The sequence below is a fragment of the Paraburkholderia sp. CNPSo 3076 genome (assembly GCF_026343935.1).
In the GTDB taxonomy this organism is placed as follows: domain Bacteria; phylum Pseudomonadota; class Gammaproteobacteria; order Burkholderiales; family Burkholderiaceae; genus Paraburkholderia; species Paraburkholderia nodosa.
Map to the genome: position 1 here is coordinate 114,485 of NZ_JAPMAL010000017.1, position 56,357 is coordinate 170,841.

Here is a 56,357-nt window from a genome sequence, read left to right on the forward strand (position 1 = left end):
GCACCTCGCGCGCGTGGGCGGCTTGCAGGCCGACGACACCGCATGGTCGATCCAGTGCGCGATGCTCGAACACCTGGAAACGATCTGGACCAAGCCCGATGAGGGCATCTGGGAAACGCGCGGCGGCCGCCAGCATTTCACGTTCTCGAAAGTGATGGCGTGGGTCGCCTTCGACCGCGCGATCAAGTCGGCGGAGAAATTCGAGCTGCCCGGGCCGCTCGATCACTGGCGCGAACTGCGCTCGACGATCCACGCGACCATTTGCGAGCGCAGCTTCAACAAGGATCTGAATTCCTTCACGCAGATCTACGGCGGCACCGATCTCGACGCGAGCCTGCTGCTGATGCCGCTGGTCGGCTTCCTGCCCGCGGCAGATCCGCGTATCGCCGGTACCGTCGCGGCGATCGAGCGCGATCTCATGTGTGAAGGTTTTGTGATGCGCTACCGCACCACCGAATTCAACGATGGACTGCCGCCGGGCGAAGGCACCTTCCTTGCGTGCAGCTTCTGGATGGTCGACAACCTGGCCCTGCAAGGCCGCATGGACGACGCACGCCGCATGTACGAGCGCCTGCTTTCGCTCGCTAACGACGTGGGATTGCTCGCCGAGGAATATGACCCCATTGCGGGGCGCCTGGTCGGCAATTTTCCGCAGGCGTTCTCGCATGTGGCACTCGTGCATACGGGCCTGAACCTCATGCGGCACGAACAGGAAATGGCGAAGGAAACGGGACATCCCGCGGTCGACGGCGCGTCGGCCGAGCCGGCTGTTGTATCCGCATCGTGAATGTTCGAAAGCGCCTGGACGTTTTCGCGGGCTGGGGTACACTAGGGATGCTGCGTTGCACAACAGCCGGACGCAATAGTGCCGTCCGCGCCGCCTGGCAACGGGGCGAAACGCGTGTGCCGCCTTGCAGCGCGCTTGCAGTCACGAGCTGCGAACGCATGCGGGTGTGCCCGCGCTAAAGCCCTCCGGGCGGCGGCCGATAAACAACCTGACTGACCGACCAACCTTGCCGGCCCGCATCTGCTCCGCGCCTCATCCGCGCGCGACCCGGGTGCGAACCGCTCCTTGAAGATGCCGGAGCGCCCATGCTCTATCAAATCCGTGAATTCCAGCGCGCGTTGCTCAGCCCGCTGACCGCCTGGGCCCAGGCCGCCTCGAAATCGTTCTCGAATCCGACGAGCCCGTTTTCACTCGTGCCAGGCGCCACGCGCTTCGCCGCAGGCTACGAACTGCTCTATCGCCTTGGCAAGGACTACGAGAAGCCCGAGTTCAACCTTCGCCAGATCGTGAAGGACGGCTTCAATATTCCGATCGTCGAGCAGACCATCATCGAGAAGCCGTTTTGCCGCCTGCTTCGCTTCAAGCGCTACGCAGACGACACCGGCGCCGTGGCCGCGCTCAAGGACGAGCCTGCCGTGCTCGTGTGCGCGCCGCTCTCGGGCCATCACGCCACGCTCCTGCGCGATACCGTGCGCACGCTGCTGCAGGACCACAAGGTGTACATCACCGACTGGGTCGACGCGCGCATGGTGCCGCTCGAAGCCGGTCCGTTCCATCTCGACGACTACGTTGCGTATATCCAGGAATTCATCCGCCATATCGGCGCGAAGAATCTGCACGTGCTGTCGGTTTGCCAGCCTACGGTGCCCGTGCTCGCGGCCATCTCGCTGATGGCGAGCCGCGGCGAGGACACGCCGCTCACGATGACGATGATGGGCGGCCCGATCGACGCGCGCCGCAGCCCCACCGCCGTCAACTCGCTCGCCACCGAACATTCGCTCGACTGGTTTGCGAACAACGTGATCCACCCCGTGCCGGCGAACTATCCGGGCGAAGGTCGCGAGGTGTATCCTGGCTTCCTGCAGCACGCGGGTTTCGTCGCGATGAATCCGGGCCGTCACACTACCGCGCACTGGGACTTCTACAAGAGCCTGCTGCGCGGCGACGAAGAGGACGCCGAAGCACATCGCCAGTTCTACGACGAATACAATGCGGTGCTCGACATGGCCGCCGAGTATTACCTCGAAACCATCCGCACCGTGTTCCAGGATTTCAGCCTCGCTGAAGGCACGTGGGATGTGGCCGGCGAGCGTGTGCGTCCGCAGGACATTCGCGACACGGCGCTGTTCACGATCGAAGGCGAACTCGACGACATTTCGGGCGCGGGCCAGACGCGCGCCGCGCACGATCTGTGCACGGGCATTGCCGACGCGAACAAGCATCATCTGACTGCCGAGAAATGCGGCCACTACGGCATCTTCTCGGGCCGCCGCTGGCGCACGATCATCTACCCGCAACTGCGCGACTTCATCCGCCAGCACCAGCAGGCCGCCGGCCACGCGAGCAAGGAAGCGCCTGCCCGCGGCCGCTCCGCTCAGGACGCTGTCGCCTGACAAAGGCTTGCGCTTCACTCGAGCACAGGCAGTCCATGCCAGCAGCAAAATCCGCGCGCCGTCCCAGGACGGCGCGCGGCATTTGTGGAGCGTGAAACGATCTTGCGCGTTCTCCGCGTGCGACTCGTGCGCTACTTGCGCATGAGATACGCGAGCAACATCTCCGTGTTGAGCTGAATGATTTCCGCACGTTCGGCAGTCGTGCTGAAGTCGCGACCGAGCGTGGCGTTGAGCGTGTAGCGGTTCGATACGATGTAGTAGCCCATGCCCGAAAGCGTCACATAGAGGCGCAGCGGATCGATGCTGGGGCGAAACAGTCCCGCGGATTCACCGCGCGTGAGAATCGAACCGAGCGTCGCCACGATCGGCGAGATCATCTCGCGAATTCGTGTGGACTTCTGCATATATCGCGCCTCGTGCAGATTCTCGTTGTTCACGAGCCGCAGTAGTTCGGGATTGTCGCGATAGTAGTCCCACACGAAATGCGCGAGCCGCGTGATCGCCTCGACGGGCGCGAGCCCCGAGAGATCGAGCGCGCGCTCGGCTTCATTGAGCGCGCCGAATGCGTGCTCGAGGACCGCCGTGAATAGTTGCTCCTTGCTGCCGAAGTAGTAATAGAGCATGCGCTCATTGGTTTCCGCGCGTCGCGCGATCTGGTCGACGCGTGCGCCGAACAGGCCGCCATTGGCGAATTCTTCCGCCGCGGCGAGCAGAATGCGGCGGCGGGTGCCTTCAGGATCTCTTTTGATTTTTGGCTGATTCATGGTGGCAGGATCTCGTTAAGCCGCGTTGTCCGGTTTGCGTTGTCGGGCAAGACTGCGCCGGGCCTCTCCTCGCCCTGGTATCGACAACGTTGTGCGGGGCGCGCCAGGTTAATGGACAGACACCCTCCGACCTACGGTCTTGCGTTCCTTCTTGTTTGTTTGATGTCGTTGCGAGCCGACATCGTTCTTCCCCTGTCTGCCTCGTGCGAAGCACGTTGCCTGCCGTGCCCGACATGTACCGCTTACGTCTATTGATTTCCCCTGGACTGCCCGGTGCTCCGCATTAAGCGCTTTGATTATGGCACATGGCCCGCCGATGGCAATGCGGGAAATCGGCGATAATGCAGGCTTTGGCGCTGTGCGTGTGCGCCCCTTAAGGCCCGGTGCGAAGCCCTGCGCGCCCGAGGTCACGCCACCGCCCGCCCCGCCCCGATGTAGCGAACGTGAACGATCCCAAAACACTTGCAGATCGCATTGAAGATCTGCTGCCCCAGACCCAATGCACGAAGTGCGGCTATGACGGCTGCCGACCCTATGCCGAAGCCGTCGCCGCCGGCACCGCCAATTACAACCAATGCCCGCCCGGCGGCCTGGAAGGCGTTGAGCGCCTCGCGAAACTGCTCGGCAAACCCATCATCCCGATCAATCCGGACAACGGCGTGGAGCGTGCGCGTCCGGTGGCGTTCATCGACGAACAACTGTGCATCGGCTGCACGCTGTGCATGCAGGCGTGTCCCGTCGACGCGATCGTGGGCGCGCCCAAGCAGATGCACACCATCGTCAAGGATCAGTGCACGGGTTGCGACCTGTGCGTCGCGCCCTGCCCGGTCGACTGCATCGCAATGATTCCCGTTACGGGCGAAGCGACCGGCTGGGATGCATGGACGCAGCAGCAGGCCGACGAAGCCCGCGTGCGGCATGACCGGCGCGCCGCGCGCCAGGTCGCCGAACGCAATGCGGCCGAGGCGCGCGCCGCGGCTCGCCGAGCCGCCACGAGTGCGCCGCAGGCCCAGGCGCCCCAAGTGCAGCAAGACGCCGCCACGCAGCCCGCAAGCGCCCCCGCCGACGATGCCGAAGCGAAGAAGAAAGCGATCATCCAGGCCGCGCTCGAACGTGCGCGCCGCAAGAAGGCGGAATTGGCCGAACAGGGTGTGGGACCGCGCAACGTCGAGCACGTAAGCGCCGACGTGCAGGCGCAGATCGATGCCGCCGAGGCGCGCCGCAAGCGTATTGGTATCGAGTCGAGCACATCGGACTCACCGCCTGACGACGACAAATCCGCGCGATAGCGCTCCGCAACGCAAAGGCTCCACGCACAACGAGCATGAACGCCACCAAGCGCCGCGCCATCTACGAAACGCTGCAAAGCCTCAATCCGCACCCCACTACCGAGCTGGAATTCAACACGCCGTTCGAACTCCTGATCGCCGTGATGCTCTCCGCGCAGGCCACCGACGTTTCGGTGAACAAGGCCATGCGCCGGATGTTTCCGGTCGCCAACACGCCGGAAGCGGTGCTCGCGCTGGGCGAGGAAGGGGTGGCCGATTACATCAAGACGATCGGCCTTTATCGCACCAAGGCCAAGAACGTCATTGCGACGTGCCACATTCTCATCGAGCAATACGGCAGCGAGGTGCCGCCGACGCGCGAGGCGCTCGAAGCGTTGCCCGGCGTTGGCCGCAAGACCGCGAACGTCGTGCTCAACACGGCCTTCGGCCAGCCGACGATTGCCGTCGACACGCATATCTTTCGGGTTGCGAACCGAACGGGACTCGCTCCCGGCAAGGACGTGCGTGCCGTCGAAACCGCGCTCGAAAAATTCACGCCGCCCGAGTTCCGCCAGGACGCGCATCACTGGCTCATCCTCCACGGGCGCTATGTGTGCAAGGCGCGCCGGCCCGAATGCTGGCATTGCGTGATCGAGCCACTGTGCGAGTTCAAGCCGAAGACGGCGCCGCCGGAGCTCTGAGCGAGCGCGAGCGTCCGGGCGTAAAATGCTTTATTCAGGCATCGCAGCACGACGCTGCGCGATTTAGCGCCTCACCGATACGACCGACTCAAGATGTTCAATCCTAGCCGCGACGAAGTCCGCCACTTTTTCACCGAGACCTGGCGCAAGCAGCGCGCGGGCGAAATCCTCACGCCGCTCGAGGCGATCGCCGCCGACTGGATCGTCGAGCACCCCGAATACCACGCCGAACTAACCGACGCCGATGCGGCCGCCGCCCAGGACTATTCGCCCGAGCGCGGCCAGAGCAATCCGTTCCTGCATCTGTCAATGCATCTTGCGATCAGCGAGCAGCTTTCGATCGACCAGCCGCCCGGCATCCGCGCCGCGCACGACCGCCTCGCGGCACGTCTCGGATCCACGCACGACGCGCAGCACGCGATCATGGAGTGCCTGGGCGAAACCATCTGGGAAGCGCAACGCACGAACACGCCGCCCGACACCGACGCCTATCTCATGCGCATCGAGCGCCGCGCATCTCGCGATTGACTCGCGACTGAAGCACATCTGAAAGAAATAAGGCCGCAAAAAAAGCACCCCGCGAACGCCTCGCCGAAAACGAGGCCCACGCGGGGTGTTTCACATGATGCGGCACGCATGGCGCGCGCCGCGTTCACGCTTACTTCTTGTTGACGAGGTCGCCGCTGAGCGACTCGATATACGCGGCGAGATCCTTCATATCGCCCTGCGAAAGGCTCTGCACTTGCGCCTGCATGATCGGATTGTTGCGGCCGAGGTGCGGATTGCTGGTGCCCATCTGGTACTGCCGCAGCGCCCAGTAGATATAGTCGGCGTGCTGGCCGGCGAGCTTCGGATATTCGGGGCTCACGGGTTTGTTCAGGCCCGGACCGTGACAGGCTGCGCAGTTGTGGCTGTCGGCGAGGACCTTGCCGTTGGAGGCGTCGGCCGCGTGCGCGGGATTGAGCGCGAGCGCGGCGGCCAGTGCGAGCCCGGCGCCCGCGAGCTTGATGGTTGCACCGGCAAACGAAGGCATAGCCGTGTAGGGCTTGTTCATGGGTTCTCCACCTGCCGGTTATTTATTCGGATTGTCTTTCGACGCGGCCGTTTGCGACGCATAGTAGGCCGCGATGTCGGCGATGTCCTGTTCGGTGAGCGAGGACGCGATCGCGTGCATCGTCTCGAAATGCCGGTCGCCCTTCTTGTAGGCGAGCAACGCGTTCATGATGTACTGCGCGTTCTGGCCGCCCAGAAGGGGCACGTGGTAGACCTCGGGGTAAGCGGTGCGGTAGTCGGGAATACCATGGCAGCCGATACACATCGCCACCTTGTCCTGGCCCGCCTTCGCGTTGCCCACGATGTCCGCGTGAGCCGTGACCGCGAAGCACGCCAGCATGGTGATTGCGCCCGTGATGACGTGCTTGCCGACAATTTTTTTCATAGCATCCAACCTGGCTTGAGGGGATTCGAACGCCCGAACCGCAGGCCACGGCCTGCGCCGCATTACTGCTGTTTTACTTTTGGGGTCGCCGTGCAGGCCGAAAAAAATCGGTCCGAGTATACCGCGACGCCGCGCCGGCCGTCCACCGGCCGCGCCACGCCTGGCGGGCCTCGGAGCGCCTGTGGTGGGCCCGCGATAGGCCCGCAGCGGCCACGCAGCGCCCTCGCGCGCTGGCTCGCCCGCAGACAACCCGGAGGAACCCTGGCACGCGCAACGGACTCGCCGCGCGCCGTCGCGAGACGGCTGGCAGCCCTCGCGACCGTGCCCCAAAGAGCGGACCCAACGATACGCGGTGGCGCGCCGACGCAACACCCCATCTGACTTATACTGGGTTTTTTTCCCAGCGAGCGGATTCACCATGCGCGCCACGCGTTTCGAAGGCTCATCGCAATACGTCGCCACCGACGACCTCAAGCTTGCGGTCAATGCCGCGATCACGCTCAAGCGGCCCCTGCTGATCAAGGGCGAGCCCGGCACGGGCAAGACCATGCTGGCCGAAGAAGTGGCCGCGGCGCTGGGTATGCCGCTCATGCAGTGGCACATCAAGTCCACCACGAAGGCGCAGCAAGGGCTCTACGAGTACGACGCGGTCTCGCGCCTGCGCGACTCGCAGCTCGGCGACGAACGCGTGAAGGACATCGCCAACTACATCGTCAAAGGCGTGCTGTGGCAGGCGTTCGAGTCGGAGGAGCAATGCGTGCTGCTCATCGACGAAATCGACAAGGCCGACATCGAGTTCCCGAACGACCTGTTGCGCGAACTCGACCGCATGGAGTTCTACGTCTACGAGACGCGCCAGCTCATCAAGGCGAAACAGCGCCCGCTCGTCATCATCACCTCGAACAACGAGAAGGAGCTGCCCGACGCTTTCCTGCGCCGCTGCTTCTTCCACTACATCAGCTTTCCCGATCCGGCGACAATGCAACGCATCGTCGAGGTGCACTATCCGGGCATCCGCAAGGAACTGCTCAACGCGGCCATGGAAAGCTTCTTCGAACTGCGCAACGTCGCGGGCCTGAAGAAAAAGCCTTCGACGTCGGAGCTGCTCGACTGGCTCAAGCTCCTGCTCGCCGAAGAGATTCCGCCCTCGGCGCTGCGCGCGGCCGACGGCTCGAAGTCCATGCCGCCGCTTGCCGGCGCGCTGCTCAAGAACGAGCAGGACATGACGCTGTTCGAGCGCCTCATCTACATGAACCGCCACAACCGTTGACAGGAACCCCGCGCGCGAACGCCGGAGACACCGCATGCTGATCGACTTCTTCTACACGCTGCGCGACGCGAAGCTGCCGGTTTCCGTGAAGGAGTACCTCACGCTCGTCGAAGCGCTCAAGGCGCGCGTGATCGCGCCCTCGCTCGACGACTTCTACTACCTCGCGCGCATGACGCTCGTGAAGGACGAGCAGTACTTCGACCGCTTCGATCAGGCGTTCGGCGCGTATTTTCGCGGCATCGAGAAGAAGTCGGAACTGGCCTTCGAGATTCCCGAGGACTGGCTCAAGAAGCGGCTGGAGCGCGACTTCACGCCCGAACAGCGCGCGCAGATCGAAGCGATGGGCGGCCTCGACAAGCTCATGGAGCGCCTCAAAGAGCTCTTCGAAGAACAGAAGGAGCGCCACGAGGGCGGCAGCAAGTGGATCGGCACGGGCGGCACGTCGCCCTTCGGCCACGGCGGCTATAACCCCGAAGGCATCCGCATTGGCGGCGAAGGCGGCCAGCGCAGCGCCGTCAAAGTGTGGGACGCGCGCGCGTACCGCGACTACGACGACCAGGTCGAAATCGGCACGCGCAACATCAAGGTCGCCTTGCGCCGCCTGCGCCGCTTCGCGCGCGAAGGCGCGGCGGAAGAACTCGATCTCGGCGACACGATCCGCAGCACCGCGGCGAACGCGGGCTGGCTCGACCTCAAGATGGTGCCGGAGCGCCACAACAACGTGAAAGTGCTGATGCTGCTCGACGTGGGCGGCTCGATGGACGATCACATCAAGCGCACGGAAGAACTGTTTTCGGCGGCAAAAGCCGAATTCAAGCATCTGGAGTTCTACTACTTCCACAACTGTGTCTACGACTACCTGTGGAAGAACAACCGCCGCCGCCACGCCGAGCGCACGCCCACGTGGGACCTGCTGCACAAGTTCACGCCCGACTACAAGCTCATTTTCGTGGGCGACGCCACGATGAGCCCGTACGAGGTGCTGCAGCCGGGCGGCTCGGTCGAGTACAACAACCCCGAAGCGGGCGCCGTGTGGCTGCGCCGCCTTGCCGACCAGTTCCCGCACTTCGCCTGGCTCAACCCCGAGCCCGAGCGACTATGGGAGTACCGCCAGTCGGTGTCGGTCATCCGCGAGATTCTCGGCCACCGCATGTACCCGCTCACCGTCGCCGGGCTCGAAACGGCCATGCGCGTGCTGAGCAAATAGGCGCCAGCACTCCCGCCCTTTTCCGCTTCCTCGAGGCGGCGCGTGCCTGAGGGTGTCTTCAGGCCGCGCCGCCCGATGCCGTCATACCTACGCAAAATCTGGAGACCACCCGCATGACCGCCCCCTCTTCCCCCGACCTGCCAGCGACATTCAGGCCGGGGCCACTGCGGCCCTTCGCCGACACCTCGGTCGCCACGATCGTGGCCGGCTTCGTCGCGATGATGACCGGCTACACCAGCTCGCTCGTGCTGATGTTTCAGGCCGGCCAGGCCGCGCATCTGTCCGACGCGCAGATCTCCTCGTGGATCTGGGCGCTTTCCATCGGCATGGCCTTGACCACCATCGGCCTGTCACTGTGGTTCCGCGCGCCCATCGTGATCGCGTGGTCCACGCCCGGCGCGGCGCTGCTTATCAGCTCGCTGCCGCACGTGCCTTATGCCGAGGCGATCGGCGCCTATCTCGTCTGCGCCGTGCTGCTCGCGGCCGTGGGCCTCACCGGCTGGTTCGACACGCTCATGAAGCGCGTTCCTGCGGGCATCGCGGCGGCGCTGCTCGCGGGCATCCTGTTCGAGATCGGCATCGAGATCTTCCACGCCGCGCAGGTGCAGACGCCGCTCGTGCTCACGATGTTCTTCGGCTATCTGGTCGTGAAGCGCTTCGTGCCGCGCTATGCGATCGTCGCAACGCTCGTGATCGGCATCGCCGCTGCCGCCATGCTCGGGCTGCTCGACTTCAGCCACTTCCGCGTGGCGGTGGCGCGGCCCGTGTTCACGATGCCGGCTTTCTCGCTCACGGCGGTGGTGAGCATCGGCATTCCGCTCTTCGTCGTGGCGATGGCCTCGCAGAACGTGCCCGGCATCGCCGTCCTGCGCGCCGACGGCTACGACCACACGGCCGCGCCCTCCTCGCCGCTCATCGCCACCACCGGCTTGGCCTCGCTCGTACTCGCGCCGTTCGGCTCGCACGGCGTGAACCTCGCGGCCATCACGGCGGCGATCTGCACCGGCCCGCACGCCCACGAAGACCGCACGAAGCGCTATATGGCGGCCGTGTGGTGCGGCATCTTCTACCTGGTCGCCGGCACCTTCGGCGCGACCATCGCGGCGCTGTTCGCGGCGTTCCCGCAGGCGCTCGTGGTGTCGATCGCGGCGCTCGCGCTGTTCGGCTCGATCATGAGCGGCCTCACCAACGCCATGCAGAACCCCAGGGAGCGCGAAGCCGCGCTCATCACCTTCATGGTGACCGCCTCCGGGCTCACGCTGCTCTCCATCGGCGCGGCGTTCTGGGGGCTCGTGGCGGGGGTCATCACGCAGTTCGTGCTGAACGACCGGCGCGCCTGACGCGTGCGAACCGCCGCCGCGTGCGCCTGCCAGCGCCGCTGGCACGTCGTGTGCGGCGCGTCTGGCACGCGCCCTGCCCGCGAGAAACGCAACGCCACGCGTTTCCGCCATAAAATGACGATGTGAGCTGCGCCCAGACGCGCGGCAAGATGCGCCCCACCCGGCTTCCCGCCCAATCGGCGCGGGCCGGGCCGGAACGGCGCAGCGTCTTTTTCGCTCCGCCCGGCGCGCCCCAGGTTCACGCCTGAAGCGCACCGGCCGTTCAACTCTCACCGATGCAGGCGCGCACGCGCCCACAGGGCCTGACATGACTACCGCACTCGACCAGCTCAAGCAGTACACCACCGTCGTCGCTGATACGGGCGACTTCCAGCAATTCGTGCAGTACAAGCCGCGGGACGCGACGACCAACCCGTCGCTGATCCTCAAGGCGGTCCAGAAAGCCGAGTACCGTCCGCTGCTCGAAAAAACCGTGCGCGATCACGCGAGCGAGTCGCTCGAGTCGATCATCGACCATCTGCTGATCGCGTTCGGCACCGAAATCCTCAAGATCATTCCGGGCCGCGTCTCGACCGAAGTCGATGCCCGCCTCTCGTTCGACACGAAAAAGTCGATCGACAAGGCGCACCACATCATCGACCTGTACAAGCAGGCCGGCATCGGGCGCGAGCGCGTGCTGATCAAGCTCGCCTCGACCTGGGAAGGCATTCGCGCCGCCGAAGTGCTGCAAAAGGACGGCATCCACTGCAACATGACGCTGCTGTTCTCGCTCGCGCAGGCCGCCGCGTGCGCCGAAGCGGGCGCGCAGCTGATCTCGCCGTTCGTGGGCCGCATCTACGACTGGTACAAGAAGGCCAAGGGCGCCGACTGGGACGACGCGAAGGACGGCGGCGCGAACGACCCGGGCGTGCAGTCGGTGCGCAAGATCTACGCGTACTACAAGAAGTTCGGCCACAACACCGAGGTGATGGGCGCGAGCTTCCGCAACACGAGCCAGATCGTCGAGCTGGCCGGTTGCGACCTGCTCACCATCAGCCCGGACTTGCTGCAGAAGCTCCACGACAGCAACGAGAAGGTCGAACGCAAGCTTTCGCCGGAAGCGTTCAAGGACGCGAAGATCGAGCGCGTGGCCGTGGACGAGCCGTCGTTCCGCTTCCAGCTCAACGACGACGCCATGGCGACCGAGAAGCTCGCTGAAGGCATCCGCGCGTTCGCCGCAGACGCGATCAAGCTCGAAAAGATGATCGAGGAATTGCGCGCGAAGTAATGCGCCTGCGCTCCATGCAGAGCGCATCGAAGTATCGATGACCAGGGGCCGCACATGCCGCATGTGCGGCCCTTTGTTTGACAGGCCGCCCGGCAACCGCCGTTCCCGCCCGCACTCTCGCAAACCCTGATGACACACCACTCGGTCACGCCCTTCGCGCGCGCCTAGAATCAGGGCAGCGGCGCAACCCGCCGCACGATCCGGCCCCGTGCACACCCTCGCACGAAACAGGCCGGCCAACGTCACGTCCGCAAGGAAACCGACGATGCAAATCCAGCCCTATCTCTTTTACCCCGGCAATTGCGACGAAGCGATCGCGTTTTATGGCGAAGCGCTCGGCGCGAAGGAAGTGATGAAGATGCGCTTCAAGGAAGCGCCGCCGGACCCCGCGCGCCCCATGCCGCCCGAATTCGCCGAAAAGATCATGCACGCGACACTCCAGATCGGCGACGCGCAGATCATGGTGTCCGACGGCGGCTGCATGACGCAGAACGACAAGTTCCTCGGCTTTGGCGTCTCGCTGACCGGGTCCGACATCGCCACGGCCGAACGCTATTTCAACGCGCTGGCCAAAGGCGGCACGGTCACGATGCCGTTTCAGAAGACCTTCTGGTCGCCCGGCTTCGGCATGCTGAGCGACAAGTTCGGCGTGCCGTGGATGGTCTCGGCGCCGCACGAGCAACCCGCCTGATCCACCGGCGTAACAACTGGAGAAGCGCGCCCGGCGTCACACCATGCGGTGCGTCGCGGCGCGCTCGATGTTCCAGCGCGGCTCGGTTTCGAGGAGCAGCGCGCGCAGGCGCTCCACCTGCTCCTCCACACGCAGGCTGAGCCAGTATGGCCCCTGCATCCGCGGCTCGGGGCAGCCCTGCGGCTGCGCCTGCATAGTTCCATGGACGGCCTCGCCCGCCACGTCGCCCTCGCCACTCCCCTCCATCCGTGCCGCAACCGTGCGCAGCGCCTGCTGCGCCGCCTCGGGGTGACGCCCGCCGCCGAAACGCAGCGCCCGTGCCGTGGCGAGCAGCGCACGGCGCACGGTCTCGCTGCGCTCTGCGAACGCTACGCGCACGAGTGCCTGCTCGTAGCTGCCCGTGCCCGTGCAGAGCATCTCCAGCGCGCTCAGGAGCGAGCGATGCAGGCGCTGCACCTGCTCGAGCCGCGCGAGCGGCACGCCGATCTCCTTGGCGACCGAGGGCATCAGCGCGCGCAGTTGCACGAGCCGTGCATTCAGGCGCATGAAGGTCTGCACCTGCTCGTCGGAATCGACGTGCACGCCGCCCGCCACCTGCGCGTACACGCGCGCGCATTCGCGCAGATTGTCGGCCAGGCTGTAGCGCCACGAATACGTCGCGTGCAGGGGCAAGGCAAACGAAAACACGAGCGCGATGACGATGCCGAGAATCACATTGAGCGTGCGCCAGAGTCCCGTATCGATGAGGTTGTCGCCGTGCCCCGCGACGATGCACATGGTGATGGCGGCCAGCAGCGCGACGTAGCCCGGTTTGCCGATAGCGTAGTAGCCGCACACGGCGGCGACGAGCGACATCAGCACGTAGGTGAGCCACACGGAACCGGTAATGGCCTGCACGACGATGAGCACGAGCCCGATCACGGCGCCGAGCAGCGTGCCGAGCGCGCGTTCGGCGGCCTTCTTGCGGATGTTGCCCTGGTGCTGCAGCCCGCCGATCACGACGAGCAGCGTGACCGAGGCCCAGATGCCGTGCGGAATATGGATGCCCGACGTCGCGAGAATCGAGGCGAGCATGGCCAGGCCCACGCGTACGCTGTGTATCACCTTGGCGTTGCGGTAGCGGTAGTACGGGGAAGTCAACGCGCGCCACATGCGCGCGAGGCGCGAACGGCGGCGCGGCGGGCGCAGGCGTTGCGCGCCGCTGCGCCCGCGTCGGGAGCGGGATTCGGTTTGGGATGAGGCCATGGCACGGGCTGAACGTGAGCCGGATCAGCAATCATCGTGCACCAGAAAAACAAATGCCCGCAACTGTGCGTTGCGGGCATTGGGTAAAAAACAAGCCCTGCGCAAGCCCGGCGGCATGCGCCGGGCATGAGCGGCTCAGCCCTCGACGACGTCGAGATAATCTTCCGGACGCGTGCGATCCGCGCCCTTTTGCATGCCGACGACATGCACGAGCGCCGACACGACGACCGAGACCACGAGGTTCACGATCAGCGACCACACCGCGGCGTAGCCCGGAATCGCGATGCCGAACAGGTGGATGGTGAAGATCGAGCCTGCGAGCTTGAGCGAAATGGCCATCCACGTGCCGGTCGCGATGCCCACCGCCCAGCCCACCAGCAGGCCGCGATAGTCGAGCATGCGCGTGTAGAGGCCGAGCACGATGGCGGGCAGCGTCTGGATGATCCAGATGCCGCCGAGCAGCTGCAGCTGGATCGCGTACGTGAGCGGCAGGCCCAGGATGAACGCCACCGCGCCGACCTTCACGATCAGCGAGACCAGCTTGGCGATGTTGGTCTCCTGCTCGTGATTCATGTTGCGGTTGATGAACTCCTTGTGGATGTTGCGCGTGTAGAGGTTGGCCGCTGCAATCGACATGATCGCCGCCGGCACCAGCGCGCCGATACCGATGGCCGCGAACGCCACGCCCACGAACCACGACGGGAAGAAGTGCAGGAACAGCGCCGGCACCGCGAAGTTCGGACCGAAGGCCTTGAAGTACGGCGCGAACTCCGGCATGTCCTTCACACCCGAGGCGAGCGCCATGTAGCCGAGCAGCGCGAGCAGGCCGAGCACCAGCGAGTACGCGGGCAGCATCGCCATGTTGCGGCGGATGGTGTTGCCCGACGACGACGACAGAATAGCGGTGACCGAGTGCGGGTACAGGAACAGCGCGAGCGCCGAACCCACCGCGAGTGTCGCGTAGGCGCTATAGCCGTTCAAACTCGTGGCATCCGGCGACTTGAGGAGCAGCTTGGCCGGCGGCACCGCGCCGAAGATGTGGCCGAAGCCGCCCATCTGCGCGGGAATCACGATGATCGCGACGATGATCGTGATGTAGATGAGGATGTCCTTCACCACGGCGATCATGGCCGGCGCGCGCAGGCCCGACGTGTACGTGTACGCGGCGAGAATCGCGAACGCGATGATGAGCGGCAGGTCGCCGACAAAGCCCGTCGTGTCGAAGCCGAGTGCGCCAATCACCACTTCGATACCCACCAGCTGCAGCGCGATATACGGCATGGTCGCGACGATGCCCGTCACGGCGATGGCGAGCGCGAGCATGCGGCTGCCATAGCGCGCGCTCACGAAATCGGCCGAGGTGACGTATTGATGGCGCTTCGCGACAGCCCAGAGCTTCGGGAACACGACGAACGCGAACGGATAGATCAGGATCGTGTACGGCAGCGCGAAGAAACCCATTGCGCCCGCACCGAACACGAGCGCCGGCACGGCGACGAAGGTGTACGCGGTGTAAAGGTCGCCGCCGAGCAGGAACCACGTGACGATCGTGCCGAAGCGGCGGCCGCCGAGACCCCACTCTTCGAGATGCGCGAGGTCGCCCTTGCGCCAGTTTGCGGCGAAGAAGCCGAGCACCGTGACGCCGAGGAAGAACAGAATAAAGACAATGGTTGCTGTGACGTTCATTGCGCGCCCCCTGCATCACCCTTGCTGCGGGTCTTCGTCTTGAAGTAGACGAGCGCGGTAATGACAGCGCTGATCAGCACCCAGAGAAGCTGATACCAGTAGAAAAACGGAAAGTCCCACAGAGTGGGTTCGATCCTGTTGTATGACGGCACCCAGATCATCGCGATCCAGGGGAGCAGCAAAAGCCATAGCCAATGCTTGCTTGATTTTCCGGCGTCGGCGTCGTGAGCCATGACGTCTCCTCGTTGCTTATGTAGTTATGCGGCCTTGCTTTGTTTGCGGTCCGCCGCCCGGCGTGAGGCGGCCGTTGGCCTCGCGCACGGATAGCCCGCAAGGTCCCCGAAAGCGCTGAAAAGAGTATCGGGGCCACGCCACACGGTCAAGCAGGGCGGACCCCAATTTGCACGGCGTTGTCAAGAGCCAACGGCTTGCGCCATGTCCCGATAATTGCCCGGAAATGCGCTATGCAGGCGAAAAAAAACCGGCCCTGGGACGCCCCTGAAGCCGGTTTTCTGTGCCGCAACGGCGTTACCGCCGTTCGCGCGGATCAGATCGAGAACGTCGCGCCGTTCCCGCCGCTCGATTCGCGCAGCGCCTTCACCCACTGGTGCGCCGGCAGGCCGAGCTTGCTTTCGAGCAGGCGCGCGCGCTTTTCGAGCGCATCGAAGGTGACTTCGAGCGCCGGGCCCGAGAACGCGAGCGCCACGCGATTGCCTTCGTGCACTTCGGGCAGCGCGATCACGCGGCCTTCGAAGGCTTCGTTCAGGCGCTTCACGTTGCGCACGAAACTCGGGTGGTCACCGAACAGGTTGATCGTCGCGACGCCGGCTTCGGTCAGGCACGCGCGCACGGCGCGGTAGAACGCCACGCTGTCGAGCACCGGACCGCGCGCGGTCGCGTCGTACACGTCGATCTGCAGCGCGCCGATGGTGCCGTGATTGGCGCGGTCCTGCACGAAGTCCCACGCGTCGAGCTCGCGCACGGTGAGGCGCGCGTCGTCGTACGGCAGCTCGAACATCGTGCGCGCGGCCACCACGACCGCCGGATTCAGCTCGATCGCCTCGACCTTCGCGGGGCGCAGATAGCGGTGCGCGAACTTGGTGAGCGCGGCGGCGCCCAGGCCCAGTTGCACGATGCGCTCGGGCGTGGCGAGGAACAGCAGCCAGGCCATCATCTGCTGCGCGTATTCCAGTTCGATGTGCAGCGGCTTCGCAAGACGCATCGCGCCCTGTACCCACTCCGTGCCGAAGTGCAGATAGCGCACACCGTTCTCTTCCGAGAACGTGACCGGCGCGAAACGCGGCTTGCGCGGCGCTTCGATGACCGGGGCGTTGTCGAGTTCGTCGGCTGCGGCCGCGGCGCGGCGCGGGCGCTTCGTGACCTTGGCGGTCTGGCTCGCAGTCTCGCCCGATTGCGTCGCGTGGCCGGTTTGCTTGAATGCGCGGGCCTCGGCGGAGGCGCGCTTGATGAGAGTCGTCATGTGGAAAATGGCTTGCTGTGGGGGCGCAAATGCAGGTGCATTTGCTCAGGCGACCGAGAGCATAGCATTCGCGGCGCTTCGGGCCAGATTTGGCAGGCACTTCGAGCGCCTGGCCCGCACGCGGCGCGGCGGCGTCGATCGCGCGCTCGACGGCCTCGTCGTAGTCATCGTTGCCGCTCGAACGCAGCAGCTTCACCGAGACGATGGAGCCATCCGATGCCGCACGGATCGATACGATGGCTTCCGTATCCCTCGGTATTTTCTTCGGGTTGTGGAACATGTTGCCACCCAGCTTGCAACTCACGTAGCGCTTCCATTGCCAGGCGCTCAAGGTGGTTTCCGTGGGCGGTGCGAAACCCGGCGTCGCGACGGCCGCGAGGCAGCGGTTCATGACCATCTGCGGCGAAGGGCGCACGTGCGGCCCCGCTTGCGATACGTCGTCCGAAGCGCAGGCGCCCAGCATGAGCGCCACAGGTCAAACGATCAGGGGCAGGCGTTTCCTGTTCATTTTGGTCTCGTGTCCCGGTGGTGCGGGCGCACCTCGGCGTGCGCGCGACCATGCTAGCGCGGCCCGGTTGCAGCGCGCTTACGTCTGTGTGCGCCAGCGCTCATACGCGCATCGGGGTCGCCTGTGAACGCGCTCAATGCGCGCCATCGCACGAGCTTCGCCGCGAAGTTCATCGACGCATACGCAGGACTGCTGGACGGCAGGCGCAGAATCGTCATGGGCCGCGCATGCGCGCCAAGAATGCGCTCGCCGATGCGCGCCGCGGTGCCGCCGTTGAACGCGATTGCCTCAAGGGCGGGCAGGCGCTCGACGAGCGCGACGAGATCGTTGCCCTCGTGGTCGCGGATATCGCCGTCGAGACTGCCCTCACGGCGCGCCTGCGCCACGACGTCCCACAGGCCCACGCGATTCGCACACAGCACTTTTAGCCGCGCTTCGTACTCCATCGCCACGAGATCCTCGCCGATCACCTCGCCCACGAGATGCCAGAACTTGTTCTGCTTGTGCGCGTAATACTGCTGCTGAGCAAGCGACGCCTCGCCCGGCAGACTGCCGAGGATGAGAACACGCGTGCGCGCATCGACGACGGGATCGAAGCTGCGCTTGAAAGTCATGGCAACAGACGCACAACGTTCAACGCGGCGCGTGATGCGCGCGCGAGGCGGTGTGATCGAGCGGGCCGCGTTCGCGTCCGAGATGCACGCCAGTTTCCTCGGTGAGCGGACCGCTTGCAAGGCGCGACCACAGCGCGGGCAGCATGCATTCGGTCACGAGCAGCGGCGCGCCTGCGCGCTCGAATACCGAGCGGCGCGCGACGAACGCATGCGGCGCGTGCTTCGGTTCGACCTTGATCTCGCGCGCCGCGAGTGCGTGGAGCGGATGCCGCGCGCTCACGCGCCGGCTCACGAGCGCGGAGCGCGCCACACCGCTATCACTATAGAGGAGTTCCGCGAGCGGCCGCGTGCGCAAGCTGCGCATGGCTTGCCACACGCCTTGACTCGCGGCGAGCGGCGTCACGCTGTGCGCGGCGACGAACGGCACGCCGTCGACTTCGAGCACGATCTCGCGCACCCACGCGCGCTCGCGCGGTGCGAGGCCAAGCGCGTCGCATTCGTCGGACCAGGGCATATCCACGGCTTCGCGCGTGACCCGCACAACGACGCGGCCGAGCGTGCGCAAATGCGCCGTGAGCGAACCGCCGCGCGTGAGCCAATCCTTCTGGTCGGCGCTCAAGGCGGGCAAGGGCTTGACGCGCCAATGCGCGTTTGCGGCATCGAATCGAAGAGGCATGGCGCGCATTATAGGCTGCGAGGATTTCAGTTCGCTGCGAGCGGGGCGGACCAAAGAAAAACCCCTTGCAGCGGGTAGCCGCAAGGGGTTTCGCTCATGCGAAGCCGCGCGCTTTAGCCGGCGCGGGCAATCAGCAACGCGTTCGTACGCTTCACGAAGCTGGCCGGATCTTCCAGCGCACCGCCTTCCGCCAGCAACGCCTGATCGAACAGGAGATTGCACCAGTCGCCAAAGTCCGCGCTATCGGTGCGCAGCGCCTTCACGAGCGGGTGCTCCGGGTTCACTTCGAGGATCGGCTGCATCTGCGGCGCCTGTTGTCCCGCCGCCTTCAGCATGCGCTGCAGGTAGCCGCTCATGTCGCCTTCGTCGGCCACGAGGCACGAGGGCGAATCGGTCAGGCGGAACGTGAGGCGCACGTCCTTGGCCTTGTCCTTGAGCGCTTCCTTCATGTGCTCGACGAGCGGCTTGAGTGCTTCGCTCACCTTCTCCTGCTGCTGCTTTTCCTCGTCGTTGAGCGCGCCGAGGTCGAGGTCGCCGCGCGCCACACTCGCGAGCGGCTTGCCGTCGAATTCGTTCAGGAACGACAGCATCCACTCGTCCACGCGGTCCGTGAGGAGCAGCACTTCCACGCCCTTCTTGCGGAACACTTCGAGGTGCGGGCTGTTCTTCGCGGCTTGCCACGTGTCGGCGGTGACGTAGTAGATCTTCGTCTGCTCGGGCTTCATGCGCGCAACGTAGTCGGCGAGCGCTACGGTCTGCTCGTTCGTGTCGTTGTGCGTGGACGCGAAGCGCGCAAGCTTCGCCACGCGCTCGCGATTGGCGTGATCCTCGCCAATGCCTTCCTTGAGCACCTGGCCGAATTCGGTCCAGAACGTCGTGTACTTCGCCTTGTCCTCTTCGCTTGCTTCGGCGTCCATAACAGCATTCGCCATCTCTTCGAGCATCGAGAGCACGCGCTTGGTCACGCCGTCGCGAATCGCCTTCACGTCGCGGCTTTCCTGGAGGATTTCGCGCGAGACGTTGAGCGGCAGATCGCTCGAATCGACGACGCCCTTCACGAAGCGCAGATAGTTCGGCAGCAGTTGCTCGGCGTCGTCCATGATGAACACGCGCTTCACGTAAAGCTTCAGACCGCTCTTGTGATCGCGGTTCCACAGGTCGAACGGCGCATGCGACGGCACGTAAAGAAGCTGCGTATATTCGCTGCGGCCTTCCACCCGGTTATGCGTCCACGCGAGCGGATTCTGATGGTCGTGCGCGAGGTGCTGATAGAACTGCTGATACTGCTCGTCGCTGATCTCGCTCTTCGAACGCGTCCACAGCGCGCTCGCCTGGTTGATGGTCTCGTACTCGTCCTGCGTGACCATCTCGCTCTTTTCGGCGTCCCATTCTTCCTTCTTCATCTCGATGGGCAGGCCGACGTGATCCGAATACTTCTGGATGATCGACTTGATCTTCCATGCGGAAAGCAGCTCTTCCTCGCCTTCGCGCAGATGCAGCGTGATCGTCGTGCCGCGCTGCGCGCGCTCGATCGTCTCGACGGCGAACTCGCCCTCTCCCGCGCTCGTCCAGCGCACGCCCTCGGCGGCCGCCAGGCCCGCCCGGCGGCTTTCCACGGTGATCTTGTCCGCGACGATGAAGCCCGAATAAAAGCCCACGCCGAACTGGCCGATCAGCGCCGCGTCCTTCTGCTGGTCGCCCGAGAGCTTGCCGAAGAATTCCTTCGTGCCCGAGCGCGCGATCGTGCCGAGGTTCGAGACGGCTTCGTCATGGCTCATGCCGATGCCGTTGTCGTCGATCGTGATGGTGCGCGCTTCCTTATCGAAGCCCACGCGGATACGCAGGTTCGGATCGTTCTCGTAGAGCGCACTGTTCGCGATCGCCTCGAAGCGCAGCTTGTCCGCCGCGTCCGATGCGTTCGAGATCAGCTCGCGCAGGAAGATTTCCTTGTTGCTGTACAGCGAATGGATCATCAGGTGCAGAAGCTGTTTCACTTCTGCCTGGAAGCTCATGGTTTCTTGTGCCATGGTCGAGAGTCCTCTTTCGTTACAGTTCACGTCTGACAAATTTATGGCCGCGAGTTCGCAGTCGAATCGCGGCGCGCCGCCCGCCCAGTTGGGGACAGACGGCGCCGGTTTCAAGAGCCGCCACGCACGAATTCACGCTTGCGCGCCGCCGCCGCGCCGGGCCACGCCTTCGAGATAGTCGGCGAGGAACGCGGGCAGCACCGGGTCGCCGCAGTTGGCGATGTTGAAGCGCATCCACGTGGTCGGCGACTGGTGCGGCGAGAACAGGCTCCCCGGCGTGAGCAGGAAGCCCGCTTCGTGGCCCGCCGCGGTGAGCGCGTCCGCGTCGACGCCGGTGTCCGCCCACAGGAACATACCGGCGCCCGGCGCCGCGAAGAGGCGCAAGCCGGCGCGCTCCAGCATGCGCGCGGCCTTGTCGCGCACGCCATCCAGCCGCCCGCGCAGGCGCTCCACGTGACGCCGGTAGTGGCCCTCCGTGAGCACGCGGTAGAGCACGCGTTCGTTGAGTTCCGGGCTCGTCATGCCGACGAGCATTTTCTGGTCCGCCACCGCCTGGGTCACGTCGAGCGCACTCGCGATATAGCCCACGCGCAGGTTCGGCGCGAGCGTCTTCGAAAAGCTGCCGAGGTAGATCACGCGGCGAAGCTGGTCGAGGCTCGCGAGGCGCGTGGCCGGATAGCCCGCCGGGCACAGGTCGCCGTAGACATCGTCTTCCACGACAATGAAGTCGTACTGTTCGGCAAGCCGCAGAATCCGGAACGCCTGCGCGGCGGACAGCGAGGTGCCCGTGGGGTTTTGCAGCACCGAATTGATGACGAGCATTTTCGGGCGCCAGGTCTCGACCAGCGCTTCGAGCGCGTCGAGGTCCGGCCCTTCGGGCGTGTACGGCATGCCGACGAGCCGCGCGCCCTGCGAGGCGAAGCGGCCGAACATCTGGAACCACGCGGGGTCGCCCACGATCACCGTGTCGCCGGGCTGCACATAGATGCGCGCAAGCAGATCGATCGCCTGGGTGATGCCCGAAACAAGGACGATCTGCTCGGGCGTCGCGCCGATCTCGAGTTCCGCCATGCGCGTCTGGAGTTGCTGACGCAGCGGCAGGAAGCCTTGCGGCGAGCCGAAGCCGAGCAGTTGCGTGCCGCTCTGGCGGCCAAGCGAGCGCATCGCGCCGGTCAGCAGCTCGCCGTCCAGCCAGCGCGCGGGCAGATAACCCAGACCCGGCCCTTTTTCTGGCCGCGTGGACGTATGAAGCATGTTGCGCAGCAGCCAGACCACGTCGATGGTGGGCGGCGCGGGAGCGGCAACCGCGTCGGCGCGCGCCGGCGCGCCCGCGGCCACCGGCTGGCGTTCGCCGCCCGCGACGAGCGCCAATCGCTCGCGCACGTAAAACCCGGAACCGCGCCGCGAGTCGAGATAGCCCTGCGCGACCAGACGCTCGTACGCCTCGACCACGGTGAAGCGCGACACGCCCTTGTCGAGCGCGAGCTTGCGGATGGACGGCATGCGCATGCCGGCGCGGAATACACGCTCCTCGATGCGGCGGCGGCCCCACTGCACGAGCTGGTCGACGAGCGTGAGCGTGGCCGCGTCATGCGGGGCGGGAATCTGGTCTAGCGGTACGGAGGACATGAGGACTCCCTGAACTCGAACTGTACAGAGCACTATCGGGCCGATTGTACCGTTACTGTCTGCAGCCATACCGGTACATTTGATCGCATGCGTACCGGTAAGGATTCGGTGGAAGCGTCGACACACTGTTCAGGCGCACGCTCCGGCCCTCTTCCTTCCGGCCCCTGGAAACGTCTGGCTCCGATCGCTCGCCCATGAACGCCTCGCCGCTTCGCCTCGATCATCTCGTCGTTGCCGCGCGCACGCTGGAAGAAGGCGTGCAGTACGTGAGCGACGCGCTCGGCGTCGCGCCCACGGGCGGCGGCGCTCATCCGCTCATGCGCACGCACAACCGTCTGCTCGGGCTGTGGGGCGGCGTGTATCTCGAAGTCATCGCCGTCGATCCGGCCGCGAAAAGTGGAACAAGCAGTGCAGCGAACGCCCGCGCGCGCCTCTTCGCGCTCGACGACCCTGCCGTCCAGGCGCGCCTCGAACAGGGGCCGTACCTGTCGCATTGGGTGGCACGCGTCGATCCGCCGAAGAGCCTCGCGCGCTGGCGCGAGCAGTATCCCAAGCGCATTCCCGCGCTCGTGCCGATGACGCGCGGCGACTTCTCGTGGCAGCTCACGGTGCCGGAAAGCGGCGCCTTCCCGGCCTGGCAAGGCGCGGGCGACGGCATTCTGCCCTCGCTGATCCAGTGGGACACGGCGCATCATCCGTCGCAGGTGCTGGCCGATACCGGCATCGCGCTCATCTCGCTCACCGGCTTTCACCACGAGGCGCAAGCGGCGCGCGAGCAGCTTCAGTGGCTCGGCGCGGCGCGTCTGATCGCCGTGGAGGAAGCCCTCTCGCCCGCGCTCGTCGCGCAGTTCGAAACCCCGTCCGGTCCGCGCACGCTCGGCGCGCCGGCACGCTGATCCGTCGAGCGCAAAGTCCCGCATGAAAGCACGCGAAACCCAAGGCATGCTGCTCGGCCTCGTCGGCGTCATGATCTTCAGCCTGACGCTGCCGATGACGCGCATCGTCGTCGCCGAATTCCACCCGCTTTTGAACGGCCTCGGCCGCGCGCTCGCCGCCGCCGTGCCGGCCGCGCTGCTGCTCGCCATCCGTCGGGAGACATGGCCTACCTGGCCGCAGGTCAAGAGCCTCGCCGTGGTGTCGCTTGGCGTGATCGTCGCGTTTCCGGTCTTTTCCGCCTTTGCGATGAAGACCGTGCCCGCCTCGCACGGCGCCATCGTCAACGGGCTGCAGCCGCTCGCCGTGGCGATTTACGCCGCCTGGCTCTCGCATGAGCGCCCCTCGAAGGCGTTCTGGGCCAGCGCGCTGCTCGGCAGTGCGCTCGTGATTGCGTTCGCGCTCCAGGCGGGCGGCGGCTCGCTGCACGCGGGCGACGCGTGGATGCTCATCGCGGTGGGCATCGGCGCGCTCGGCTACGCCGAAGGTGCGCGCCTCGCCCGCCAGCTCGGCGGCTGGCAGGTGATCTGCTGGGCGCTCGTGCTCTCGGCGCCGTTCCTCGCGCTGCCGGTAGGCTGGCTCGCTTGGGCGCATCATGTGGCGCATCCCGGCCCCGTCGCGCTCAAGACCTGGCTCGCCTTCGGCTACGTCACGCTGTTTTCGCAGTTCATCGGCTTTTTCGCGTGGTACGCGGGGCTCGCCATGGGCGGCACGGCGCGCGTGGGCCAGGTGCAGCTGCTGCAGATTTTCTTCACGATGGCGTTCTCGGCGCTCTTCTTCGGCGAGCAGGTCGCGCCCTCGGCGTGGCTCTATGCCGCTGCGGTGATCGCCACAGTCGTGCTGGGCCGCCGCGCGGCGATCCGCATGGCCCCGGCGCCAGCGCGCGCATGAGCCGGTTTCGCGTCATAATTAAAGGTTTTCGGCGGCATCCGGCGGCGCGTGATCGCGCCCCATGCCGCCACTGACTCTGTCACTCGCCCCACCCCAACAAGGAGACCCCATGGACCAGAGCGATCTCAAGGCCGCGCCCGCGTGGCAACTGTCCGAGCGTGCAATCAAGCTGACCAGCTCGGCAATTCGCGAAATCCTGAAGGTCACCGAGCGTCCCGAAGTCATTTCGTTCGCGGGCGGGCTGCCCGCGCCGGCCAGCTTCCCGGCCGAGGAAATGCGCGCCGCCGCCGACCGCATCCTGCGCGACGATCCCTCGGGCGCCCTCCAGTACAGCGCGACCGAAGGCTATATGCCGCTGCGCGAATGGGTCGCCGCGCGCCACTCGGTAGGCGGCGTGAAAGTGCGTCCCTCGCAGGTGCTCATCACCACGGGTTCGCAGCAGGCGCTCGACCTGATCGGCAAGGTACTGGTCTCGCCCGACAGCCCCGTGCTCGTCGAGACGCCCACCTACCTCGGCGCGCTGCAGTCGTTCTCGCTTTACGAGCCGAAGTACGTCCAGGTTCCGACCGACGAGAAGGGCCTCGTGCCCGAGGGCCTCACGCCCGAACTCACGGCCGGCGCGCGCCTGCTCTACGCGATCCCGAACTTCCAGAACCCCACGGGCCGCCGCCTGCCGCTCGAGCGCCGCCAGGCGCTCGCGGAGTTCGCGAAGCACTCGCCCTTCCCCGTGATCGAAGACGACCCCTACGGCGCGCTGCTCTACGCGGGCGAGCCGCTGCCGACGGTGCACTCGCTCGCGCCCGAGCATGTCGTGCATCTGGGCTCGTTCTCGAAGATCCTGGCCCCGGGCCTGCGCGTGGGCTACATCATTGCGCCCGAAGACCTGCACTTCAAGCTCGTGCAGGCCAAGCAGGCCACCGACCTGCACACGCCGAGCTTCACGCAGCGCATCGTCTACGAGGTGGTGAAGGACGGCTTCCTCGACACGCACATCCCGAAGGTGCGCGCACTCTATCGCGACCAGTGCGAGGCGATGCTCGACTCGCTCAAGCGCAACATGCCCGAAGGCGTGAGCTGGAACCGCCCCGAAGGCGGCATGTTCATCTGGGTGACGCTACCCTCGAACATCGACAGCATGAAGCTGCTGGCCGAAGCCGTCGCGCAGAACGTGGCCTTCGTGCCCGGCGCGCCGTTCTTCGCCGACGAGCCGCAACACAACAAGCTGCGCCTGTCGTTCGTCACGGTGCCGCCCGCGAAGATCGAAGAAGGCGTCGCAAAGATCGCGGCCCTGATCCGCGCGCACGCCTGACGCATGCCTGGACACGCCTGGCGCAACGCCAGGCTTTATCCGACTCAACACCCGAACGAGGAATCCTGACCATGGCTGACATCAACATCTACGACCGTCTCGAACAGCTCGGCATCACCCTGCCCCAGGCAGGCGCGCCCGCCGCGGCCTACGTGATGAGCGCCCAGAGCGGCAACACGGTGTACCTGTCGGGTCACATCGCGAAGAAGGACGGCAAGGTGTGGGCCGGCAAGTTGGGCGAGTCGCTCACGACCGAGGAAGGCAAGGCCGCCGCGCGCTCGATCGCGATCGACCTGCTCGCCACGCTGCACGCCCACACGGGCGACCTCAACAAGGTCAAGCGCGTGGTCAAGCTCATGAGCCTCGTGAACTCGACGCTCACCTTCACCGAACAGCACGTCGTCACGAATGGCGCTTCGGAGCTGATCGCCGACGTATTCGGCGAGAAGGGCAAGCACGCACGCTCGGCCTTCGGCGTCGCGCAGATTCCGCTTGGCGCATGCGTCGAGATCGAGCTGATCGCCGAAGTCGAGTAAGCAACATCAGCGAGCTTTGATAAGGTGCGCGGACCTGCATCGAGGTCCGCGCACTGGCTCGCATTTTTCTGTTGTGCGTTCGCGCAACCCGGCGCGCCTCTTGCGTCGCCCCCCTTCCACGATCGTCCCGCCATGACCCAGCCCAGCGTCCGCTTCAAACAGGTCGACGTCTTCACGTCGGTACCCTTCAAGGGCAACCCGCTCGCCGTGGTGTTCGACGCCGAAAGCTTGAGCGGCGATGAGATGCAGGCCATCGCGCGCTGGACGAATCTCTCGGAAACCAGCTTCCTGCTCGCCCCCACCGACGCACGCGCCGACTACCGCGTGCGCATCTTCACGACCAAGGGCGAGCTGCCCTTCGCGGGCCATCCGACACTCGGCACGGCGCACGCGTTCCTTGAAAGCGGCCGCACGCCGAAGACGCCTGGCCGCCTCGTGCAGGAATGCGGCGCCGGTCTCATCGATCTGGCCGCCGCAGAGAACGGCGCATGGGCCTTCGCCGCGCCGCCCGCGCGCGTGACGCCGCTCGCCGCCGCGCAGTTCGACGCATTGCGCGCGGCGCTGCGCCCGGACGCCATCGACTTCACGGCCGCGCCCTGCGGCGTCGACAACGGCGCGCCATGGCTCGTCGTGCGCCTCGCGTCGGCGCAAGCGGTGCTCGCGCTCGACGTCGACTACGAGGAGATCGAAGCGGTTGCCGCGAGCGTAGGCGCACACGGCGTGGCCGCCTACGGCCCGCATGAGGCCGATGGTCCCGCAACCTTCGAAGTGCGCTGCCTCATGACCGGCCTGGGCAAGGGCGAAGACCCCGTCACCGGCAGCGCAAACGCCGCCATCGCCATGCTGCTCGAACAGCAGAACCGGCGTCCGGGCGCGCGCTATACCGTGCGTCAAGGCACGGCGCTCGGGCGCGACGGGCGCGTGCGCGTCGAATATGACGATGCGGCGAAACAGATCTGGATTGGCGGCCATTCGGTGACGGTCGTCGACGGGACCTGCCGGCTCGGCTAAGCGCCCCGCGCCTCATGCACGGTGCATAGGTGCGATGCACCGCCTCGCACCTATGCACCGCACATGGGCATCACGTGCGTGTTGAGGCGACCCTCGCGTATACCCGAGGGACCACAGCTTCCTTAATCATTCCCCAACCAGTAATATCGAAACATTGGACGCATGCCGCGTCCGGCGTTCATTGCTCGCGCGCAATGCGCGTATTCCCCTGCCAATCCGTTATTCATGCCGCCGATTCAACCGAGCGCATCATTGCCGTTCTGGCCGCCGCATCCGCGGTGTGAGCTCACGCGCCTACGGCGGCCGCGATGAGCACCAACCGGGGTCCGTTCTCGCGCGATTCGAACATGCGCAACGCGCCCGGCCCGGCATACACGCGTCCGCGCGCGCTGCTCGCCATTCCGCTGCTCGGCGTTCTGGTGCTCGTGCTGCTGTGGGCGGTCATCTTCACGCGTCTGTCGGTCGAGAAGGAAGCGACCCTGCGCGAAGCCACGGCCTCGGCGGCGATCCTCTCGGCGGCGCTCGAACAGCACACCGTCAAGGCGATCCACCAGGTCGACCAGATCACGCGCTTCGTGAAGTACGAGTTCGAAAAATCGCCGGGCCGCTTCGATCTCGGGAGCACGGTCGAAAAGGGAGTCGTGCAGAGCGACTCGCTCGTGCAGGTGTCGATCATCGACGAGCACGGCACGCTCGTCGCCAACACGGCCGACCCGAATCCCAAGCCCATCGACCTCTCGGACCGCGAGCACTTCAAGGTGCACGAACACGAGAACGACGACCAGCTCTATATCAGCAAGCCGGTGCTCGGCCGCGTGTCCGGCCACTGGACCCTGCAGATGACGCGCCGCCTCAATCACCCGGACGGCTCGTTCGCGGGCGTGGTGGTGGTCTCGGAAGACCCGAGCTACTTCACGAGCGACTTCTACAACAACGCCGCGATCGGCCGTGACGGCGTGATCGCCGTGATCTCGGACAGCGGCGCCGTGCTCGCGCGCCGCACGGGCAGCGCCGAGCGCGCGAACGGCACGTTCTCCGCGAGCGGCGTGTATCCCATTTCCGAGCATGTGTCGGGCACCTACGTCGACCCGATCGATCACGTCACGCGCATCGTCTCGTACCGCCATATCGATGGCTATCCGCTCGCCGTGCTGGTCGGTCTCTCGCAGACCGAGGAATTCGCCGACTACAACCACACACGCGACGTCTACCTGATGATGGCGACGTTCATCTCGCTCGCCATGCTCTCGTTCTTCGCTGTGGCCACGGGACTGATCGGCAAGCTGCTCGGGCGCGAGCGCGAGATGTCGCAACTCGTGCAGTACGACCTGCTCACGGGCCTGCCCAACCGCTACGCCACGCTGCAGCGTCTGCGCCATGAAGTCTCGCAGCCGGGCAACCTCGGGCGGCTCGCCATCCTCTTCATCGACCTCGACAACTTCAAGACGGTCAACGACACGCTCGGCCACAACGCAGGCGACATCGTGCTGCAAATGAGCGCCGCGCGCCTCGCCGACGCCGTAGGCGGCGCGGGCACGCTCGCGCGCATCGGCGGCGACGAGTTCGTGGTGATCGTGAAGGGCGACGACATCGAAAAACGCGCCATCGCGCTCGCCGAGGCCACCAATGCCGCGTTCACGCATCCGTTCGACGTGCGCGGCAGCGCCTTCGTGCTGCACGCGAGCACGGGCATCGCGCTCTTCGCGGTCGCGCACGAAAGCGAAATCGATCTGCTCAAGAAGGCCGACCTCGCGATGTACGCCGCCAAGGAGGCCGGGCGCAACTGCTTTCGCTTCTACTCGCCGCAGCTCGCCCACCGCGCCGACCACCTGATGAAGTGGGAGCAGCAGCTGCGCGTCGCGCTCGCCGAGGACCAGCTCTTCCTCGCCTACCAGCCGAAGATCGATCTGCGCCGGCGCTGCATCACGGGCTTCGAGGCTCTGGTGCGCTGGAACCACCCGCAATACGGGCTCATTCCTGCAGGCGAATTCATTCCCGTGGCCGAATCCACGGGCCTCATCGTGCCGGTAGGCGACTTCGTGATCCGCACCGCGTGCGCGCAGCTCGCGCAGTGGCAACAGCAGGGCTACGAGTCGCTCACGCTCGCCATCAACATCTCGGCGGTGCAGTTCTGGCGCGGCGACCTGTACGAGACCGTGGCGCGCGCAATCGAAGAGACCGGCATTGCCGCGCACCGGCTCGAACTCGAGATCACCGAAACCGCGATGATGGAGTACCCCGAGCTGGTATCGGAGAAGATCTTCGCGTTGAAGCGCCTTGGCGTGCGCGTCGCGCTCGACGACTTCGGCACCGGCTATTCGTCGCTCTCCTACCTGAACCGCTTCGCCGTCGACACGCTCAAGGTCGACCGCTCGTTCGTGCAGGCCATTCCCGCGGACCGCAGCGTGTGCGTGATGGTCTCGGCGATCGTCAATCTCGCGCGCTCGCTCGGGCTCACGGTGGTCGTCGAGGGCACCGAAACCGAAGAGCAGATCGCGTGGCTCTCCGCGCTCGGCCCGATCGAGGCTCAGGGCTTCCTGTTCTCGCGCCCCGTGCCCGTGGAAGGCGTGGCCGCGCTGATCGAACGCTTCGGCGTGTGCAGCGCGACGCCGCCGGCGGCCACGCAAGCCGCACGCGAAGATCGCCGCAACGAGCGCCTGAGCGACACGCCGCAATCGCGCTAACGCCTGGCCATTGCGCAGGTTGCGGATTTTCCACACGTTTTCCAGTGACCTGCGCGAACGGCGTGCCTTCGCGCACAGACCCGCACGGACCTCCGCACGCATGATGCAGCCATGCAAACCCGCACCGACGAAGCGATCGCGGCGCCAATCCGCGACCATCACGAACCGCTCTTGACGCTCTTTCGCGTCGTGCTGACCGTGTCCGCGGTCTCATGGGGCGGCCTCGCGCTCATGGCGCAACTCGAGCAGCACTACGTGGAGCGCGAAGCGCGGCTCACCCAAACGGCGTTCTCGGATCTGATCGCGCTCGCCTGGATGGTGCCAGGGCCGGTGGGCTGCAACGTCGCGGTGCAACTCGGCCACGCGCTGCGCGGACGCGCGGGCGCCTGGGTCGCGGGCGTGGCGAGCGTGCTGCCCTTCTTCGCGCTGATGACGCTGTTCGCCATTTTCTACCGCACGCCGCTCGTGCATGCGGTCGCCTCGCGCACGCTGCTCGACCATTTCAGCGTGGTGCTCGCCATGCTGATCGGCGTGACCTGGTATCGGCAAACGCGTGCGCTCGTGCGCGGCCCGCTCGAATGGGGCGTGGCGCTCGCGGCCTGCGCGGCCCTCGCGCTCGCGGCGAGCGGCGCGGCCTACGTGGCGATTCTGCTCGCCGCATTTGCCGCGGGCTGGCTCGCGAGCCCCGTGCCTTCGCAGCGGCTCGAATTGCGCGTGACGCGGCGCGACCTGCAGTTGCTCGCCGCGCTTGCCGCGCTGATCGTCGTGTTCGCGCTGCCGCTGCCGCATCGGCTCGACTCGGCGCTGCTCTGGCCGCGTCTCGCAGGCGCAGGCATGACGCTGTTCGGCGGCGGCTTTTCGGCGCTGCCCGTGTTGAAAACGCTGTTCGTCACGCCCGCGGTCGGCATCACCAACGACGACTTCACGCTGGCGTTCACGCTCTCACCGCTGTCGCCCGGGCCGCTCCTGAACGTGGTGCCCTTCTTCGGCTATCTCGTCGATGGCTGGGTCGGCGCGCTCGTCGCCACACTCGCGCTGTTCGTGCCGTCGGGCTGCCTCGTCGTCCTTGCGCGGCGGCACCTGCACCGCATGAAGGCGAACCCGCGCTTCGAGCACGCCATGCGCGTGCTGCGCGCCGCGACCACCGCGTTTCTCGCGATCGCCGTCTGGCACATCGCGCGGCACGTGCCGCTGCATCCGCCGTATCTGCTGACGGCCGTCTTCTCGGCGATGTGCTTCGGCAAGCTCAAGCTCCCCGCTTACGCGGTCTACGCGACGGTAGGACTCGCGTGCGGGGCGTGGCTGCTGCTCGCCTGACGCGCGCGTTCACGCGCCGATCAGCGCGCTCCCGTAAAACCGCCGAAGAACGCGCGCGCGTTGTCTTCGAGGCTTGCGAGGTGATAGCCGCCTTCCTGCACGATCACCGAAGGCAGGCCGAGCGCGCCGATCGCCGTGCCGAGCCGGCCAAAGCCCTCAGTGGTCACGGCGACTTTCGACTGCGGATCGTCCTTGTAGATGTCGAAGCCGAGCGCAAGCACGAGCGCGTCCGGCTCGAAGCGCTTGAGCACGCGCAGCGCCGCTTCCACGCGCTCGAAGAAGTCGGCTTCGGATGCGCCATGCGGCATCGGCAGATTGACGTTGTAGCCCTCGCCTGGACCGTTGCCGCGCTCTTCCTCGTAGCCCGCGACCACGGGATAGAAGTTGGTCGGATCGCCGTGGATCGAAATGTAGAGCACGTCGCTGCGGCCGTAGAAGATCTCCTGGACGCCCTGGCCGTGGTGCATGTCGGTGTCGAGGATCGCCACGCGCTTGAAGTGGCTGCGCAGCGACTGCGCCGCGATGGCCGCGTTGTTCAGATAGCAGAAACCTCCCGCCGCGTCAGCACGGGCATGATGGCCGGGCGGACGCGAGAGCGCGTACGACTCGCGCGCGCCCTCGTTCACGCACGCCGCCGCCGCCAACGCGCTTTGCGCCGACCAGTAGGCCGCACGCCAGGTGTTCGCGCCAATGGGACAGCTACCATCCGCGAGATAGCGCGCCGCCTGTGCGAGCACGCCGCGCAGCGGATTCGGCTCGCGCACGTAGATGTTCGACATCACCTCTTCGCCCCAATCTTCGGGCACGCGCTTCCATTCGGTGTGCGCTTCTTCGAGAAAGCGCAGATAGTTCATGTCGTGCACGGCGGCGATGGGCGCAGTGCCGAAGTCGGCGGGCGCCTGCACGTCGAAGCCAAGCGAGCGCGCCGCGGCAACGAGATGCTCGGCGCGCTGCGGCACTTCCTGCGGCTCACGCAACTGGCCGCGCGAGAAATAGCCGCGCGGATGATGCAGCAGCTGATCGGGGTGAAACCAGGTTTTCATGTTCAGTTCTCCTTCTATTTCTTTTACGCGTCGGCGTCGGCGGCAACGGCCAGGCGCACGCCCGCGCGCGCCGCGACCGCGTTGAGCAGCACGTTCGCGCCGGCGGTGACGTCTGCCGGCAACGCGTCCTCAGCTTCGTTGTGCGACAGACCGTCCACGCAGGGAATGAACACCATCGCACTCGGGCAGTAGCGCGCGAGGTGGATCGCGTCGTGGCCCGCCCCGCTCACGATACGCTCGTGCGGATAACCGAAGCGCGCCGTTGCCTGCGCGACCAGTTCGACGCACTGCGCGTCGAACGGCGTGGCGGCGCTCGTCCAGCAATGTGCGATCTGCACGTCGAGGCCGCGCGCCGCGGCCACGTCCGCGCATAGCGCGCGCAAATCGCGCTCCATCGCATCGAGTTGCGCATCGTCGGGATGGCGCAGATCGACGGTGAACGTCAGGTTCGCCGCGATCGTGTTGCGCGACGCGTTCGCGATCTGCGCCTGGCCGATCGTCACGAGACCAAGCGGTGCGTAGCGCGCCATCGTGCGTTCGATCTCGAGCGACATCTGCGCCGCGCCGAACCACGCATCCTTGCGATAGCGCATCGGCGTCGTGCCCGCGTGCGCAGCCACGCCCGTTACGTTTACGTCGAACCAGCGGATTGCCTGGCCGCCCGTCACGACGCCGATGGTCGTGCCGTTCGCCTCCAGAATCGGGCCCTGCTCGATATGGGCTTCGAAGTAGGCGTCGACGGCCACGCCTTGCACGGCACGCGCGCCGCGCGCGCCGCATGCGTCGAGCGCGGCGCCGAGAGTCACGCCTTCGGCGTCCGTGCGCGCGAGGGCGTCTGCGAGCGTCATCGCGCCCGCGAACACCGCCGAGCCCAGCATCGCCGGCGTGAAGCGCGCGCCCTCCTCGTTGGTCCACGAGCAGATCTCGATCGGCTTCACGGTGCGCGCACCCGCGTCGTTGAGCGCGCGCACGACTTCGAGCGCGGCGAGCACGCCGTATACGCCGTCGAAGCGGCCGCCTTCGGGCTGCGTGTCGAGATGGCTGCCCATCAGCACGGGCGCGGCCTGCGCGTCGTCGCCTTCGCGGCGCGCGAACAGGTTCCCCACTTCGTCGGTCCACACCGTCATGCCCGCCTCGCGGCACCAGCGCGCGAACAGCTCACGGCCGCGCTGGTCTTCCTCGGTGAGCGCGAGGCGGCGCACGCCGCCGCCCGCCGTCGCGCCAATACGCGCCATCTCCATGAGGCTCGCCCACAGGCGCGGCCCGTCGATCTGCAAAAGGTCTTTCATCGGTCCATCCATTTCAGTCGAACTAGTCATTCCACGTGCACAACATCAGCGCGTGCTCAGCGCCTCGGCGGCGGCCGCCTCGTCATGCGCATGCTGGTGGCGGCGCGCGTCGAGCGCGACGATGCACAGCAGCGAGACGCCCGCGAGGCACGTATAGAACACGGCGAGCGGCCACCACTGCCCCACATAGCGATGCGCGAGCCACGTACCGACGAGCGGCGTGAGCCCGCCCGCGATCGCGCCGCACACCTGGTAAGAGAGCGAAATCGCGGAGTAGCGCACGCGCGTGGGGAACACGCCGGAGACGAAGCCTGCGATCACCGAATAGAAGCTCGCCATGCAGACCACGGCGATCGCGATGCCGATCACCATCGGTACGACCTTGCCGCTTTGCACGAGCACGAACATCGGATACGGCGAGAGCATCGCAGCGAGCGCCGCGCACTTGAGGAAGCGCGCGCCGCCCATGCGTTCGGCGAGCCACGCGGCGAGCGGCTGCACGAGGAACTGGATGATCGCGACCGCGAACAGACAGTCGAGAATGAGCGAGCGCGTGATGCCGACGTACTGCGTGGTGTAGGCGATCATGAACGTGTTGGTAAAGTACACGCCCGCAATGCCGATGGTATTCGCGCCGATGCACAGCAGCACGAGGCCCCACGACGAGCGGAACACTTCGGCGACGGGCAGCTTGAGCGTGCGGCGCTGGTCCTTGAGCTTCTCGAACTCGGGCGACTCGTTCACGCCGAGCCGGATCATGATGCCGACCACGAGCAGCACCGCCGAAACGAGAAACGGCAGACGCCAGCCCCAGGAAAGAAAGTCCGCCTTGTCGAGCGACGTGACCGTGCGGAACGCGAGCAGCGAGAGAATCAGGCCCGCAGGCGAACCCAGCTGCGCGAACGAGGCGAAGAACGTGCGGCGGCCTTCGGGCGCGTGCTCGCCCGCCATCAGCACCGCGCCGCCCCACTCGCCGCCCACGGCGATGCCCTGCACCACGCGCAGCAGCACGAGCAGCACCGGTGCGAGCATCCCCACGCTCGCATACGAAGGCAGCAGGCCGACGCAGACGGTCGCGACGCCCATCATCATCAGCGTGGTCATGAGCGCTTTCTTGCGGCCGATGCGGTCCCCAAGATGGCCGAAGATCAGGCCGCCGAGCGGGCGCGCGAAGAACCCGACGGCGAAGGTCGCGAACGACGCCATCGTGCTCACGAAGGGGTCTTCAGAAGGGAAATACAGTTCGCCGAAAACGAGCGCGGCGGCCGTGGCATAAATGTAGAAGTCGTACCACTCGATCATCGTGCCGATGAACGCCGCGGCGGCGGCGCGCACCGGTTGCCGGGTGCTGGACTGCGGGTTAGCCATGCGTCGGTCTCCTTCAGGCGCGTTTGGGATGAATTTGTGTTGCATGCACGCTTTATCGCTAGCCACAAATCATTAGTCAAATTTCGCGTTATTATTCGGCGCATAAATTCAACTAATACCCTTGGCGCACCACCGCGCCGGGAGACCGCCCATGCGCGCCGACACCACCCGCTTTCTCAACGACCGTCTCGACTGGAACCTGCTGCGCACCTATCTCGCGATCATGCAGGAGCGCAGCCTGAGCCGCGCCGCCGCGCGCCTGTACGTCACGCAGCCGGCCGTGAGCCAGGCGCTCAAGCGGCTCGAAGACGCGCTCGGCCGCAAGCTGATCGAGCGCCGCGGCGCGCAGTTCGTGCCGACCGAGGCCGGCGAGGAGGTCTATCGCATTGCCAGCGACATCTACGGGACGATTTCGCAGCTCGAAACCGGGCTAGACGAACGCACCGCCGACATTACCGGCTCGATCCGCCTGCTCACGGTGAGCCGCATCGAGTCGCGCGTGTACGACGAATTTCTCGCGGAATTCCACACGGCCTACCCGCGCATCGATCTGCAGATCGAAGTGATGCGCTCGTCGGACATCATCTCGTCGCTGCTGCAGAAAACGGCGACCGCAGGCTTGAGCCTGTGCCGCACGCCCATCGACAAGCTGGACATGCGCTGCTTTCTGCGCCAGCGCTACGCGATGTTCTGCGGCCGGCATCACCGGCTCTTCGGGCTCTCGCAGTTGACGATGGACGACCTGCTCGCGGAGAATTTCGTCTCCTTCACGAGCGACCAGATTGGCGACAGCCTTTCGCCGCTCACGGTGTTTCGCGACCAGCGCGGCTTCACGGGGCGGATCGTGGCGTCGTCACCGAGTCTGGACGAGGTGCGGCGACTGATCTTTGCGGGCTACGGCATTGGCTGCCTGCCCGAGCATACGGTGCGGGATGATCTGGCGCGGCAGCGCCTGTGGCGGCTGCCGCCGGAGGAAGGGCTCGTGGACGTCGATATCCACTTGCTGTGGCATCGCGACCGCAAGCGCAATGCGGCCGAAGAAGCATTCTTCGACGCGATGGAGCGCTGCATGCAGCGCCATGCGCTCGCGGAGCGCCTGTAGTACCGCTGGCGCGGCCGCGAACGTTGCAGGAGAAACGATTAGAACCCGCGTGCGAGCACCGCAACGCCGATCGTCACGATACCCAGCACGAGGTTGATGACGACGAGGCGGCGCACGGTGCCCACGGCGCGCGCGCCGTCGGGCCACTTCTGCGCCTGCACGGCGCGGCGGATGCGCGGAAACACGGCGAAGCGGATGTGGCCGAAGATCAGCATCATCAGCACGCCCAGGCCCGCCATGGCATGCAGTTGCCAGGTGGCATGCTCGCCGCCGAACTGCATGAGCAGGAAGCCGCCGGTCAGCAGGATCACGATCACCGAGACGCCCACCCAGTTGAAGAAGCGGCCGAACACCGATTCGATGAGCGGCAGGCGCAACTGCGGAGACAGGTCTTCGAGCGCCGGGCGCAGACAGAAATGCGCGAAGATCATGCCGCCCACCCAGACGGCGACGCCCAGCAGATGCAGAAAGAGCGCGACTGCGATCGCGTGGCCCATGCTTGAATTCCCTCGTAACGTGTCATTATCGGCGGCATGTCGACGGGAGTGAGTGCAACGCACGAACTCCCGTCCCATGCCTTTGCGCGGCATTATTCCATGCCGCGCCGCGATTCGCGCCGGATATGTGTCGGCCGGAGTTGGTGCTTTTGCACTTTGCGATCCGGAGTTAGCGCTTCAGCGCTTACTCCGGCCCCATGCAAAGCCCCGTTTACCGCGGCAACACCGGACGCATCTCCGTCACGACCTTGAGCTTCGAGTCCGGCGCGCGGCCCTTGCGTGCGCGCTTGCCGATCTGCGGGGCCAGCACCGCGCCCGCCATCAGGTCCTCGGCCGCCTTGCCGCCGCGGCCCGTGCCCACGAGCACGACGCCCGCCGCGCTGATCGCGAGCGCCTGCACGAGCTTCTCATTGTCGTCGAGCTGCATGAGCGTGACGCCGCGCCCGCCGCCGGAGAGCGTCTTCATCTCGTCGAGGCCGAACACCAGCAAACGACCGCTCGACGACAGACACGCCACCTGCAGCGCGTCGGGCAGCATCGGCATCGGCGCGAGCGGCACGCAGCCCTCGTCGATCGTCATGAACGCCTTGCCCGCCTTCACGCGGCTCACCATGTCGCCGATCTTCGCGATGAAGCCAAAGCCGTTGCTCGACGCCAGCAGCAATTGCTGTTCCGCATTCGCCGCGAAGTAGTGCAGCAGATGCGTGCCCGCTTCGAGTTCGATGAGCGACGTGACCGGCACGCCGTCACCGCGGCCGCCAGGCAGATTCGCAATCGACACGGAATAGACGCGGCCATTGCTGCCCCACGCGATGAGCGTGTCGGGCGTGCGGCACTGGAACGCCGCATAGAGACCGTCGCCGGCCTTGAACGTGAAGCCTTGCGTATCGAGCCCGTGGCCCTTGAGCGCACGCACCCAGCCCTTCTGCGACACGACGACCGTGACCGGCTCGTCCACCACGCGCGCTTCGAAGCTCGCACGCTTTTCCTGCTGGATCAGCGTGCGGCGATCGTCGCCGTACTGTTTCGCGTCGGCTTCGATTTCCCTCACGATGAGCCGCTTCATCGACGAGTCGTTCGCGAGCAGTTCTTCGAGCTTCGCCTTCTCGTCGCGCAGCTCCGCGAGTTCCTTCTCGATCTTGATCTTCTCGAGCCGCGCCAACTGACGCAGACGGATTTCAAGAATGTCCTCGGCCTGGCGCTCCGAGAGTCCGAAGGCGCTCATCAGCGCGCTCTTGGGCTCGTCCGACTCGCGGATGATGCGGATGACCTCGTCGATATTGAGGAAGACGATCATCCGCCCTTCGAGGATATGGATGCGGTCGTCGACCTTGGTGAGACGATGCTGCGTGCGGCGCGTGACCGTGGCGAAACGGAAACCGATCCACTCGCCCAGAATCTCGCTGATGCCCTTCTGGCGCGGCCGCCCATCGGCGCCGATCATCACGAGGTTCAGCGATGCGTTCGATTCGAGGCTCGTGTTCGCGAGCAGCGAGTTGACGAACTCGGCCTGGTCGATGCGGCTCGTCTTGGGCTCGAACACGAGGCGCACGGGCGCGTCCTTGCCCGACTCGTCGCGCACGGCGTCGAGCAGCCCGAGCATGGTCTGCTTGCTCTGCAACTGCTCGGGCGTGAGCGTCTTCTTGCCGAGCTTGAGCTTCGGGTTCGTGAGTTCCTCGATCTCTTCGAGGACCTTCTGGCCCGAGGTGTTCGGCGGCAACTCGGTCACCACGAGTTGCCACTGGCCGCGCGCGAGGTCCTCGATCTTCCAGCGCGCGCGCACCTTGAGGCTGCCGCGGCCCGACTCGTAAGCCGCCGCAATTTCCGCGTCGCTCGAAATGATCTGGCCGCCGCCCGGGAAATCGGGCCCCGGCAGCTTCTCCATGATCTCCGCGTGCGAAAGCTTCGGGTTGCGAATCATCGCTACCGCCGCAGACGCGACTTCGCGCAGGTTATGCGAAGGAATTTCCGTTGCGAGACCCACCGCGATGCCCGACGCGCCGTTGAGCAGCAGCATGGGCAGGCGCGCGGGCAGCGTCTTCGGCTCCTGGAACGAGCCGTCGTAGTTCGGCATGAAATCGACAGTGCCCATGTCGATTTCGTCGAGCAAGAGCTTCGCGATGGGCGTCAGACGCGCTTCGGTGTAGCGCATGGCCGCCGCGCCGTCGCCGTCGCGCGAGCCGAAATTGCCCTGGCCGTCGATGAGCGGGTAGCGCATCGAGAAGTCCTGGGCGAGGCGCACGAGCGCGTCGTAGGCCGACTGGTCGCCGTGCGGGTGGTACTTGCCGAGCACGTCGCCCACCACGCGCGCCGACTTCACGGGCTTGGCGTTGTCGCCGAGACCCATTTCGTTCATCGCGAAGAGAATGCGCCGCTGCACCGGCTTCTGGCCGTCGCAGACGTCGGGCAGCGCGCGGCCCTTCACCACGCTCACCGCGTAGTCGAGGTAGGCGCGTTCCGCGTAGTGGCCGAGCGTGAGCGTGTCGCCGCTCGGGGCGTCCGTCACTTCAGCAAAGAGATCGTCCATGTTTCAATCAGTCCGTAATCGTGTGTGCGCCTGCGCGTATCAGATATCCGCTTCGACTTCGTTGCCCTTCTCTTCGAGCCACGAACGGCGCGAGGCCGCTTCGCCCTTGCCCATGAGCATCGTCATGCGCGCGACCGTGGCCTCGTAGTCGAGGTCGCCGAGCGCGATGGGCGAAAGGCGCCGCGTGTCGGGGTTCATCGTCGTGTCCCAAAGCTGCTCGGCGCTCATTTCGCCCAGACCCTTGAAGCGGCTGATACTCCATTGCGTCTCGCGCACACCGTCCTTGCGCAGCTTGTCGAGGATCGCTTCGAGTTCGCCTTCGTCGAGCGCATAGAGCTTCTGCGCGGGCTTCTTGCCGCGCGCGGGCGCATCCACGCGGAACAGCGGCGGGCGCGCCACGCACACGTGACCGCGCTCGATGAGCTGCGGGAAATGCTTGAAGAAGAGCGTGAGCAGCAGCACCTGGATGTGCGAGCCATCGACGTCGGCATCGGAAAGAATGCAGATCTTGCCGTAGCGCAGATTCGAAAGATCGACGGTCTCGTCGGGGCTGTGCGGATCGACGCCGATCGCCACCGAAATATCGTGCACTTCGTTGTTCGCGAAGAGCCGGTCGCGCTCGGTCTCCCACGTGTTGAGCACCTTGCCGCGCAGCGGCAGGATGGCCTGGTACTCCTTGTCGCGCCCCATCTTCGCGGAGCCGCCAGCCGAGTCGCCCTCGACCAGGAAGAGTTCGTTGCGCGCGATGTCGGTCGATTCGCAGTCGGTGAGCTTGCCGGGCAGCACGGCCACGCCCGAGCTCTTGCGCTTCTCGACTTTCTGGCCCGCGCGCGTGCGCGCCTGCGCCTGCTTGATGACGAGATCGGCAAGCTTCTTGCCGTGCTCGACGTGCTGGTTGAGCCACAGCTCCAGAGCCGGACGCGAGAACGACGAAACGAGCTTCACGGCGTCGCGGCTGTTCAGGCGCTCCTTGATCTGCCCCTGGAACTGCGGGTCGAGCACCTTCGCCGAGAGCACGAACGAGACGCGCGCAAAGACGTCTTCGGGCAGCAGCTTCACGCCTTTCGGCTGAAGATTGTGCAATTCGACGAAGCTCTTCACGGCCTGGAAGAGACCGTCGCGCAGCCCGCTTTCGTGCGTGCCGCCCGCAGGCGTGGGGATCAGGTTCACGTACGACTCGCGCGTGAGCGAGCCTTCCTCGCACCACGCCACGACCCACGCGGCGCCCTCGCCTTCGGCGAAGGTGTCGTCGGTGGTGCGCGCGTCGGCGTAGCGCTCGCCTTCGAACAGCGGAATCAGCAGGTCGGCGCCGCCCATGCCTTCGAGCAGATAGCCGCGCAGGCCGTCTTCGTACTTCCAGCTCTGGCGCTCGCCGGTCTTCTCGATCACGAGCGTGACCTCGACGCCGGGCAGCAGCACGGCCTTCGAGCGCAACAGACGCTGCAGCTCGCCGAGCGGCAGGTTGGGCGAATCGAAATACTTGGGATCGGCCCACGCGGTCACGCGCGTGCCGGTTTTCTTATCGTCGCGCGCGACGTTGCGCGTGGTGAGCTGCCTCGTGACGTTGCCGTCCGAGAAGCCGATTTCGGCGACCTTGCCGTCGCGCCAGACGGTTACGTCGAGGCGCGTCGAAAGCGCGTTGGTGACCGAGACGCCCACGCCGTGCAGGCCGCCCGAGAAGGTATAGGCGCCGCCTGCAGCCTTGTCGAACTTGCCGCCCGCGTGCAGGCGCGTGAAGACGATTTCGACGACGGGCACCTTCTCGTCGGGGTGCAGGCCGAACGGAATGCCGCGGCCGTCGTCCTCGACGGAGACGGAATGGTCGGCGTGCAGCGTCACGGTAATGCGCTTGCCGTAGCCGCCGAGCGCTTCGTCCGAGGCGTTGTCGATGACTTCCTGGATGATGTGCAGCGGATTCTCGGTGCGCGTATACATGCCCGGCCGCTGCCGGACGGGCTCGAGGCCCTTGAGCACCTTGATCGACGCTTCGCTATAGCCAGTGTTTCCAGCGTTGGACTTCTTCGTTGACATGGTGATCCACAGGGGGTTGTCCGCGCGCTTGTCCACAGGTCCTGTGGACATCTGCGGGGAAAACGCGTTGAGCGTTCAAAAAAACCGATACGAAACAACGAGGTGAACCGGCTGCGCGCCGCGGTGGCAGGTGCGCTCGCGGCGGCGCGGTGGTTCGCGCAGTTGTTCGAATTCGCGAGGTATTGTACTGATTTGGGCCCGCACGGCAATTTGCTTGGGGGTTGGCTGGCTGAATGGATGAGTACGGTCCGCCCGTCCGCCTTAAAAAAAAGCGGCCTTCATCAGGCCGCTTTCTCTCGCATTACTTGCGCTTGCTCTCCAGCTCCTCCCACCGCTCCAGCGCAACGAGCAACTCCTCGTCGATCGCCGCATAGCGTTCAGTCAGGCGCGTGCCTTCCTGCGCGTCCTTTGCAAAGATCGACCCATCCTCGATCTTCGCGCCGATCGTCTTCTGCTCGGTCTCCAGCGCCTCGATACGCCTGGGCAGCTCCTCCAGCTCGCGCTGCTCCTTGAACGAGAGCTTCACGCTGCGCTGGGCATTGCGTCCGGCCGCGCTATCCTTGGGCGCGGCAGCCGCGGGCGCCGCTTCCTTCGGCGCGCGCGCCTCGGCAATCTCCTGCGCGCGGGCGCTCTGCGTCTGCCAGTCCGTGAAGCCGCCCACGTACTCGTGCCAGCGCCCTTCGCCCTCGGACGCGATCACCGACGTCACCACGTTGTCGAGAAACGCGCGGTCGTGGGAGACGAGCAGCACGGTGCCGTCGTAGTCGGTGAGCAACTCTTCGAGCAGTTCGAGCGTCGGGATGTCGAGGTCGTTGGTCGGTTCGTCGAGCACGAGCACGTTCGCGGGCCGCGCGAACAAACGCGCGAGCAGCAGGCGATTGCGCTCGCCGCCCGAAAGCGACTTCACGGGTGAGCGAGCCCGCTCGGGAGCGAACAGGAAGTCGCCGAGATAGCTCATCACGTGCTTCTTCGCGCCGTTGATCTCGACCCAGTCGCTGCCGGGGCTGATGGTATCGGCGAGGCTCTTTTCCATGTCGAGCTGCGCGCGCATCTGGTCGAAGTACGCGACCTGCAGGTTCGTGCCCACGCGCACCGTGCCTTCGTCGGGCTTCAACTCGCCGAGAATCAGCTTCAGCAGCGTGGTCTTGCCCGCGCCGTTCGGACCGACGAAGCCGATCTTGTCGCCGCGCATGACCGTCGACGAGAAGTTATCGACGATCGTGCGGCCGCCATAGCGCTTGGTCACGTCAGCGAGTTCAGCGACGATCTTGCCGGACTTCTCGCCTTGCGCGACGTCGAGCTTCACGTTGCCCTGCACGTTGCGGCGCTCGGCGTGCTCGTTGCGCATCTGCACGAGGCGCGCGATGCGCCCCACACTGCGCGTGCGCCGCGCTTCCACGCCCTTGCGGATCCACACTTCTTCCTGCGCGAGCAGCTTGTCGAACTTCTCGTTCTCCACGCGCTCGACTTCGAGCTGCTGCGCCTTGCGCTCCTGGTACTGCGAGAAGTTGCCCGGATACGAGAGCAGCTTGCCGCGATCGAGTTCGACGATGCGCGTGGCCACGCGGTCGAGAAACGCGCGGTCGTGGGTGATGAAGAGCAGGCTCGAACGCTGCGCCACGAGCAGTTCCTCGAGCCAGCGGATGCCGTCGAAGTCGAGGTGGTTGGTCGGTTCGTCGAGCAGCAGGATATCGGGCTGCACGACGAGCGCGCGCGCGAGCGCCACGCGTTTTTGCATACCGCCCGAGAGCGCGCCCACGCGGGCGTCGCCTTCGAGGCCGATCTGCGCGAGCGTCGTGGCCACGCGCGTGCGCCAGCTCCAGGCGTCGGCATGATCGAGCGACGATTGCAGCGTGTTCATGCGCGCGAGCAGCGCGTCGTGTTCGGCGCCTTCGGGCGTGTCCGCGAGCTGGTGCGCGACCGTGTCGTATTCGTCGAGCAGCGCGCGCACGTCGGCGAGGCCCGAGGCGACAGTGTCGAACACCGTGGCGTCGGCGTCGAAGTCGGGCTCCTGCGGCACGTAGACGGTCGAAAGACTCTGCTGGCGCGTGACGAGGCCGTCGTCGGGCCTGGCGAGATCGGCGACGATCGTGAGCAGCGACGACTTGCCCGCGCCGTTGCGGCCGATCAGCCCGACGCGCTCGCCGGCTTCGAGCGAAAAGTCCGCGTAGTCGAGCAGCGCGACGTGGCCGAACGCCAGTTGCGCGCCTGTGATGGTGTAAAGCGACATGGATGGAAAGCGATGCGTGCGGTGGACCTGAAGGGGGCATTGTACCGGGCCGCGCAGGTCGGGCCGCGCAGGTCGGGCCGCGCAGGTCGGGCCTCCGCGTTTAGCTTCCCCTTAGCGCAGCGGCACGCGCGCCGTTTTCCGGTAACATCGCGGGTCGCCCGCGCCGCCCGGCCTTCCAGATAAAGGGCCGCATGACGGGCCGCGCATCGAATCGACTAGACGAAGGACACGCTGTGAGCGAAGTAATCGAGTACAAGAGCTGGGTCTGCCTGATCTGCGGCTGGATCTACAACGAGGAAGAGGCTCTGCCCGACGAAGGCATCGCCGCCGGCACGCGCTTTGCGGAGATTCCCGACGACTGGCGCTGCCCGCTGTGCGACGTGGGCAAGGCGGAATTCGCCGTCGTCGAGTTCTGATTGCGACGACTCCACCGGAGCCAACGGGGCGTCATTTTCGCGCCCGAACACGTTTGCTATACTCTTGGCCCTGTGCCGCGAAATAGCTCGGACCCGCAAGGCCGAACCGCTTCGCGCGCCGCTCCGCGCCATGACGGGTCACTTGGGAAACATGGCGATCGAACGGAGCCATGCTCGACCTCGCGCTCCCTGTAGTTCAATGGATAGAACAAGTGCCTCCTAAGCGCTAGATGCAGGTTCGATTCCTGCCAGGGGGACCAGCCGCTCGGGCCGCGAAGGCCACGCCGCGAAGTCCGCAACCGGTTCGCAAATCCCCGTCCCGTCTCTTTCGCGCACTCGCGCACCTTCTTTGCCGAGCAGGTTTTCCATGGACATCAACAAGCAACTCGCCGCCCTCACCGCCTCCGAACTGCAGACGGCCGGAGCCAGTCAGGCCACCGCCATCGCCGTCAGCGTGCTGCTGCGCCACCTCAATTCGCCCGAACTCGCCCGCCAACTGGGCGCGGCGTTCGAGAACCACCAGGCCGTGATGCTGCAGACGCCCTGGCCCGAGCAGATGCTGAACTCGTTCGAAGCCACGCGGCGTTTCTTCGAAAGCGCGGCCCAGGTGCAAGGCGCGACGCCGCCGGTCGCCGAATAAATGGCATCGGACGAGCTAGTTAGGGGTAAGTACTGAGTTAACTCCCCCTAAAGAAGGGAAAAATAGTGCCGTAATGGCCTTCATGGACACCACTCGTCCCCTCCCCGCCGGCCATATGATGTCGACCCTCATCGACCAGGACATCGCGCACATTCGTCGCGTGATGCCGCTGTCGCTCGCCGGCGACTTCGGCGGTCCGATTCTCCCCGCGAACTACTGGCGCCAGCGGCTGCACCGCCTGCTCGACACCGGTCACGTGAACAAGGGCCAGCTGTGTGAAATCGACAGCCTGCTGCTCATCCTCGATCTGCACGAGCTGAACGTCGCCTCCGCCTCCGCGGCCCTCGCGAAGCAGGCGAACGCCGGCCCGCAACACTCCTGACTTCTCCCTGGATTCGACGCTCGCGCGTGCAGGCATTCGTCCGCGCGGCGCACGTCTGCGCACGCACATCGGGAATTCCTGGTGCCGCGGGTCGACCATCGGTCATAATGTCCGCAAAAATACCCTAACGAGGACATCCGTGCTCACGGCCGAACCGAGAGACCTGCTCCAGCAGGCACGCAAGCGTTTCACGCAACAGCAGATCGCCACACACGTCGGCCGCGACGTGAAGACCGTGCGGCGTTGGGAAAAAGGCGAAACGCCCTGCCCCGCGATGCTCGAAGCCGCACTGCGCGAGCTGCTGCAAGGTGGCGCTCACGCCAATGGCGCAGCGGCGCGCTTTCGCTTCATCGACCTGTTCGCCGGCATCGGCGGCATCCGCAAGGGTTTCGAGGCACACGGCGGAGAGTGCGTCTTCACGAGCGAGTGGAACCCGTTCTCGCGCAAGACCTATCTGGAAAACTATGGCGAGGATCATCCGTTCATCGGCGACATTACGGCCGTGGAGGCCGCCGACGTGCCCGATCACGACGTCCTGCTCGCGGGCTTTCCGTGCCAGCCGTTCTCGATCGCGGGCGTGAGCAAGAAGAACGCGCTTGGCCGTCCGCACGGCTTTGCCTGCACCACGCAGGGCACGCTGTTCTTCGACGTCGCGCGCATCATCGCCGAGAAGCGGCCCGCCGCCTTCCTGCTCGAAAACGTGAAGAACCTGGTCTCGCACGACCGCGGCCGCACGTTCGACGTGATCCTCCAGGTGCTGCGCGACGAGCTCGGCTATGACGTGCACTACCGCGTGATCGATGGAAGCCATTTCACGCCGCAGCATCGCGAACGCATCATCATCGTCGGTTTTCGCGAGCCGGCGGCGTTCTCATGGGACGCGCTCGCACTGCCGGAAGCAGGCCCGCGGCTCGCCACGATCCTGCACCGCACCGACGGCCGCGAGCCGCTGCTGCCGTGGGACGGCGAGCGCTTCGTCGATCACGGCGCGCGCCGCGTGCAGCCGAAGTACACGCTCACGCCGGGGCTCTGGGCCTATCTGCAGCAATACGCCGAGAAGCACCGCGCGGCCGGCAACGGCTTCGGCTACGGCCTCGCGTTTCCCGACAGCGTCACGCGCACGCTTTCTGCGCGCTATCACAAGGACGGCTCGGAGATCCTCGTCTATCAAGGCGAAGGATTGCGCCCGCGCCGCCTCACGCCGCGCGAGTGCGCGCGGCTGATGGGCCTGCCCGACACCTTCCGCATCCCGGTGAGCGACACCCAGGCGTACCGCCAGTTCGGCAACAGCGTGGTGATGCCGGTGATGCGCGAAGTCGCGCGCACGATGATGCCGCATCTCGATGCGTTGCTGGCCGCACAGCACGCAGCACCGCGTGCGGACGCGACGACGGTTCCCACGGTTGCGCACACAACGCGCTCCACGCGCACGACACGCACGTCGCGCGCCACGCGCAACGCGGCGACGGCCACGGCGGGAGGCCGCTGACCGGCGCGCGCCGCGGCCAACCGAAGCGAGGCGACAGACGATGGTGGACGTCGTCGATACCGCGACCCGCAGCCGGATGATGTCCGGCATACGCGGACGCAACACGAAGCCCGAAAAGCTGATCCGCAGTCTGCTGCACCGGCGCGGCTTTCGCTTTCGCCTGAACGTGCGCGAGCTGCCCGGCCGGCCCGACATCGTGCTGCCGCGACGGCGCGCCGTGGTGTTCGTCCACGGCTGCTTCTGGCACGGCCACAACTGCGCGCTCTTCAAGTGGCCACAAACGCGCCCCGAGTTCTGGCGCGAGAAGATCGCGCGCAACCGGCTGAACGACGCCAAGGCACTCGCCGCGCTCGCGGCCCAGGGCTGGCGCGTGGCGGTAGTCTGGGAATGCGCGTTGCGTGGTCCGCAGCACGATCCGCACGCGGTCGTCGAGCGGCTGGCCGCGTGGCTCGAAGACGAGTCGTCGGCCTGGTTCGAGGCGCGTTCATAACGCGCCCTCGCCAGGCATCACACGAAGCGCGACCGCAAGCCGATGCGCCGCGCATGCCAGGCTGCGAAGCTGGCCCTGCTTGAGCAGCCCGCAGTGATAAACTCGATCGACCGGCTGCGCACCCACCTTCACGCGTCACACGTGCTGGCGCAACCGTCCCACGATCCCAAGCGAAGGAGACACCCGATGGCTGATTTCCGACTTTGGTCCGATGACTTTCCCAGCAACGGTTTCATGCCGAAGGCGCAGGAGTTCGACGACCGGGCCTTCGGTGTCGACGGCGACAACGTCTCGCCCGCGCTGCAGTGGGACGAGCCGCCCGCCGACACGCAAAGCTTCGCGCTCACCGTCTACGATCCGGACGCGCCCACGGGCAGCGGCTTCTGGCACTGGGTCGTGGTGAACATTCCGCCCGACGTGCGCTCGCTCGCCCGCAACGCCGGCAAGGCCGACGGCAGCCTGCTCCCGCAGGGCGCGGTGCAGGTGCGCAACGACTACGGCACGGTCGGCTTCGGCGGCGCGGCGCCCCCGCGCGGCGACAAACCCCATCGCTACATCTTCCGCGTGCATGCGCTCAAGGCCGCGCAACTGCCCGTCACGCCAGAAACGACGAACGCGGTGGCGCGCTTCATGACGCATTTGAACGAGGTGGATTCGACCACCTACGTCGGGCTCTATGAACTGAAATAAGCCGCCAGAGAACACCAGAAAACAACATCCAGCCGGCGGCGCACGTCCATCGCGCGCCGCCCCTCCCGTCGATGCCCACGCTTTCCGAACTCTCCGCCGCTTCCGCCGCCGACATCGAAACCGGCCTGCCCTTCCCCCAGCGTTACTACGCAATCCTCGTGGTCGCGCTCGGCATCACGCTCGCCGTGCTCGACGGCGCGATCGCCAACGTCGCGTTGCCGACCATCGCGCGGCACCTTCATGCGAGCGCGGCAAGCTCGATCTGGATCGTCAACGCGTATCAGCTTTCGGTGACCATCTCGCTCTTGCCACTCGCCTCGCTCGGCGACCGCATCGGCTACAAGCGCGTGTATCTGGCCGGCATGGTGCTGTTCACCGTCGCGTCGCTCGGCTGCGCGCTGGCGACCACGCTGCCCGAACTCGCGTTCGCACGCATGGTGCAGGGCTTCGGCGGTGCGGGGATCATGAGCGTGAACACCGCGCTCGTGCGCATGATCTATCCGCGCGCGCAGCTCGGTCGCGGCGTCGCCATCAACGCGATGGTCGTCGCGATCGCGTCGGCGATCGGGCCGACGCTGGCCTCGGGCGTGCTCGCCATCGCGACGTGGCCCTGGCTCTTTGCGATCAACGTGCCGATCGGCATCGCCGCGCTCGTGCTGGGACTGCGCGCGCTGCCCGTGAACGAGCGCCATCCCGCGCCCTACGACTACTTGAGCGCCGTGCTCAACGCTATCGTGTTCGGCCTCCTGATCTTTGCCGTCGACGGTCTCGGCCATGGCGAGAGCAATCGCCTCGTCGCGCTCGAATTCGTGCTCGCGATCGTGATCGGCTGGTTCTTCGTGCGCCGCCAGCTCACGCAGGCCGCTCCGCTCCTGCCCGTCGATCTGCTCGCCAACCCCGTGTTCGCGCTGTCGATCAGCACCTCGGTCTGCTCGTTCTGCGCGCAAATGCTCGCGTTCGTCGCGCTGCCCTTCATGCTGCAGGAGACCTTCGGTTTCTCGCAGGTCGACACGGGCCTCCTCATGACGCCGTGGCCGCTCGTCATCGTCGGCGCCGCACCGCTCTCCGGCGCGCTCTCCGACCGCTATCCAGCGGGCATGCTCGGCGGCATCGGACTCGCGCTCTTCGCGCTCGGCCTGCTCTCGCTCGCCACGCTCGGCGCGCATCCCACGGTGTTCGATATTTGCTGGCGCATGGCCTTGTGCGGCGTGGGCTTCGGCGTGTTCCAGTCGCCCAACAACCGGCAGATCCTTTCCTCCGCGCCACGCGAGCGCAGCGGCGGCGCGAGCGGCATGCTCGGCACCGCGCGCCTCACCGGGCAGACGCTCGGCGCGGCGCTCGTGGCGCTGATCTTCGGCGTTGCACCGCAACAAGGACCGATCACGGCGCTCTACGTGGCGACGGCCTTCGCCGCCGTCGCGGCAGTGGTGAGCCTGCTGCGCCTGATGCCGGGCACCGCGGCGCACACGCCGGGCTAAGAGCGGCCTAACCCTGCGCGTGCGCAGGCACTAACATGAATTCAGGGCGAGCCGCATTCGCGGCCGCGCCCGGCGAGTCAACCTGCCGAACCCGGCAAAGGGGGCTTCCCATGTCACTGATCGTCGCTGGTCGGTTCACGACCTTTCCCGCCGCCGAAGCCGCCGCCGAAAAGCTGTATGCGGGCGGCTTCCTCGAAGAAGACGTCAACCTGTTCTTCGTCAATCCGCGCGGCCAGCATGCGCGCCATGGCGTCCAGGGGACAACCATGGGCGCGCCGCCCACGGTCGCCGCAGTGCACCCGCATCACACCCGCAATATCACCGCAGGCGCCGTGGCGGGCGCCGTGGCGGGCGTGGTGATTTTCAGCGCGTTCTCGGCGGCGCTGCCTTCGGTCGTGATCGCGGCCGGCGTGGGCGCCTGGATCGGCGCGCGCATCGGCGCGAGCGTGGGGGCGAAAGCCGCTGCGCAGCAAATGTCGGCCCACCACGAGAGGGTGCATCGCGAGACGCGCAGCGACGGCGTGCTGCTCTCGGTGCATGTCTGCTACGAGAACCAGGATCTCGCCGCGCAGTTGCTGCGCGACGGTGGCGCCGCCGATATCGAGTGCGCGTCGGGCCAATGGCACGACGGACACTGGGCCGATTTCGATCCGACCCGCCCGCCGATGCCGTTCGCCGCGCCAAGCGGCCAGCGGATCTGAGCGCGCGCCGCGCCGCGTATCGCCGCGTGCCGATCACGCGGATGCAAAAAAACGCGGCGGCCCGAAGGCCGCCGCGTGGATCCATTTGCGTCGAGAGAACGTTAGACGGCCAGGGACGGCACGCACGCCGCCTCGCCTCTCACCCATGCCTCGCTACGCGCGCGCGGCACCCTGCGCCTGTTCGGGCGCGGGCGTCTGCATCGAAGCTTTCCCCGCCGGCGCGGCGTTGCGCGCCCTGGCCGTGACCGAAGCCGCCGTCGCGACGCTGCGCAGATCGGCGAGGAACGTATCGCGCCACACCGAAAGATTGTTCTCGCGCAGCGACACCATCATGTCGTTGTAGCGCGAGACGCGCTCGGCGTGCGGCATGGAGAGCGCGCGCTCCAGGGCCTCGGCCGTCTGGTTCAGGTCGTAGGGATTCACGATCAGCGCACCGGGCATTTGCTCCGCCGCGCCCGCGAACTGCGAAAGCACCAGTACGCCGGGATCGTCGGGATTCTGCGAAGCCACGTATTCCTTCGCCACGAGGTTCATGCCGTCGCGCAGCGGCGCCACGTAACCCACCTGCGCCTCGCGGAATAGCGCCATCAGCAGGTTGCGCTCGTACTTGCGGTTCAGGTACTGGATCGGTGTCCAGTCGAGCTGCGCGAAACGGCCGTTGATGCGGCCCGCCTCGCCTTCGAGATTGCGGCGAATCGTCTGGTAGGTCTGCACGTCGGAGCGCGTTGGCGGCGCGATCTGCAGGAGCGAGACACGGCCATGCCAGCCCGGCCCGTTTTGCAGCAGGCGCTCGAACGCCTGGAAGCGCTCGGCGAGCCCCTTCGAATAATCGAGCCGGTCCACGCTCATGATCAGCTTGCGTCCGCGCATGGCGTCGCGCAGGCTGCGCACGGCCTTGCGGTCGGAGAACTGCGACGAGGCCTTGGCAATGGCGTCCGGATAGATGCCGATGGGGTACGCCCCGACCTTCAGGAAGCGGTCCCACGCGTGGACCATGCCGTCGTCGCTCGCCGTGCCATGGCCGCCGCGCTCGACGTAGTCGAGAAACGCCTGGCGATCGGCGCCGGTCTGGAAGCCGACCACGTCGTAGTGGCACATGAACTTCATGAGTTCTTCGTGCGGCGGCACCGAGCGCATGACTTCGGGCACCGGCAGCGGAATGTGCAGGAAGAAGCCAATTGGGTTCTTCACCCCGAGATCGCGCAGGCAGCGCGCGAACGGAATCAGGTGATAGTCATGCACCCAGATGATGTCGTCGGGCTCGATGAGCGGCTGCAACTGGCGCGCGAGCGACACGTTCACGCGCAGGTAGCCGCCGTACTCCTGGCGCTCGTAGCGCGCGAGGTCGTTGCGGTAGTGGAACGTCGGCCAGAGCGTCGTATTCGAGAAGCCCTTGTAGTACTGGTCATAGTCACGCCGGGTGAGACCCACTGTCGCGTAGGTGACGCTGCCCTGCTGCTCGATGACCGGTGCGCACGGCTCCGCGACGGTCTCGCCGCTCCACCCGAACCACACACCGCCGGTTTCCTTGAGCGCGTCCAATACGCCGACTGCGAGTCCGCCCGCTGCGGGACGGCCCTCCTGGGTCGGCGCAACGCGATTCGATACCACGATCAGTCTGCCCATTGCGGCTCTACCTCCTGTTTCGTTGGGTCCGAAGATGATGCTTCGGGTACGTACGCAAGACGCGTGCCGGTTCGGCAGGGTCTGGAGCAAAAATCGTTTCTCACAACCGACCGCGCGAGCAAATTCCGCGCGGCAAGCACGCAAGTGCGGAATACCCCGGTGATCTGTCAGGCCAGGAAACCGGCCTGCACACAGCGCGCGGCGAACGGCGGTTCGAAGCGGATCAGGCGTCCTGTTCCGAGCCGAGATCGCGCTGGTACTCGATGCCCTCAGCCCGCGCCCCGCCTTGGTTGTGCTCGCCGTCGGGCGGCACGCCAGGCGCCGCGCGATTCTGGCCTGCGGGGTCCGGCGCGTCCGACTGTTGCGAACTGCTTTTCTCTTGCGAATCGCGCGGGCCACGCTTGCCCGTGTAACGTGCGGAGCGGCGCAAGGCAGGATGTCTCATGTCGATGCCTCCAGCGGGAAGGCGGCCACGCGGCCGTGGCGCTTTTCAATAGTCTAGGGTTCGCCGCGTGAATTCGCCGGTAAAAATGGTGGAGCCTTTGTAACTAGTACATAAAAACCGTCAGGGTCAGCTGATGGCTTCGGCGGGCCGTGCGAGCAGACGCTCACGTGGCGGGCAATGCGCCACGCGAACGATGAAATCGAGAGGAGACCGAAGGGTCGAATCGGAGTCGCGCGTGCGGCACTTCACCCGGTGGCTCTGGCGGATCGCCGATGGGCGGCACATCGGGCTCGCCGGGCTGATCCGGCGGCGGTTCGTCGGGCTGCGGGGTATGCGCGAGCCAGGGCTTCGCGCGGACGGCATCACTGGATTTGCAGCTCGGCATCTTTCGCTCCTCATGATGGACGCGAAACTCACACTGCAAGCGTCGTACCGCCCGTGCGAGCGCACCATGCAGACGCGCTCGCGGATGCTGCTCAGACGCCGGCTACGCGCGCGGGCGCGTCGCCCTTGCCGGCGCTTTCGTTGCCGTACTCCACAAGACGGTTATAGAGCGTCTTCAGGCTGATGCCGAGGATTTCCGCCGCCCGCGTCTTCACGCCGCCGCACTGCTCGAGCGTCGCGAGAATGAGCTGGCGATCGGCGTCGGCGAGCGAGGTGCCGAACGGGATCGTCACCGCCGTGCCGGCAATCGGCTTCGAGAGCGAGATCTGCAGCGGCACCGTCGCCGTGAAATCGCCGTCGTTGCCCGACATGATGTGCGCGCGCTGCACGTAGTTCTTCAGTTCGCGCACGTTGCCGGGCCACGGGTAGGCCGCCAGCATGTCGCGCACCGCCGCGGGAAACTGCTTTTTCGTGCCGTGACGCTCGTTCAGTTCGTCGAGGAACGCCTGGGCGAGCAGCTCGACGTCCTTGCCGCGCTCGCGCAGCGGCGGCAGGCTGATCGGAAACACGTTCAGGCGGTGATAAAGGTCCAGACGCAACTTGCCTTCGGCGACGGCCTGCTCCGGGTCGCGGTTGGTCGCCGCGATCAGGCGCACGTCGGTCTCGATTTCCTTGGTCGTGCCCACGCGCATGAACATGCCGGTCTCGAGCACGCGCAGCAGCTTCACCTGCAGCTCGATCGGCATTTCGGTGATTTCGTCGAGGAACAGCGTGCCGCCGTTGGCGCGCTCGAAATAGCCCTTGTGCTGCCGGTCGGCGCCCGTAAACGAGCCGCGCTCGTGACCGAACATCTCGGACTCGATCAGATTCGGCGAGATCGCGCCGCAGTTCACCGCGAGGAATTCGTGCTTGCGGCGCAAGCTCAGCTGGTGGATGGTCTGCGCGGCCACTTCCTTGCCGGTGCCCGATTCGCCCACCAGCATGACCGAGGCGGGCGTAGGCGCGACCCGGCTGATCTGGTCGTAGACCTCCTGCATGGTCGGCGAATTTCCGAGCATCAGGCCGAAGCGCCCCATGCGGCGCAACTCGCCGCGCAGCGTGCCGATTTCGGCCTTGAGGTCGCCCGCGCGCGGCAGGCGGTTCAGGATCGCCTTCACGCGCTGGAGATTGATCGGCTTGACCAGGTAATCGATCGCGCCGGACTTGAGCGCATCGACGGCCGTCTCGACCGTCGCGTGCCCGGTGATGACCACGAGTTCCACGCCCGAGCGCGGGTCGAGATCCTCGAAAAGGTCGGTGCCACTGCCGTCGGGCAGCTTCAGGTCGGTGAAGACCACGTCCGGCGTCTGCCGCACGAGCTGGATGCGCGCCTCGCGCAGGTCGCCTGCCTGCGCGGTGGTGAGCCCGTCTTCGCTCACCACGGCCGCCAGCGCCTCGCGGGTTTCCGCATCGTCATCGACAATCAATACATGTGGCATCGCGTCTCGTCAGCCTTGATAGGTGAATGGCTCCAAAGCGCGAGCGCCGCGCCCTTCGCAAGCGCGCCGGACAACGTTGCCCGGCACCGCGGAAGTCGCGACGCACGTGATTGCGCTGCAGTGGAGTACGAAACGGTCGGACGCACGCCCAAGACGGCAAAAGCCTCAATATGCGCGGTTTTGCTACATCCAGGCAACAATACCGTCAACCACGGGCCGCCCGAACCTCGATTGTTGTTGATATCACTATTATAGACTCATTCGAGACTAGCGGGCACGGCTCTCGCGTGGCCCGCGCCCCGCCCGCCTAGCTATGCGGAAACGGCCACGGCATGCCAGCCGAGCCATTCGCGCCGTTGACACCATTCGTCATCCGGCCCTTCCTGCCATGTCCCGGTGAGTCCGAGGCACCCCCGGCCATGGCCATTTCCGGGCCCAGTCCGTTGCTGTCCGTGGTATCGGCAAGCGAGCCACCTTCGCCTTCCCAGCGGCTCAGGTCACGATAAAAAGTTTGCCGTTGCATGCGGTGACGCTGCGAGAAACGCCAGGCCAGCATGCCCGCCATGGCGCCAAGCGCGCCGACGGTCACCAGGGTTCCTACCAAACCGCTGCGGTTCTTCGACATGTCGCTCTCTCCCAGATACGCCTCGTCAAAGACGGAAGACGCGAGTTGACTCGAATGACATCGCCCGGGGCGTTGCCGATGCGCCGCCCCTGTCAATGCAGACGGCGCCGGGCGCTTCAAGTTCCGCAGCACGATGCGTGCCACACTCGCTCGCGGTGTGCCTGGACAGGTCCATTGCCCTGTCAGGCGCGGCAGTGGTTAAATGCTTACGCGTGAACGAGATGCCAACCTCGAAGACGCAAATCTCGCGGCCGTCGGAGCGGCAAGTTCCGCACCAGTCCTGGACGGCCAGCCCCGGATCGCAGGGCCTGTTCGCCGATACGCGCAGAAGCATGCCGATGCGCGCAGAAGTGAACGCCCCCACTACCTTTGCAGGACGAACATCCCTATGGCGTCAATCGAGCCGGGCTCGCCCGCCGCCACCAAACGCAACAGCGAAAACAACGGAAATACCGCAGCGGACGCGGATGCGCGCGTCGCGGGACTGCAGTCGTACGGTCTGCTGTACGGCTCGTCGGCCGTCATGCTGGATCTTTATGCGCAGATCGAGCGCGTGGCCGTGACCGAGGCTACGGCGCTCATCGTCGGCGAATCGGGCACGGGCAAGGAACTGATCGCCCGCACGATCCACGCGCACAGCGAACGCCGCGACGGTCCGTTCATCGCGGTCAACTGCGGCGCGATTCCCGACGAGCTGATCGAGGCCGAGTTGTTCGGTCACGAAAAAGGCAGCTTCACGGGCGCCGTGCAGGCGCGCGACGGCCACTTCGAGCACGCGCGCGGCGGCACGCTGTTCCTCGACGAAATCACCGAGATGTCGCTGCTGCATCAGGTGAAGCTGCTACGCGCGCTCGAAACCGGCGAGTACTTTCCGGTAGGCGGCAACGAGGCGATTCGCGGCGACGTGCGCATCATCGCCGCCACCAACCGCGACCCCGTAACGGCCGTGAAGGAAAACTGCCTGCGCGAGGACCTGATGTACCGGCTCGCCGTGTTTCCGCTGCGCGCACCGCCGCTGCGCGAACGTGAGCGCGACCGCGAACTGCTCGCGCAGCATTTCCTGACCGAACTGAACAACCAGGAAGGCTCGCAAAAGGCGTTCAGCAAGCGCGCGCTCGAAACCGTGCGTAACTGGTCGTGGCCCGGCAACGTGCGCGAACTGAAAAACGCCGTGTACCGCGCGTTCATCCTCGCGGAAAAGGTCGTGGAGATCGCGCATCCGCAGCTGGTGCCGCGCGTGAAGAAGCCCGTCACCCAGGGCGACGCCATGAGCGTCTGGATCGGCACACCGCTCGCCGATGCGCAGAAGCAGATCATTCTCGGCACGCTCAAGTATTGCGGTGGCGACAAGCGTCTCGCGGCGCGCACGCTCGGCGTGAGCCTCAAGACGCTCTACAACCGGCTCGGGAGCTACGGCGCCGACGATGGCGAAAGCGAAGCGCCCACCGACCCGGACTCGAACGAAGCCTGATTCCCTTCCCCCGCCTGATTGCGGCACGCTCGTCGCGCGGCGAGGCGCAAGCGGCACGGCAAGCCGATCAAAGATCGGCCTGCCGTGCACGCCCTTTTGCAATTTCTTGCACTTTACCTATCCCCGTAAGCAATTCCGTGCTGCACAATCCGCAGCACGTTAAGTAAGCAAAACATGCTGGATATCCGCGCAATGCGGCGCCATCCCGCTAGCGGCAGGGAATCATCATGCAAGAACGAAGTGCTCGGGCGCGCGTTGCGCCATCGGTGTCAGCGGCGGTCATGGAATCGATTGCCGGCGGGCCCCCGCTCCCTTGCACTCATCCTCGCTGGCGACGCGTCATGTCGCTCACGCTGCTCGCCACGGTGGCGAGCCTCGCGTGCTCGGCCTGCAGCTCGCTCTACTCCGAAGGCGCACAAACGGGCGCCGGTATCGCCGGCGCGGCAGTCGCCTCGAAAGTCACGAGCAACGCCGCCGTGGCGACCGGCATCGGCCTCGGCGCCGTGGCCGCGGCGAAGGCCGGCGTGCAGTACTCCGAGCGCGTCGTCCACACCAACACCCAGAACAGCATCGCCCGCGCGGCGGGCCCGCTCGAAGTCGGCGCGGTCGCGCCATGGTCGATCACGCACTCGTTCCCGATCGAGGACGACGAGCACGGCCGCGTCACGGTGAGCCGCACGATCAGCAGCGGTGCGCTCGACTGCAAGGAGATCGTCTTCTCCGTCGATCACGAGGCCACCAAGGACAAGGCCGCCTCGAGCGCCTTCTTCGTCGCTTCGGTGTGCCGTGACGGCGACAACTGGAAGTGGGCCTCGGCCGAACCCGCCACGGCGCGTTGGGGTGCGCTGCAATGAATGGCATGAATGCGCGCGCGAAGCGCGCACGGCACGTTGCAAAGGATGCATCGACGGCTCGCCCCGTGAAGCTCATCGCACTGGCCGCGCTCTGCGCGGGCATCGCGCTCGCGGCGAGCGGCTGCTCGTCGATCGGCGCGGCGAGCGGCGCCGCTGCGGCGGCGGCCACCGGCATCGTCACGGCGAATCCTGCCGTGGGCATCGGCGTG

Annotated in this window: 52 protein-coding genes, 1 tRNA gene and 1 pseudogene (2 of these 54 running past the window's edge); 30 read left to right on the plus strand and 24 right to left on the minus strand. The window is 66.1% G+C overall.

Features of this window, described 5'->3' with window-relative positions; translation table 11 throughout:
* Window positions 1–787, plus strand: the 3' end of a protein-coding gene (locus tag M3A49_RS20870; RefSeq protein WP_254355815.1) for a glycoside hydrolase family 15 protein. Its footprint begins 1,076 nt before the window's first position; only the last 787 of its 1,863 coding nucleotides appear in the window; its start codon lies off the left edge, out of view; it ends in the stop codon at window positions 785–787.
* A 305-nt stretch (window positions 788–1,092) separates the two neighbouring features.
* The gene (locus M3A49_RS20875) at window positions 1,093–2,400 is read left to right on the plus strand and encodes a polyhydroxyalkanoate depolymerase (RefSeq protein WP_266230654.1); all 1,308 of its coding nucleotides are present in this window, start codon (window positions 1,093–1,095) and stop codon (window positions 2,398–2,400) included.
* Window positions 2,401–2,531: 131 nt separating this feature from the next.
* Here M3A49_RS20875 and M3A49_RS20880 read toward each other — a convergent pair whose 3' ends face one another.
* Window positions 2,532–3,164, minus strand: a complete 633-nt coding sequence (locus M3A49_RS20880; RefSeq protein WP_201693601.1) for a TetR family transcriptional regulator — start codon at window positions 3,162–3,164, stop codon at window positions 2,532–2,534.
* Between the two features lie 443 nt (window positions 3,165–3,607).
* Here M3A49_RS20880 and rsxB point away from each other — a divergent pair, with 443 nt between their 5' ends.
* From rsxB to M3A49_RS20895, 3 genes are all read left to right on the plus strand, one after another.
* Window positions 3,608–4,453: an electron transport complex subunit RsxB gene (rsxB, locus tag M3A49_RS20885; RefSeq protein ID WP_254355813.1), complete on the plus strand. Its 846-nt coding sequence runs from the start codon at window positions 3,608–3,610 to the stop codon at window positions 4,451–4,453.
* Between the two features lie 35 nt (window positions 4,454–4,488).
* Window positions 4,489–5,133: an endonuclease III gene (gene nth, locus M3A49_RS20890; protein WP_254355812.1), complete on the plus strand. Its 645-nt coding sequence runs from the start codon at window positions 4,489–4,491 to the stop codon at window positions 5,131–5,133.
* A gap of 93 nt (window positions 5,134–5,226) precedes the next feature.
* Entirely contained in the window at window positions 5,227–5,661 is a 435-nt protein-coding gene (locus tag M3A49_RS20895; protein WP_254336556.1) for a DUF1841 family protein, read from the plus strand.
* A 130-nt stretch (window positions 5,662–5,791) separates the two neighbouring features.
* Here M3A49_RS20895 and M3A49_RS20900 read toward each other — a convergent pair whose 3' ends face one another.
* Window positions 5,792–6,187, minus strand: a complete 396-nt coding sequence (locus tag M3A49_RS20900; protein WP_416338987.1) for a c-type cytochrome — start codon at window positions 6,185–6,187, stop codon at window positions 5,792–5,794.
* Window positions 6,188–6,205: 18 nt separating this feature from the next.
* Window positions 6,206–6,571: a c-type cytochrome gene (locus M3A49_RS20905; protein ID WP_266230661.1), complete on the minus strand. Its 366-nt coding sequence runs from the start codon at window positions 6,569–6,571 to the stop codon at window positions 6,206–6,208.
* Between the two features lie 418 nt (window positions 6,572–6,989).
* Here M3A49_RS20905 and M3A49_RS20910 point away from each other — a divergent pair, with 418 nt between their 5' ends.
* From M3A49_RS20910 to M3A49_RS20930, 5 genes are all read left to right on the plus strand, one after another.
* Window positions 6,990–7,841 carry an AAA family ATPase gene (locus M3A49_RS20910; RefSeq protein WP_266230662.1) on the plus strand — a complete coding sequence of 284 codons (852 nt, stop codon included), beginning with the start codon at window positions 6,990–6,992 and terminating at the stop codon, window positions 7,839–7,841.
* Between the two features lie 34 nt (window positions 7,842–7,875).
* The gene (locus M3A49_RS20915) at window positions 7,876–9,048 is read left to right on the plus strand and encodes a vWA domain-containing protein (RefSeq protein WP_028205747.1); all 1,173 of its coding nucleotides are present in this window, start codon (window positions 7,876–7,878) and stop codon (window positions 9,046–9,048) included.
* 113 nt (window positions 9,049–9,161) lie between these two features.
* A complete protein-coding gene (locus tag M3A49_RS20920; protein ID WP_266230663.1) occupies window positions 9,162–10,388 on the plus strand; it encodes a benzoate/H(+) symporter BenE family transporter in 1,227 nt (408 codons plus the stop codon).
* A 307-nt stretch (window positions 10,389–10,695) separates the two neighbouring features.
* The gene (tal, locus tag M3A49_RS20925; RefSeq protein WP_254355809.1) at window positions 10,696–11,655 is read left to right on the plus strand and encodes a transaldolase; all 960 of its coding nucleotides are present in this window, start codon (window positions 10,696–10,698) and stop codon (window positions 11,653–11,655) included.
* 265 nt (window positions 11,656–11,920) lie between these two features.
* Window positions 11,921–12,346, plus strand: a complete 426-nt coding sequence (locus M3A49_RS20930) for a VOC family protein (RefSeq protein WP_254355808.1) — start codon at window positions 11,921–11,923, stop codon at window positions 12,344–12,346.
* Between the two features lie 36 nt (window positions 12,347–12,382).
* On the opposite strand, the gene M3A49_RS20935 is transcribed toward M3A49_RS20930, so the two are convergent.
* The 9 genes and pseudogenes from M3A49_RS20935 to M3A49_RS20970 form a co-directional block, all read right to left on the minus strand.
* The gene (locus M3A49_RS20935) at window positions 12,383–13,498 is read right to left on the minus strand and encodes an FUSC family protein (protein WP_266230704.1); all 1,116 of its coding nucleotides are present in this window, start codon (window positions 13,496–13,498) and stop codon (window positions 12,383–12,385) included.
* 228 nt (window positions 13,499–13,726) lie between these two features.
* The gene (mctP, locus tag M3A49_RS20940) at window positions 13,727–15,277 is read right to left on the minus strand and encodes a monocarboxylate uptake permease MctP (RefSeq protein ID WP_266230664.1); all 1,551 of its coding nucleotides are present in this window, start codon (window positions 15,275–15,277) and stop codon (window positions 13,727–13,729) included.
* Window positions 15,274–15,510, minus strand: a complete 237-nt coding sequence (locus M3A49_RS20945; protein WP_266230665.1) for a DUF3311 domain-containing protein — start codon at window positions 15,508–15,510, stop codon at window positions 15,274–15,276. The genes mctP and M3A49_RS20945 overlap by 4 nt, the downstream gene beginning before the upstream one ends.
* Before the next feature lie 314 nt (window positions 15,511–15,824).
* Window positions 15,825–16,757, minus strand: coding sequence for a spermidine synthase (locus tag M3A49_RS20950; protein ID WP_266230666.1), 933 nt, complete (start codon window positions 16,755–16,757; stop codon window positions 15,825–15,827).
* Between the two features lie 133 nt (window positions 16,758–16,890).
* Window positions 16,891–17,220, minus strand: a pseudogene (locus M3A49_RS42700) (energy transducer TonB); the annotation flags it as partial.
* A gap of 98 nt (window positions 17,221–17,318) precedes the next feature.
* Window positions 17,319–17,879 carry a DNA-deoxyinosine glycosylase gene (locus tag M3A49_RS20955; RefSeq protein ID WP_266230667.1) on the minus strand — a complete coding sequence of 187 codons (561 nt, stop codon included), beginning with the start codon at window positions 17,877–17,879 and terminating at the stop codon, window positions 17,319–17,321.
* A gap of 19 nt (window positions 17,880–17,898) precedes the next feature.
* Window positions 17,899–18,555, minus strand: coding sequence for a chorismate--pyruvate lyase family protein (locus M3A49_RS20960; protein ID WP_266230668.1), 657 nt, complete (start codon window positions 18,553–18,555; stop codon window positions 17,899–17,901).
* 113 nt (window positions 18,556–18,668) lie between these two features.
* Entirely contained in the window at window positions 18,669–20,582 is a 1,914-nt protein-coding gene (htpG, locus tag M3A49_RS20965; RefSeq protein ID WP_266230669.1) for a molecular chaperone HtpG, read from the minus strand.
* Between the two features lie 132 nt (window positions 20,583–20,714).
* On the minus strand, window positions 20,715–22,211 hold the full coding sequence (locus M3A49_RS20970; RefSeq protein ID WP_266230670.1) for a PLP-dependent aminotransferase family protein: 1,497 nt from the start codon (window positions 22,209–22,211) through the stop codon (window positions 20,715–20,717).
* A 194-nt stretch (window positions 22,212–22,405) separates the two neighbouring features.
* Between M3A49_RS20970 and M3A49_RS20975 the strand changes: the two genes are divergently transcribed.
* The 7 genes from M3A49_RS20975 (at window position 22,406) to M3A49_RS21005 (ending at window position 30,892) form a co-directional block, all read left to right on the plus strand.
* On the plus strand, window positions 22,406–23,107 hold the full coding sequence (locus tag M3A49_RS20975) for a VOC family protein (RefSeq protein ID WP_266230671.1): 702 nt from the start codon (window positions 22,406–22,408) through the stop codon (window positions 23,105–23,107).
* A 22-nt stretch (window positions 23,108–23,129) separates the two neighbouring features.
* A complete protein-coding gene (locus tag M3A49_RS20980) occupies window positions 23,130–24,035 on the plus strand; it encodes a DMT family transporter (RefSeq protein ID WP_266230672.1) in 906 nt (301 codons plus the stop codon).
* Between the two features lie 109 nt (window positions 24,036–24,144).
* Window positions 24,145–25,344, plus strand: coding sequence for a PLP-dependent aminotransferase family protein (locus M3A49_RS20985; protein ID WP_266230673.1), 1,200 nt, complete (start codon window positions 24,145–24,147; stop codon window positions 25,342–25,344).
* Between the two features lie 71 nt (window positions 25,345–25,415).
* A complete protein-coding gene (locus M3A49_RS20990) occupies window positions 25,416–25,880 on the plus strand; it encodes a RidA family protein (protein ID WP_069265377.1) in 465 nt (154 codons plus the stop codon).
* A gap of 132 nt (window positions 25,881–26,012) precedes the next feature.
* A complete protein-coding gene (locus M3A49_RS20995; protein ID WP_266230674.1) occupies window positions 26,013–26,891 on the plus strand; it encodes a PhzF family phenazine biosynthesis protein in 879 nt (292 codons plus the stop codon).
* Between the two features lie 347 nt (window positions 26,892–27,238).
* Window positions 27,239–29,575, plus strand: coding sequence for an EAL domain-containing protein (locus tag M3A49_RS21000; protein WP_416338988.1), 2,337 nt, complete (start codon window positions 27,239–27,241; stop codon window positions 29,573–29,575).
* Between the two features lie 111 nt (window positions 29,576–29,686).
* Window positions 29,687–30,892 carry a chromate transporter gene (locus M3A49_RS21005; RefSeq protein ID WP_266230676.1) on the plus strand — a complete coding sequence of 402 codons (1,206 nt, stop codon included), beginning with the start codon at window positions 29,687–29,689 and terminating at the stop codon, window positions 30,890–30,892.
* Between the two features lie 20 nt (window positions 30,893–30,912).
* On the opposite strand, the gene M3A49_RS21010 is transcribed toward M3A49_RS21005, so the two are convergent.
* Genes M3A49_RS21010 through M3A49_RS21020 form a run of 3 tightly spaced genes read right to left on the minus strand, consistent with a single transcriptional unit; the run spans window position 30,913 to window position 34,592 of the window.
* A complete protein-coding gene (locus M3A49_RS21010) occupies window positions 30,913–31,935 on the minus strand; it encodes a histone deacetylase family protein (protein WP_266230677.1) in 1,023 nt (340 codons plus the stop codon).
* Between the two features lie 23 nt (window positions 31,936–31,958).
* A complete protein-coding gene (locus tag M3A49_RS21015; protein WP_266230678.1) occupies window positions 31,959–33,224 on the minus strand; it encodes a Zn-dependent hydrolase in 1,266 nt (421 codons plus the stop codon).
* Window positions 33,225–33,269: 45 nt separating this feature from the next.
* A complete protein-coding gene (locus M3A49_RS21020) occupies window positions 33,270–34,592 on the minus strand; it encodes an MFS transporter (protein ID WP_266230679.1) in 1,323 nt (440 codons plus the stop codon).
* 151 nt (window positions 34,593–34,743) lie between these two features.
* On the opposite strand from M3A49_RS21020, the gene M3A49_RS21025 reads away from it, so the two are divergent.
* Window positions 34,744–35,694, plus strand: a complete 951-nt coding sequence (locus M3A49_RS21025) for a LysR family transcriptional regulator (protein ID WP_028205771.1) — start codon at window positions 34,744–34,746, stop codon at window positions 35,692–35,694.
* 38 nt (window positions 35,695–35,732) lie between these two features.
* Here the strand turns inward: M3A49_RS21025 and M3A49_RS21030 are convergent, their stop codons facing one another.
* From M3A49_RS21030 to M3A49_RS21045, 4 genes are all read right to left on the minus strand, one after another.
* Window positions 35,733–36,191, minus strand: coding sequence for a CopD family protein (locus tag M3A49_RS21030; protein WP_028205772.1), 459 nt, complete (start codon window positions 36,189–36,191; stop codon window positions 35,733–35,735).
* Window positions 36,192–36,402: 211 nt separating this feature from the next.
* Window positions 36,403–38,718 (minus strand): DNA topoisomerase IV subunit A, encoded by a 2,316-nt coding sequence (gene parC, locus M3A49_RS21035; RefSeq protein ID WP_266230680.1) that lies wholly within the window; start codon window positions 38,716–38,718, stop codon window positions 36,403–36,405.
* 39 nt (window positions 38,719–38,757) lie between these two features.
* Complete coding sequence (locus M3A49_RS21040; RefSeq protein ID WP_266230681.1) at window positions 38,758–40,749, minus strand: DNA topoisomerase IV subunit B; 1,992 nt, start codon at window positions 40,747–40,749, stop codon at window positions 38,758–38,760.
* Between the two features lie 301 nt (window positions 40,750–41,050).
* Window positions 41,051–42,979: an ATP-binding cassette domain-containing protein gene (locus tag M3A49_RS21045; protein WP_266230682.1), complete on the minus strand. Its 1,929-nt coding sequence runs from the start codon at window positions 42,977–42,979 to the stop codon at window positions 41,051–41,053.
* Window positions 42,980–43,170: 191 nt separating this feature from the next.
* Between M3A49_RS21045 and M3A49_RS21050 the strand changes: the two genes are divergently transcribed.
* The 9 genes from M3A49_RS21050 (at window position 43,171) to M3A49_RS21090 (ending at window position 49,265) form a co-directional block, all read left to right on the plus strand.
* Complete coding sequence (locus M3A49_RS21050; RefSeq protein WP_266230683.1) at window positions 43,171–43,395, plus strand: rubredoxin; 225 nt, start codon at window positions 43,171–43,173, stop codon at window positions 43,393–43,395.
* Window positions 43,396–43,580: 185 nt separating this feature from the next.
* A tRNA-Arg gene (locus M3A49_RS21055) sits at window positions 43,581–43,655 on the plus strand.
* Between the two features lie 107 nt (window positions 43,656–43,762).
* Window positions 43,763–44,035: a hypothetical protein gene (locus tag M3A49_RS21060; protein WP_266230684.1), complete on the plus strand. Its 273-nt coding sequence runs from the start codon at window positions 43,763–43,765 to the stop codon at window positions 44,033–44,035.
* Window positions 44,036–44,108: 73 nt separating this feature from the next.
* On the plus strand, window positions 44,109–44,417 hold the full coding sequence (locus M3A49_RS21065; RefSeq protein WP_375542140.1) for a hypothetical protein: 309 nt from the start codon (window positions 44,109–44,111) through the stop codon (window positions 44,415–44,417).
* 139 nt (window positions 44,418–44,556) lie between these two features.
* Window positions 44,557–45,906, plus strand: a complete 1,350-nt coding sequence (dcm, locus tag M3A49_RS21070) for a DNA (cytosine-5-)-methyltransferase (protein ID WP_323183235.1) — start codon at window positions 44,557–44,559, stop codon at window positions 45,904–45,906.
* Between the two features lie 40 nt (window positions 45,907–45,946).
* Window positions 45,947–46,396 (plus strand): very short patch repair endonuclease, encoded by a 450-nt coding sequence (locus M3A49_RS21075; RefSeq protein ID WP_266230685.1) that lies wholly within the window; start codon window positions 45,947–45,949, stop codon window positions 46,394–46,396.
* Window positions 46,397–46,582: 186 nt separating this feature from the next.
* A complete protein-coding gene (locus tag M3A49_RS21080) occupies window positions 46,583–47,086 on the plus strand; it encodes a YbhB/YbcL family Raf kinase inhibitor-like protein (protein WP_028205781.1) in 504 nt (167 codons plus the stop codon).
* A gap of 71 nt (window positions 47,087–47,157) precedes the next feature.
* Window positions 47,158–48,564 (plus strand): MFS transporter, encoded by a 1,407-nt coding sequence (locus tag M3A49_RS21085; protein ID WP_266230686.1) that lies wholly within the window; start codon window positions 47,158–47,160, stop codon window positions 48,562–48,564.
* Between the two features lie 110 nt (window positions 48,565–48,674).
* Window positions 48,675–49,265 carry a hypothetical protein gene (locus M3A49_RS21090; RefSeq protein WP_028205783.1) on the plus strand — a complete coding sequence of 197 codons (591 nt, stop codon included), beginning with the start codon at window positions 48,675–48,677 and terminating at the stop codon, window positions 49,263–49,265.
* Window positions 49,266–49,418: 153 nt separating this feature from the next.
* Here the strand turns inward: M3A49_RS21090 and otsA are convergent, their stop codons facing one another.
* The 5 genes from otsA to M3A49_RS21115 form a co-directional block, all read right to left on the minus strand.
* Complete coding sequence (otsA, locus tag M3A49_RS21095; RefSeq protein WP_254355782.1) at window positions 49,419–50,891, minus strand: alpha,alpha-trehalose-phosphate synthase (UDP-forming); 1,473 nt, start codon at window positions 50,889–50,891, stop codon at window positions 49,419–49,421.
* A 223-nt stretch (window positions 50,892–51,114) separates the two neighbouring features.
* Entirely contained in the window at window positions 51,115–51,336 is a 222-nt protein-coding gene (locus tag M3A49_RS21100) for a hypothetical protein (protein ID WP_266230687.1), read from the minus strand.
* Between the two features lie 163 nt (window positions 51,337–51,499).
* Window positions 51,500–51,721, minus strand: coding sequence for a hypothetical protein (locus M3A49_RS21105; protein WP_266230688.1), 222 nt, complete (start codon window positions 51,719–51,721; stop codon window positions 51,500–51,502).
* Between the two features lie 91 nt (window positions 51,722–51,812).
* Entirely contained in the window at window positions 51,813–53,198 is a 1,386-nt protein-coding gene (locus tag M3A49_RS21110) for a sigma-54-dependent transcriptional regulator (protein ID WP_133181918.1), read from the minus strand.
* A 307-nt stretch (window positions 53,199–53,505) separates the two neighbouring features.
* Complete coding sequence (locus M3A49_RS21115; protein WP_254355779.1) at window positions 53,506–53,823, minus strand: hypothetical protein; 318 nt, start codon at window positions 53,821–53,823, stop codon at window positions 53,506–53,508.
* A 388-nt stretch (window positions 53,824–54,211) separates the two neighbouring features.
* On the opposite strand from M3A49_RS21115, the gene M3A49_RS21120 reads away from it, so the two are divergent.
* From M3A49_RS21120 to M3A49_RS21130, 3 genes are all read left to right on the plus strand, one after another.
* Window positions 54,212–55,294 (plus strand): sigma-54 interaction domain-containing protein, encoded by a 1,083-nt coding sequence (locus M3A49_RS21120; protein WP_254355778.1) that lies wholly within the window; start codon window positions 54,212–54,214, stop codon window positions 55,292–55,294.
* A 341-nt stretch (window positions 55,295–55,635) separates the two neighbouring features.
* Window positions 55,636–56,148 carry a hypothetical protein gene (locus tag M3A49_RS21125; RefSeq protein WP_254355777.1) on the plus strand — a complete coding sequence of 171 codons (513 nt, stop codon included), beginning with the start codon at window positions 55,636–55,638 and terminating at the stop codon, window positions 56,146–56,148.
* Between the two features lie 5 nt (window positions 56,149–56,153).
* A protein-coding gene (locus tag M3A49_RS21130) for a hypothetical protein (RefSeq protein ID WP_266230705.1) crosses the window boundary here: on the plus strand, window positions 56,154–56,357 show its 5' end (the start). The gene runs 354 nt beyond the window's last position; only the first 204 of its 558 coding nucleotides appear in the window; its start codon is at window positions 56,154–56,156; the stop codon falls past the right edge of the window.

Excerpts from the sequence above, each read along its gene's own strand:
- M3A49_RS20875 (WP_266230654.1), top strand. The coding sequence starts at position 1,093 with ATGCTCTATCAAATCCGTGAATTCCAGCGCGCGTTGCTCAGCCCGCTG.
- M3A49_RS20880 (WP_201693601.1), bottom strand. The coding sequence starts at position 3,164 with ATGAATCAGCCAAAAATCAAAAGAGATCCTGAAGGCACCCGCCGCCGC.
- nth (WP_254355812.1), top strand. The coding sequence starts at position 4,489 with ATGAACGCCACCAAGCGCCGCGCCATCTACGAAACGCTGCAAAGCCTC.
- M3A49_RS20895 (WP_254336556.1), top strand. The coding sequence starts at position 5,227 with ATGTTCAATCCTAGCCGCGACGAAGTCCGCCACTTTTTCACCGAGACC.
- M3A49_RS20900 (WP_416338987.1), bottom strand. The coding sequence starts at position 6,187 with ATGAACAAGCCCTACACGGCTATGCCTTCGTTTGCCGGTGCAACCATC.
- M3A49_RS20905 (WP_266230661.1), bottom strand. The coding sequence starts at position 6,571 with ATGAAAAAAATTGTCGGCAAGCACGTCATCACGGGCGCAATCACCATG.
- M3A49_RS20910 (WP_266230662.1), top strand. The coding sequence starts at position 6,990 with ATGCGCGCCACGCGTTTCGAAGGCTCATCGCAATACGTCGCCACCGAC.
- M3A49_RS20915 (WP_028205747.1), top strand. The coding sequence starts at position 7,876 with ATGCTGATCGACTTCTTCTACACGCTGCGCGACGCGAAGCTGCCGGTT.
- M3A49_RS20920 (WP_266230663.1), top strand. The coding sequence starts at position 9,162 with ATGACCGCCCCCTCTTCCCCCGACCTGCCAGCGACATTCAGGCCGGGG.
- tal (WP_254355809.1), top strand. The coding sequence starts at position 10,696 with ATGACTACCGCACTCGACCAGCTCAAGCAGTACACCACCGTCGTCGCT.
- M3A49_RS20930 (WP_254355808.1), top strand. The coding sequence starts at position 11,921 with ATGCAAATCCAGCCCTATCTCTTTTACCCCGGCAATTGCGACGAAGCG.
- M3A49_RS20935 (WP_266230704.1), bottom strand. The coding sequence starts at position 13,498 with ATGTGGCGCGCGTTGACTTCCCCGTACTACCGCTACCGCAACGCCAAG.
- mctP (WP_266230664.1), bottom strand. The coding sequence starts at position 15,277 with ATGAACGTCACAGCAACCATTGTCTTTATTCTGTTCTTCCTCGGCGTC.
- M3A49_RS20945 (WP_266230665.1), bottom strand. The coding sequence starts at position 15,510 with ATGGCTCACGACGCCGACGCCGGAAAATCAAGCAAGCATTGGCTATGG.
- M3A49_RS20950 (WP_266230666.1), bottom strand. The coding sequence starts at position 16,757 with ATGACGACTCTCATCAAGCGCGCCTCCGCCGAGGCCCGCGCATTCAAG.
- M3A49_RS20955 (WP_266230667.1), bottom strand. The coding sequence starts at position 17,879 with ATGACTTTCAAGCGCAGCTTCGATCCCGTCGTCGATGCGCGCACGCGT.
- M3A49_RS20960 (WP_266230668.1), bottom strand. The coding sequence starts at position 18,555 with ATGCCTCTTCGATTCGATGCCGCAAACGCGCATTGGCGCGTCAAGCCC.
- htpG (WP_266230669.1), bottom strand. The coding sequence starts at position 20,582 with ATGGCACAAGAAACCATGAGCTTCCAGGCAGAAGTGAAACAGCTTCTG.
- M3A49_RS20970 (WP_266230670.1), bottom strand. The coding sequence starts at position 22,211 with ATGTCCTCCGTACCGCTAGACCAGATTCCCGCCCCGCATGACGCGGCC.
- M3A49_RS20975 (WP_266230671.1), top strand. The coding sequence starts at position 22,406 with ATGAACGCCTCGCCGCTTCGCCTCGATCATCTCGTCGTTGCCGCGCGC.
- M3A49_RS20980 (WP_266230672.1), top strand. The coding sequence starts at position 23,130 with ATGAAAGCACGCGAAACCCAAGGCATGCTGCTCGGCCTCGTCGGCGTC.
- M3A49_RS20985 (WP_266230673.1), top strand. The coding sequence starts at position 24,145 with ATGGACCAGAGCGATCTCAAGGCCGCGCCCGCGTGGCAACTGTCCGAG.
- M3A49_RS20990 (WP_069265377.1), top strand. The coding sequence starts at position 25,416 with ATGGCTGACATCAACATCTACGACCGTCTCGAACAGCTCGGCATCACC.
- M3A49_RS20995 (WP_266230674.1), top strand. The coding sequence starts at position 26,013 with ATGACCCAGCCCAGCGTCCGCTTCAAACAGGTCGACGTCTTCACGTCG.
- M3A49_RS21000 (WP_416338988.1), top strand. The coding sequence starts at position 27,239 with ATGCGCAACGCGCCCGGCCCGGCATACACGCGTCCGCGCGCGCTGCTC.
- M3A49_RS21005 (WP_266230676.1), top strand. The coding sequence starts at position 29,687 with ATGCAAACCCGCACCGACGAAGCGATCGCGGCGCCAATCCGCGACCAT.
- M3A49_RS21010 (WP_266230677.1), bottom strand. The coding sequence starts at position 31,935 with ATGAAAACCTGGTTTCACCCCGATCAGCTGCTGCATCATCCGCGCGGC.
- M3A49_RS21015 (WP_266230678.1), bottom strand. The coding sequence starts at position 33,224 with ATGAAAGACCTTTTGCAGATCGACGGGCCGCGCCTGTGGGCGAGCCTC.
- M3A49_RS21020 (WP_266230679.1), bottom strand. The coding sequence starts at position 34,592 with ATGGCTAACCCGCAGTCCAGCACCCGGCAACCGGTGCGCGCCGCCGCC.
- M3A49_RS21025 (WP_028205771.1), top strand. The coding sequence starts at position 34,744 with ATGCGCGCCGACACCACCCGCTTTCTCAACGACCGTCTCGACTGGAAC.
- M3A49_RS21030 (WP_028205772.1), bottom strand. The coding sequence starts at position 36,191 with ATGGGCCACGCGATCGCAGTCGCGCTCTTTCTGCATCTGCTGGGCGTC.
- parC (WP_266230680.1), bottom strand. The coding sequence starts at position 38,718 with ATGGACGATCTCTTTGCTGAAGTGACGGACGCCCCGAGCGGCGACACG.
- M3A49_RS21040 (WP_266230681.1), bottom strand. The coding sequence starts at position 40,749 with ATGTCAACGAAGAAGTCCAACGCTGGAAACACTGGCTATAGCGAAGCG.
- M3A49_RS21045 (WP_266230682.1), bottom strand. The coding sequence starts at position 42,979 with ATGTCGCTTTACACCATCACAGGCGCGCAACTGGCGTTCGGCCACGTC.
- M3A49_RS21050 (WP_266230683.1), top strand. The coding sequence starts at position 43,171 with ATGACGGGCCGCGCATCGAATCGACTAGACGAAGGACACGCTGTGAGC.
- M3A49_RS21060 (WP_266230684.1), top strand. The coding sequence starts at position 43,763 with ATGGACATCAACAAGCAACTCGCCGCCCTCACCGCCTCCGAACTGCAG.
- M3A49_RS21065 (WP_375542140.1), top strand. The coding sequence starts at position 44,109 with ATGGCCTTCATGGACACCACTCGTCCCCTCCCCGCCGGCCATATGATG.
- M3A49_RS21075 (WP_266230685.1), top strand. The coding sequence starts at position 45,947 with ATGGTGGACGTCGTCGATACCGCGACCCGCAGCCGGATGATGTCCGGC.
- M3A49_RS21080 (WP_028205781.1), top strand. The coding sequence starts at position 46,583 with ATGGCTGATTTCCGACTTTGGTCCGATGACTTTCCCAGCAACGGTTTC.
- M3A49_RS21085 (WP_266230686.1), top strand. The coding sequence starts at position 47,158 with ATGCCCACGCTTTCCGAACTCTCCGCCGCTTCCGCCGCCGACATCGAA.
- M3A49_RS21090 (WP_028205783.1), top strand. The coding sequence starts at position 48,675 with ATGTCACTGATCGTCGCTGGTCGGTTCACGACCTTTCCCGCCGCCGAA.
- otsA (WP_254355782.1), bottom strand. The coding sequence starts at position 50,891 with ATGGGCAGACTGATCGTGGTATCGAATCGCGTTGCGCCGACCCAGGAG.
- M3A49_RS21100 (WP_266230687.1), bottom strand. The coding sequence starts at position 51,336 with ATGAGACATCCTGCCTTGCGCCGCTCCGCACGTTACACGGGCAAGCGT.
- M3A49_RS21105 (WP_266230688.1), bottom strand. The coding sequence starts at position 51,721 with ATGCCGAGCTGCAAATCCAGTGATGCCGTCCGCGCGAAGCCCTGGCTC.
- M3A49_RS21110 (WP_133181918.1), bottom strand. The coding sequence starts at position 53,198 with ATGCCACATGTATTGATTGTCGATGACGATGCGGAAACCCGCGAGGCG.
- M3A49_RS21115 (WP_254355779.1), bottom strand. The coding sequence starts at position 53,823 with ATGTCGAAGAACCGCAGCGGTTTGGTAGGAACCCTGGTGACCGTCGGC.
- M3A49_RS21120 (WP_254355778.1), top strand. The coding sequence starts at position 54,212 with ATGGCGTCAATCGAGCCGGGCTCGCCCGCCGCCACCAAACGCAACAGC.
- M3A49_RS21125 (WP_254355777.1), top strand. The coding sequence starts at position 55,636 with ATGTCGCTCACGCTGCTCGCCACGGTGGCGAGCCTCGCGTGCTCGGCC.